Consider the following 57,671-nt stretch of genomic DNA (forward strand, 5'->3'; position numbering starts at 1 on the left):
AACAATCTTATGGGAAAGCGTTGTTTCAGATTACATCACTTGTTGTTTTTATCGGCAACCAGTGCGGCAATCTTATCAAACGCTTTGGATTCGTTTGAGCTTGACACCATTTGAATACCCATCTCTTGAATCCGCTTATACGCTTCATCCAATTTCGCTTGCAAATTCAAAATGGTTTCATTCGCCGTATCAAGCTGTGCTTTTAAATTGTCGCGCTCTGTTTCCAGAATGCGTCTGTCGGCTTCCACTTCCTTTTTGAGAACATTTTCGCGGATGGCCAGAACTTTTTTGATTTCGGCGTCGGCTTTTGCTGAAGCTTCTTTCTTGACCTCTGCGATTTTGTCGGGAATGGCAGCCACTTCGGCTTCAAGCTGATCCATCTTCTTCTCCCGTTTTGCGATTTCGCTTTCACGCTCTTCCAGCGATTTTTTATATGTACTCAACTCAGCGTTTTTCTGTTCGAGTTCCAAGTTAAATGCTTTGCGTTTGCTCGCCAACTCATCCTCAAGTTGGTCATACGCTTGTTTCTTATGTCTTTCAAAGTCGTATTTGAATTCTTCTTGTTCACGCTTCTGGCTTTGGGTCAGTTTCTCTTTTTGCTCTTTGATCAGCGCCTCGTATTCTTCACGCGCCGACTTAATTTTGTTCGTGATCTCGTTCAATTCGGCCGTTGCTTTCTCTTTGGCCTCAACCAATTCTTTTTCTTGTTCCAGCTTCAACTCTTGATGGGCGTTGACCAGCCCAGCGAGGGTGTGAGCCTGCTTTTCAATTCCGAACAATTCCTTGAGCTCCGCCTCTTTGATGGCGATCGCTTCTTTGACGGTCTGGAGATTGGCCGTTTGCGTCTTGATGTCATCACTGATTTTGCCAAGCAAGCTAGTGACCGATTTTGACAGATCGGTGATTTTCTCTTCAATGTTCCCTTCCACAATGTTGTTAGCTTTGGCGATCGTTTCCGCCGTTTTTTTCGCCGTCGTTTCCGCAACCGGATCTAGCTTTCCTTTCTCCAACTCAGCAATTTTCTTCTCCGCTTCACGGAGAGCCTTCAGGATCGTCGCTTTGGTGTCTTTCTCGGTGACTTTACGCATCTGGATTCTCCTTTTTGTTCAGAAGTGAAATTCATCCGCCGCAAGAGCTTTCATGTCTCGCACTTATGTTTTTATTCTAACATGCGAACACATGTTTGTAAAGTGTCTCATATAAATTGAATTGGCCTTCCGTCCATCACTAAAAACAACCTTGACTGGCCAATAATATACTATAAACCAGCTTTTCACCCCTAGGCAGAAAGGTGATCCATATGGACCTGTCCTATTTTTTTGATGCAACGCAAGTGCCGTCAGCCACGATCTATGCCTTCCTGCTAAACTTAGTGGGAATTCCCCTGTTCTTCATTGTGGCCGGGTGGCTCATTACCCGCATGAAATGAACAAGGTACAGCAATCAACTATGCCGAACGCTTGGCTTTGACTGTTAAAGGAGGTTGAATAAATGAAACGGACGAACAAGAACGAACCGCTGACCGACAACAGGGAAACAGAGTTGCCAGACCCGCTTAAACGCTTGCCGGACAGCACTCCCACACCTATAGAGCCAATCCCTCCCAACCTGCTCACTCCACCAGAGGAACCGCCTCCGCTCGATCTACCTTGACAGGCGCGCGCATCCTTGCCCCAAACGAAACAAAGGCGAGCATAAACTCGCCTTTGTCACCGTTTTCAGTAGTTATTAAGGAATTAGCTTTGGCAGGTTGGGAATGGTTTGATTGCAGTCCCCTGCCAAGGGAAGGTTGCGGCAAACGTATTGGCCTGCGCTATTTTCGGTGGCCGCCCCGCTCGGCGCCGGTTGATGGACGCGTTGTTTCCAGAGCTGCCAGAGCATAAAGCCGTCATTGGCTTTACCTTTATACTTAATGTACTTGACCATCGTTTCGACGTTGTAGTATCGGGTAGCGATATTGTTCTGGCCTGTGAGCATTTCCGCATCGTAGACGGTACCAGGCGGCGCCTCCACTTCAAGTACTGCTCCGCCGGAGCCTTCGGGGGCGATTTCCATGCCGATATTGATGGGACCGTCATAGATGGCCCGATACGATTCGTACCCTTCACGCGGATCATAATAATCACCGGCATCATATGACATCAGGTTGATGAAGTCGATCTTGTCACCATGGTCCTTTACCACGCGATACATGGTTCCGCCAAACGGCGAACCCCACTGCACTTTCCCTTCTTCAAACGGCGTGCTCTTGACATAATAAGCTCCGGTCGACCAACCAGCGATCGAAATCTTCAGATCGGCACCACGTGCTTGGATTTCATTGTAGAGGCTGGTGATGATCCAGGCAATCTCACCATCCTTGGTACAGCTGAACCGCTCTGCTTCCAGCTTGTTGCAAAGACTGCCACTGGATTCCCAGTCAATGTCGACGCCTGACGCACCCAAATCCAGCGCCAGGTCAACCACACGCGATGCGCTGAAGTTGGCCCATTGGCTACCTTGGCTATATGCCCAGCCACCAACCGACACCCAAACCTCTGTGCCGCGCGCTTTTAAGGCCGCGATGTTGTCACGCAAGTCACGTGCCTGTTGGGGAGTGAATTTCTTCTGTCCGTTGTAAGTGGTCGCCCCTTCGACGAATTCAAAGCCGGCGACGGCCTGATCGAATTCATATGAACCTTTTCGATAAGCGGTATCTGGTCTGGCAAAGGAAAGATTCACATTGGTGATGTAATTGGGGATATTAGCGGGCGTTAAATCGTAAATGCTTGTGTTCCATGTGCTGGCATAAACCACATACCTGCGGGCCGGCTCATTGGCGCTTTCCTTCTTCAGCGGTGCCTTCACTTCATCACCGGATGCAGAGGCATGCAAGGGTGTAAACGTTGCCGGCGACAAACTGAAAATCATTGCCACGATGAGAAGAGTGATAACCGCGCCCCGTTTCCCCCTATTCTTGATGTTCATTTCCATCTCTCCTTTTTCAATCCACAAAAACAATCAAATATTCTGTATATTATTAGTTTAACGTATATTAGTATAGTTGTCTATACCATTATGGTTGCGATTTGCCAATTACGAGAGAGAAACAAAGAGCAGATAACCTCGAGGATATTCAGTTTGCCTAACAACTTGGACACGTTTGAGGTTCTCAGCATTGAGAGCATTTCGATTCAGGATCAAGAAATGTTACGCAAGCGCCAGACAATCAAATGGAATTTCACAATAAAAAAACCCGTTCCTTTACGGAGCGAGCCTTCGTATTTACCAAAATACAAGTCATGTAACAACATTATTTGTCTTTTCTAAAAATAAAATATGTCACTAGGTGTGTTATTCCCACTAAGATATTCAAAAATATTAATATGATTATACCACTTGGCGATGTAATAGGTTTCTCTACAAAAATATACTCAATCACAATAGTAGCTAAGTATGCAATCACCACCAACCATGGCTTTTTAACTTTACTTGCAAAATAGGCCATGAATATGGTGATTAAAACCACCAGCGCATAAGAAATGAATAGAAGCGACTTTGAAGATAGAATCATTTTTTCATCCTCTCATAATCCCCCCCCGCTTGGTTGAGGGGGGATTTTTATTTACCAGTTATAACCTGAAAATACAAGCATCCAATCCTGATCATGATCAACCCATTTTAGATATCGATCATATGAACTAGTCGGACGACTCGGATCAATTAACCATGCATATGAGCCATTAGTATTGTCATATCCAGAACCGACCAACCAATGCCATTCTTCATCAATTAATGGGCTGTAGATTTTACCTGATAAAACAGCCACAGGAGCATTCCCATCAATATGCGCTTTATAAGTACCGAAGTTTCCTTCCGCATCAGGTCTAGAAACAGTCCAATTTCCAGGTGTATTATGTTCTAAATGTCTATCAAATCCATTTGCAAAATCTCCAGCTGTTGTTCCTATTATCGTACTACCAAATTCGCTATATAAATGATTGATTAAAGATGCATGAGTACCATAATAAGCGGTTCCCCTTACATTATAACCACGGCTATCATAGTAATTCGTAATCATCGCAGCAGCTGTAGGACCACATGAGGAATTAGGATACGAAACGCCACTAATATATTGACTAATTCTTGGAATATCCAATTTTTTTGCAGTAATAGCCAATGGCTTAATATCACTCTCGTCTGCTAAAAGGCTATTCCATTCAACACTGCTTTCTTTGTGACTCGTAGGTATTTTCTTAAATTTGTGTTCTCTTTCTATTTCCTCAACAACTTGGGTATTTCCTTTTATTTTCTGTTTAAACCTGTTTAAAATCTTATTTTTCTTTTCATTTGACTGTCTTTGTAAATCCTTTGTATCTATAGCACCCATGAATTGAAAAGGTCCAACATAATATACGTTTTTCCCTTCATCAAGCATTTTTTTGATATCCGTTGTATAGGAAGGATCATTCCCAAATTCAATAACTGGACCACGATCAGTAGAATCGGCTACAACCATATTACCTAATTCTTTCCCATTTTGTTCAGCTACTATATAATAGGCTACACGATTTCCTTCAAAGTCGTATAAATCTGTTAAGATCTCTAATTTTGCTCCTTGCCATTCGTTTCGCATTTTTAAAAAGTTTTTACTAGCTTTCAGAGCATCTTTTCTACTGATTTCTTTTGCAATATTCGTATCAGCATATCCTTGATTAACGAAAAAAGATTGAGCAACAATAAGAGATAATGCAAAAACAACAAACATAATTTTTTTCATAATCGACCCCTCCTTTATGTATTTTAAACACTTAATTATTATATTTCTATATAATTATAATAATAGATAAAATAAAGCAATATAAAATCATTAAGTTAATTTGCTGTATAAAGAAAATGCCATATCCCTACTGCGATGAAAGACAAGGACTAATCAACGCCCCAATCTCTTAAATGTAATCCGCATTTCATCCATTCCTTTCTGACGATTCGCTACTAAATATGCTCTGATTTGATCTGCAAGCCGGTGTATTCTACGCACCGCTAAAACCACACATTTCACTCGCTTGGCTGTCATATGAGAAAACATTCTGTCATTTAGCACCATCATCTGCATGGCTAATGTCTCATTGCGCAGTCAAATCAATCCCATGTCGTGTCCATCGGCAACATCGCGACGCATTCACTGTAAAAACCGCAAAGCATACGGCCATTCGCTGGTATCAAAAACTTGGATTTGATAAAACAGGTGTGTTTGACGAAGTGATCTTCTCTTAAAAAACATCTTCACCATGGTATCAAAAATTTTTTATTGACAGACACAATCCTCTCTCATATAATTCTATCTAAATTAAAAATCAAAATAGCATTTCATTTTCACATGCAATGAAGAGGTTAAGTAAACAAAACAACTTCGTCAACAGAGAACGGCCCCATGGCTGAAAGGGCTGTACGATCGTTTTGTTGAAATTTCGCCTCGGAGCTTCGCGTTTGAACGGGAACTTATCCCCAGTAAAATGCGACGAATGGCCATCGTTATCAGGCTGAGTCTCTTCAGACTAGTTGAGTCCGCCTGCCGTGAGGTAGACGGAGAAGCTGAGTGGTACCGCGAACCTGTCGCCTCAGCGATCATAGGGAAATCCCTTCCCCTTGATCGTTGAGGCGTTTTTGCGTTTGGCGGTGCTGTGAGACGAGTGAGTCCATTTTCCGTGAGGAAGTGGAAGAGCTGAGTGGTACCGCGGTCCCCCCGCCTCAGCAATCAGACGTGTTACGCCTGGTTGCCGGGCGGGGGGTTTCCATTTTACATGAAAACGGGAGGGTTGAAATCGATGGACAGCCATAACAATCAATTGCGCAGAGGATTGGATGAGCGACACATGCATATGATCGCTTTGGGCGGAGCAATCGGCACAGGCTTGTTTTACGGTTCTGCCACCACCATCCAAATGACGGGCCCGGCGATTACCTTAGCCTATCTCATCGCCGGAGTCGTCATTTTCTTCATCATGCGCGCCTTGGGTGAAATGACTTTGGCAGAACCCGTCTCTGGCTCTATTAGCCATTACGCTGGACGATACATCGGACCGTTCGCTGGATTCTTAGCAGGATGGACTTATTGGTTTATGTGGATTATTGTCGGCATGGCCGAACTGACAGCGATCGGCACCTATTTCCAGTATTGGTTTCCCAGCGTGCCGCAATGGGTTCCCGCACTCATCGCTCTGGTGCTAATGACGCTGGTCAACTTGTTACACGTGAAAGCATTTGGGGAGCTTGAATTCTGGTTCGCTTCCATCAAAGTGTTCGCCATTCTGGCCATGATGGGAGGAGGATTGTTCCTTATTTTCGGACCGATCGAGCATGGGTCCACTTCAACTGGAGTAGACAATCTGTTTGCCCATAGCGGTTTCATGCCGCACGGCTGGAAAGGCTTCCTGCTATCCATGGTGTTGGTGTTCTTCTCGTTCGGCGGGGTAGAACTGGTGGGCATGACAGCCGGAGAAGCGAAAAACCCGCGCAAAAGCATTCCTGCCGCGGTGAATAAAGTGATCTGGCGCATCTTGATTTTTTACGTCGGCGCCCTAACAATCATGTTGATGCTCTATCCCTGGAATGAAATCGGCACAAAAGGCAGCCCATTCGTCATGATTTTTGATCAAATCGGCATCCCTGCCACTGCCACCATCCTCAACATCGTCGTCATTACCGCCGCTTTGTCGGCTTTTAATAGCGGCTTGTTCAGCACTGGTCGGATGTTATACCACTTGGGATTGGAAGGCCAAGCCCCTCGCATATTCACCAAGTTGAACAAAGCCCATGCACCGCAACGGGGCATCCTATTTTCTTCCCTGCTCTTATCCGTTGCAGTGGTACTGAACTACCTTGTTCCAGAAAAAGTCTTTCTGTATATCTCATCTGTAGCGACGGTTGCCGTGATCACCAGCTGGGCATTGATCTTGCTCGCCCACTTGCGCTTTCGCAAAGTGAACCGTACGACCGCATTCAACATGCCATTTTATCCTTATTCTTCTTATTTTGCTTTAGCTTTTCTGGGGATTGTGGTCATCCTAATGGCTTATGTCGATTCGACAGCGATCGCCCTCATCGTGGCCCCAGTTTGGTATCTATTGGTATTTGTCAGCTACCACGTGCGACAACGAATCGCGACAAAGCGGGAAAAGCCAGCCGCAACCTCATAAAGGCACAAAAACCTCCGCTTGGTGATCTGCCATCTAGCGGAGGTTTTCACATGCCGATTTTTCACATTTCGCTATGCCCAGATGTACGGGCTACCCGGGTGTCCAACCAAGCGAGAATATCCCGGTACACTTCTTCTTTGTTCGTTTCGTTTAACATCTCATGCCGCCCGTCCGGATACAATTTCAGCACCACGTCTTTGATGCCGATCTGCTTGAATTGCTGATAGGTTTTGCGCACCCCTTTTCCGTTTTGGCCAACTGGGTCCTTGTCTCCTGACAGCAGAAAAATGGGCAGTTCGTTGGGAATGCGTGCCAATCCCTCTACTTCGTCCATTTGTTTGATCCCTGTCAGCAAATCGCAAAAGAAATTGGCGGTGGGAACCTCCCCGCACAGCGGATCTTGCACATACTTGTCCACTTCCTGCGGGTCGCGGCTCAACCAATCAAACGGTGTGCGAGCGGGTCGAAACGGCTTATTGAAATTGCCGAAAGAAAGCGCGTTCATCAGCACACTTCTAGCCCTTTTCCCCCTGAGCCGACATTCGATTTTGGCGATAAGAATGCCCAACGAACTCATCACCCTCCGACCTGCCCCCGTGCCGGACAAGATCAGCCCAGCCAGCTCCTCCCCATGCTGTTGGATGTAGGTTCGCGAAAGAAATGAGCCCATGCTGTGGCCAAATAAAAACAGAGGGAGATTGGGAACTTCGTCCTTGATTAACTTGGTTAAACGGTACATGTCGTCAACTGCAAGCTCCCAGCCATTCTCATCGGCAAAATGCCCCAAGACTTCGCAACTCCCCGCCGATTTCCCTAGACCGCGGTGATCGTTGGCATAGACATGATATCCAGCCTCGGTCAATACCGCAGCAAAGTCGGCATATCGCCCTGAATGCTCCGCCATCCCATGGGCGATCTGGACAATTCCTTTCGCCTTGGGCCCACTCATCCATTTGTTCACATGGATTTTTACACCATCTGACGAAGGAAATGTAAATGAAACCGGCTTCATCTTCTCAGAACCTTTCTTTGCGGTTACATGTAGTATTAGTTATTACTCTTTTAACATAGCAAGTATTAGAAAAGTTGTGTAGAACCTTTGCGAGAAACACTGGAAATCTTCTTTCTTTGCGCACAAATTGGTCATATTTACTGCGGCATGCACCCTCTCCTTTTTCTTTTAAAAACATATCTATATATCAATGGTAGATTTGATCGAAACCAACCGATCAAATCTACTAAATACCATATTCAAAAGGAGAGATTTGCATGTTCGACGCTCACTTTTTCTGCTGGGAAGACCATCACCACAAAAAGAAGCATTCCCGCAAGAAGAATGTCAATGTCAATGTGAACAAAAACAAAAACAAAAACTCCAACAAAAACAACATCTACATTGACATCGACATCGATCTCCACAAAAAAGGCAAGAAAAAACATCACCACAAAAAACACGACCATCACAAAAAGCACCACCACCATCATCACTACGGCTATTAAGCCGGTTCCGTAAGACAGCCACCTCACTCTGGCTCGAGTGAGGTGGCTTTTTCATCACACTCAAAGTTTCCTTGTGTACAAGCCGTTTGCCCATTGTTTCTAGCAAGACATTCATAATAAGCCGGACAAAAACAAAGACTATGCTTCATAGGAACATTTCGCGCATGGCGGATAGAGGTGAATGAGGATGTTTTTTCGAGTCGGAAAAACAAAACAGCGCAGACAAAAACAGGATGTTAAGTCAATTGAAACTTCTGTCTCCACCAAACTGGCTGAGAATGTGGAAGCCTTGAATCAGCGATTTGCTTCTTCCCCCGACTTAATCATCAAGGAGTTGCAAAATAGCTCTGGACAGAAAGCAGCTCTTGTATACTTAGAAAATCTAGTCGACAAAACGGCCATCAATGACCAAATCTTGCGCCCCTTGATGATCGAAAATACAGCGTTTGACCCCGCCAGCATTCCTATTCACAAAACATCGACTACACGCGCCATGGACCAAATCGAATCATCCATCTTCATAGGGAAAAGCGTGTTGTTGGTGGATGGGCAACCGTGGGCGATCATATTTAACACACAAGGATGGCCGCAACGGTCCATCAAAGAACCTCAAATAGAATCGACGCTCAAAGGCGGACACCAGGGTCTGGTGGAAACAGTGGGGCTAAATATCGCCTTGATCCGGCGTTACTTGCCCCACCGAGAGTTAATGTTAACAAAAACCCTCGTCGGGGAGCGGAGCCAAACAACCGTGTTCCTCCTCTATTTGCGTGACATTTGCCAACCAGAACTGGTGAAGGAATTGGAAAACCGGATCGATCGCATCAAAATTGATGCGCTGATTAACGCCGGGGAACTGGAGGAGTATTTGGAGGACCATTGGTTTACCGTTTTTCCCCAGTTTATGCAGACAGAGCGGCCGGACACGATTGTCTCTCAGTTGCTGCAAGGGCGCATCGTCCTCATCGTCGACAACTCCCCCGTGGCGCTGGTGGGTCCGATGAACTTCACCTCTTTCTTCCAAAACGTGGACGATTACAGTTTACGTTGGATATTGGCTTCTTTCTTGCGTTTCATGCGTTTTTTCGCTTTCCTCATCGCTATCAGTTTACCGGCGTTTTATATCGCTACCATCTCTTTTAACTATGAAATCTTGCCAATCGACTTGATGATCTCCATCGGCATGTCCAGGGAAAGGGTTCCATTTCCTCCTTTGTTGGAAGCATTCATCATGGAAGTGACCATTGAAATGATCCGGGAAGCTGGTGTGCGACTTCCATCACCAATCGGGCAAACCATCGGGGTGGTCGGGGGGATCGTCATCGGGCAGGCGGCGGTCCAAGCCGGTATTGTGAGCAACGTCATGGTGATTGTCGTGGCATTGACAGCGATCTCTTCCTATATCATCCCTAACTATGACATGGCTTCGGCAATCCGCCTGATCCGCTTCCCACTGATGATCATCGCTTCGATGTTCGGAATGGTGGGTATTGCCATTGGGATGATGATTCTTTCCATCCACATTGTAACGACCACTTCGTTGGGATACCCTTATGGTAGCCCGATCGCTCCCATCCGTCTTCCCGATTGGAAAGATACTTGGTACAGATTACCCTTGTGGAAAATGGATAAACGCCCGATCTCGGCCGATCCCCGGCAAAGCATGAGACAAGGCCACAGCAGAAAGAGTGGGAAGAACTGATGGAAATGCCGGAAAAGGGACGATTGTCACTAAGCCAATTTACATTCACCATCTATAAAACGCAAGTTGGGATCGCCGTATTGTCGATTGCGCGCGAGGTGGGGCAATACGCAGGCAGGGACAGCTGGATTTCCATCCTTATCGGTTGGCTCATCACCATGGTCTTCAGCCTGTTGATCATTAACATAATGAAAAAACATCCCGACAAAACCTTGTTTGACATCTTGCCCATCTATTTCGGGAAATGGTTGGGCGGCGCCTTCACCCTCGTTTGGGCGGCGTATGGCTTGTACGCTTCTTTCTCTACATTTTACGCCACCCTGTTCCTGATCCAGGTGTGGATTTTGCCAAACACCCCCACCTTTTCGTTGTATGTGCTTTTTCTGATCCCTGTGTACATGCTGTGCCGGCACGGTATCATCGCCATCGGCCACTACTCTGACTTTGTTTACTTGTTCTGCTCATGGATGCCGATGTTGCTCCTGTTTTCAGTTCATGATGCGCACTGGCTCAATCTCTTGCCCATTGCCGCAGAAGGATGGCTTCCGATTATCACCGGAGTCCAATCGACACTTCCCCCCTTTCTCGGATTTGAGATGGCTTTCATCCTGTATCCTTACTTGCAGGAGAAAAAAAAGGCCACGAAAGGCGTTTTGATCGCCAGCACCTTGTCGATGATGGTGTACTTGCTTGTGATCATCTTGGCAAACATTATCTTCAGCGACAAAGAAATACAAACGTGGATTTGGCCAACTCTGGCCTTGCTCAAACCGATCCAGTTCGCCTTTTTGGAGAGATTGGAAATCCTATTCCTCTCTTTTTACACGATCATTCAGTTGATGACCGTCATTCCTTATCTATATTTGGCATTGCGCGGATTGACGCAGCTGACGCGCAAGTCGGCATACCATCCTCTGTTACTCTTCATGGTGGCGGCCATCGCGGTCAGTTCCCTTTTTGTGGACATGACCAATGAAAGGATCGAACGATTTCTGGATTGGCTTTCCCATGCCGGATTGGTTATGGCGTTCGGTTTTGTCGCGTTTTTGTGGACGGTCAGCCAACTGCGGCATCTGATCCAAAGGAGGAGAGCGATGTGAAGCGTTGGTGCCACGCTATTCTCGTCTGCCTATCGCTATTGACCCTTACTGGTTGCGGTGACCAGCTTTATTTGGAAAACGCCGATATTCCGCTCAGTGTCGGATTGGATATGGATGATGAGGGTAACATTATCGTTGTCTATTCCTCACCCGTATTCCACGAAGAAGCGAGTAAAAAAACGCATTTCGAGCAATCCACCGCCTTGTCGTTTCGGCAAAACAGAAAACTGCTCAATTCACAAAGCCAAGGAAACGTCATCGCCGGCAAAATCCAAAACCTGATCATCAGCAAGCAGATGTTGAAACGAATCAATGCCTTTCCTATTCTGGACGTGATTTTCCGCGATCCCAAAAGTGAAATCAACGCCAGAGCCCTCGTTGTGGACGGTTCACTTGAAGATCTGCAAAACATCTCGATGGAAGACAAGGGCCGCTTGGGCATCGCCATCCGCGACACAATCGATGCGGCCCATCAAGTCAGTTCGACCGTGCTCACTCGCGTGATTGATTTTCGCGGTCAAATGTTGGACAACCGGGTGACCCCTTATCTCACGGAAATGCGCATCCGGGGACAAGATTACGCAATCACGGGCACCGCTCTGCTGAACAAAGACGGGAAATACGCTACTTCCCTCGATCAAAACGAAAGCTCGCTTTTGCTCCTGCTTCAGCACCAAACGGAGTACCCCCTGCAACTACCGTTTACGGCTCCCCTGCAACTGCCGTTTACGACTCCGCCCAACATGGCGCCAAGCGACCCAACGATGTCCCAGATGAATGTGAGCCTTACAATCAACCGGTACAAAATCAGCTCCGATTATGCACAAGGAAGGTTTCATTTTGAGTTTCAAGTGGATTTAACCGCCAATCTCTCTGAGCGCACCTTCCCGTTCGACATGAAAACCGAGAGAAGAAAATTGGAACAGGTTATTGAAAAGCAATTGCAGCAAAAACTTGAGCGCTTGATAGCCAAAATCCAACATCACCGACTGGATCCGATGGGCTTGGGTCGGGTAGCGCAGGCATATCATTATCCCATATGGAAACAGGTACAAAACAATTGGCCGGAAACATTGGCCAAGGCCGATATCCGCGTAACTCCCCATGTCACGATCAAAAGCTATGGCATCACTTTTTAGCGGCCGCCGGGACGGGGTCCTCCTTCCTCTTCTTCCGGTTGATACAGCCTTCCACCATCCGGCAATAGCTGGATTTCTGGGAAATAGTATCTCAGTTTGATCAAGAAATAATCTGTTTCACTAAAATGATGCTCCAAAAACCTTAACGTGGTTTTATTCAACACTTGTCGTTTGCGGTATAGACGGGTAACCGTCTCCACATACCGGTAAAACCGCTTTACCACATCTGCCGTTTCATGGCCCAACAAAGCGAGGCGGGGGTAAATTTCAGACTCGGAATAAGGAAACATAGCCATGGACTGGGCTTGCGACAGAAGGGATCTGAAAAGATTTCTAAATCGCTCGGACCGGGTGGCCACGATCGTTTCCAACGGATCGAGCATATTGATCAACAGAATGGAATGCCCTAACTGATCGATCAACCACGTGTTTAACAGCGACAACAACGGTAAATGGGGAGGCTGCATCCCTTTCACATAGTACGAGAGCAAGCGAATGTATTCCTTCGCTTCTAGCAAGGTTCCGTTAAAATAACTGGGTGACAGCGAAAGTACCACCTCGTTGTTGATTCGCCTCTTTTGCAATCCTTCCTCAAACTGGCAATAACGGAAAGCCGCCGCATACGCCCGTTGGGCAAACTCCACATTCGTGGGCGCATTAACTGGGGCATGGGGATCCATCCCAGAAAGCTCCGACAGCAACTCGCGAAACTCATGCATAAAAGCGCATGCTTGGGTGACCGCTTCCGTTTCGCCCGGTGACAAATTCTCATACACAAACAGCGCGTGTTCGTATAGAATTTGTAACCAAAAACGATGCTCTTGCCACACGGTTAAGGACATATTGTTCCCCCACTCATAACCTTTTTAACTAACATATGGAAGCATGACCGCAAATATGAAAACATACCCGTCGCTTCCCCTGGCATCTACATAGGGGATCAGTCACATGCGTGGCTCTGGGGCATTCCTAAACAGCGGCCAAACCCTTTTTGGACATTAAAAACAGGATCGACTCACACCCGTGTCGATCCTGTTTTCTTTCATCACCTATATCGCCGGTTGGTTTGAAAGGGAGCACTATCTATTCAAGCCGTTTCGTCCCGTCGCACTCCGTCCTTTTTTTGCCAAGTGATAAAGAGGAAGAAGAGTAGGAAAACGGTGAACAAAGCGACACCAAGCCATTCTAACTCCAATTCCGCCTGCGGTTTAAAATAGATGAACAGCTCATAAAAACCGATGCCGTAAGCCAACAGCACAATTAACCAACCCATGGTAAGCGATACCCATTTACTGGTTTGGTCACTTCCTTTGAGGGAACGGTAGATGATGACGGAATCAAGCGTATCGGTGATCACCATACCGACCGTAAACGTCACGCCCAGCATGAGGGGCATCCACTCGGAACTATTTCCTGCGGCCAACGCCCAGACAGATGTTTGGCTCACCGTGTCGGCGGCGAGGGCCAACACCCCGCCGATCAGGACGATCAGAAAGGGGTTGCTGGTTTCGCGCAAGGAGCGGGGAATCCATTTCCCTTTCACTCCTTGCGGTTGAAACGGCTCCTGCTTATTGGTCCATTTCACCAGATTAAATATGTTGAGGGTGCCGATCGTTAACAAAGTGATAATGGACATCCAGGTAGCCACTTCATCAAAATAATCAGGGAAGGTGAACATCTGACTGACGACCCCGATGATCACAGCCACGCCAGTGACAACCAAGCCATGCCCCAATGAAAAAAAGGTGCCTACCCAACGGGCCATGGTATTCCGCTTATGCCAATTGTATCGCGTCAATCCGTCGATGCAGGCCAGATGGTCCGCATCCAACCCATGCTTCAACCCCAAGGCGAACACCAATGCAAACAACGACCATTCTCCCATCAATCAATCTCCCCCTCGCATGGTATTCAACTAGAATTCAATCCCCTTGACAGCGGACACACCAGCATCATAATAATGTTTCACCGGTTCGATCCGCGACACCAGATCAGCACGTTCCATCACTTCCGGCAAGGCGTTGCGCCCCGTCAGCACCAAATGCGTATGCTTCGGCCGCTGTTCGATTAAGGACAGCACTTCCGCCCGCGGCAAAACATCGTCGATGGGGAACGAAGTGATCGCCAATGCATTATTGATTTCATCGAGAATAGCAACATCATACTCTCCACTCATGACCCGCTCTTTCACCACCATCCAGGCCTCTGCCAATGCGGTGCGATGCTCTTCCGGTGTTTTGGTCCAAGTGAAGCCGACGCCCAATGGTCGCACCTCCACGCCCAGTTTTTTCAGTGCCAATTGTTCACCATAGGTGCGTTGCGGCGATTTGATGAATTGCCAAATCCCCACCCGTTGCCCCCGGCCTACCGCTCGCAAGGCGAGTCCCAGCGACGCCGTCGTTTTTCCTTTGCCGTCTCCGGTATAAACCAGTGTCAATCCTTGCCGGCCGGCTTTAGCTCGCTCAGGCATATTCCCCACTCCTTTGTTGCCGGGCTTTTGTGCAATGTTGCAAAAAGCGAGCGGCAATGCGTGAATTGGAAACGAAGTGAAGGTGTGTGTACCCGGCCAACACGTTGGCTTGGGCATACCCTTCCTTCATCTCCCCTCGCCGTCCCTCACTTGTGTAAGCAAACGGCCAGGTCGATCCGGCCTCAGGCTCCAGCGAAGAGTAATGGAATTCATGTCCACGGGCCGACTCGCCCTTGGCAAATAACAAGTTGTCATCCGTGGCCCGCACTTCCCGATATCCCAATGCACTTAAGCGGTGTTGCATCCGCACCCGACCAGGGATGAAGCCGACCATGGGATATACTTGCCCCGAAGTGGTTTCAATGGATCGCGCCAAATACATATATCCACCACACTCTGCAAACACGGGCTTCCCGCACTGGATGAAACGACGGATGGACTGTTTAGTCCGTTCATTGCGGGATAAGCGTTCCGCAAACTCCTCGGGGAAGCCTCCGCCGATCAACAGGCCATCCGCTTCTTCCGGCACGGCTTCGTCAGCCAACGGGCTAAAAAACACCAATTTCGCCCCCAGTCGCTCCAATAACTCCAGGTTTTCTGGATAATAAAAATGAAAAGCAGAATCTTTCGCCACCGCCACCACCGGCGCTCCTGGCAAAACAGGCACCGCATCCAGATATGAGGATGATGGCATCGATAGAGGAGGGGCATCTTGCGCAATCGCGAGCAAACGCTCCATATCCACACCTTGTTCGACCTTGTCAGCCAATTGGGCAAACAAATCCTCGCATTCCCCACGTTCAACCGCAGGCACCAGTCCCAAGTGGCGTTCCGGCAACGTCATCGACTCATCCCGGGCCAGCCAACCCAATACCGGGATACCGCATTCTTGCTCAATCGCCGCTTTCACCAACCGGTAATGCCCTTTGCTTCCCGCCCGGTTGGCAATCACTCCCCTGATCGCCACCTGGGGATTTAACCGCTGGTATCCTAGCACAACCGCCGCCGCACTGCGGGCCATGCTGTGTACATTCACAACGAGGATGACTGGACAGTCGAGCGCCATGGCAATCGAAGCGCTACTGCCTTGTTCGCTGAGCGGATCTTTGCCGTCGTACAACCCCATTACTCCTTCGACCACGGACAAATCAGCCCCGTCACTGCCGCGGATGAAACATTCGCGCATGTTCTCCTCGGTCAACATCCAGGTGTCCACATTGCGCGACACCCTACCTGTCACCGCCGTGTGGTAAGTAGGATCAATATAGTCAGGACCGCACTTAAACCCCTGCACTTTCAGTCCCCGGCGCCGGAAAGCCGCCATGACGCCCAAGGTGATCGTCGTCTTTCCTACGCCACTGCCTGTCCCGGCAATCAGCAATCTTGGCCGTTTCATCATCGTCTTATCACTTCCTTCACTGAGGGAAAAGGAACTTGGGCAATCGATATCGTCACATTGCCCGCCTTCTTTTTAGTGAGTAACCATTCTGTCGCTCCCGCCGACAAAAGCGCGGCAGGCTCACTGACACCGTAAGCGCCAGTGTAACGGTAAACGGTGGGGGAAGGGTCAGGCAAGGTGACCGTGTTGAGTTCATCCGGGGTGTACGTGTCCAAGCGCCAACCATATTTTTTGCAGACAGACAACAAACCCGGCTCTTCTTTTTTCAAGTCAATCGTCGCCACATTGCGGACACTACGCAGAGAAAAACGCTGTTCGTTCAGCGTTTGCACGATCACATGCTCAATCTCTTCCGCCGACGTCCCCTTGTTGCACCCGATGCCCAACACCAACACCTTGGGTCGGTAGAGCACCCCGTTATGCAAATAGCGCTGTTCTTCTTGTTCGTCCAAGAGGCGGTGCGTCACCACCAACGCCGCGTCAAATTTCGCTTGGTCGGCTTCTGCACATGAATCAACCACGCGAATATGATCAGGCAACGGGCGGTCATAATCCCACCAGTACGGTTCCCCCGATTCCTGGATCACTGCTACCCGCTCTTCATTCACCACCGCTGCGCTCACTGGAGTAGCCTTGGCGAAGCTTTCAATCTCCCAACCAAAGGAACGGCCAAACAAATCGACAGCGATCGTTTGCTGAACATCGGAAGCCGTAGTGATGACCGGCGTCGCCCCTACTTGAGCGGCCACGCGCTTCGCCAGTTCGTTGGCACCACCCAGATGACCCGACAACACACTGATGGCAAATTTCCCTTTGTCGTCCACCACCACAACGGCGGGGTCTGTCTTTTTGTCTTGCAAGATCGGGGCGATCATGCGCACTACCGCACCTAAAGAGATGAACAGGACAATGCCGTCATACCGGCGGAACAAATCCGGAAGAATATGTTTGACTGAGCCTTGAAACAGCACAATTGACCGCGCCGCCTCATCCCCGCGCGCAAACTTGTCCATATAATAGACATCGGCCTGTTCCAACTGTTCTTGCAACCGGCGCACCATATGCACTCCGTGTTTGGTGATGGCCACGAAAGCAAGGGGTCGCTTCATGCGCCATCCACCCCTTTTCGAAACCCATGTGTGAACGTCTTGTCGTACAGGCGAGAGCGAAACGCGCCCCCATCCGCCAACCGGGATGGGTCCAAAGCCCACCCGGCCAAAATCATGGCATGACTACGAATGCCTGCTCGGCGCATCTCCTCGTCTAAGTTACCGAGCGTGGTGCGGAGAATGCGTTGATCTGGCCAAGTAGCCCGTTGCACCACTGCGACAGGGGTTTCATCCGCCCAGCCGGCTTCCCGCAGTTCGCGCACCACTTTCTTAGTCAGGGTAGCGCTTAAAAACAGAGCCAGTGTGGCGTGATGGGCGGCAAGCGTTGATAGCTTCTCACGCTCCGGCACGGGTGTCCGCCCTTCTGCGCGGGTCAGGATGACCGTTTGCGTCAACTCGGGGATCGTCAATTCCGCCCCCAAAACGGCCGCTGCGGCAAACACGGAGCTAACACCTGGAATGATCTCCACTTCAACCCCATACTTCTTCAACTCCACCATCTGCTCAAAAATCGCACCGAATACGGCGGGGTCACCGGTATGTACCCGGGCCACACTACGCCCTTGACGCACATGAACCACCATGCAATCAACCAGTTGCCCCAACTCCATCCCTGAACTTGGCACAACGGTCGCTTCTGGTTTGGCTCTGGCGATCAAGGCTTCATTCACCAGTGAATCAGTGTACAACACCACATCGGCCGTCTCAATGATCCGCATGCCTTTCACCGTGATCAACTCAGGATCGCCAGGGCCCGCTCCCACGATATACACTTTAGCCGCCAACGCTGTCATTTCCTCACCACCATCAATGAAAGATATCCCAACTTCTTCCCTCTTAACTCCCGCACATCCCACCAGATCTGCTCTTCGGGCGAGCTCACTTTGCTCACCACCGCCGCCCGGTCAAGCAGATCCAGTTCGTCCAGAATGTCAAGCAACAAGTCGAGCACTTTGGCCACTTTTAAAAACACCACAGCGTCATGCGTTTGTAGCACCTGTCGCATCGCTTCCCGATCGGCCGTCGCCGGTGCGATAACCACTTGCTCATCCCCATCCGCCAAGGGAAGGTGCAAGCGGGACGCAGCTCCATTCACTGACGAAATGCCGGGGATGGACATGATTTCCACTTGCGGATGAAGCTTCCGCATCCGGCGCCCCAGATGAATAAAGGTGCTGTACAGCATGGGATCGCCCTCTGTCACGAAAGCGACATCTTTCCCCTGTGCCAGATGGGACCACACCGTCGCCACTGTTTGATCCCACTCTCGCGACAAAACGTCCGGATCGCGCGTCATCGGAAAAATCAAGCCAACCATCTCTTTTTCCTGGGCTTTTACATACTGCTCCACAATGGACAAGGCATAGCTTTTTTCACCCTTGCGTTTTTTGGGATAAGCGATGACGCGGGTTTCCTTCAACATGCGATAAGCCTTCACGGTAAGCAATTCGGGATCGCCTGGCCCTACTCCGATGCCAATCAGTTTGCCATAACGCGCTTCATTGCTCATGTACATCCCCCTCTTCCCCATCCGGCCGCCATGCAGCGATGACATATGTCGGATTGAGCGCGGCAAATCGGGTCATATTCAGAATCGGCTTGCTCCGCGACACTTGCATAAGCGTCACCCGCACCGCCATGCCCGCCGCTTCCAAGCCGGCCAAAGCAGTCGACAGTGTTTCAATCGTGGCGGCATTGATAACCAATCGACCACCCGTCCGCAATCGGGAACAACACACCGTAAGTAGCTCGGACAGCTCTCCACCACTCCCGCCGATGAATATCGCGTCAGGATCAGGCAACTTGTCCAACCCTTGGGGCGCTTTGGTGTGAACGGCGTGGATGTCGGCACGGAACTTGATGCAGTTCGCTTCGATGTTGGCGATGTCCGCCTCATTTTTCTCAATTGCATACACTTGGCCGTGCGTTGCGCACTTAGCAGCCTCGATCGCCACTGAACCGGAACCGGCTCCAATGTCCCAGACAACACTTTCTTTCTGCAAACGCATCTCTGTCAGGCTGAGCAGGCGAATCTCTTTTTTCGTAATCAGCCCTTTATCCGGCTTGCGCTGAATGAAGGCATCATCATCCATGCCCATGAACCAAGGCTGGCTTCGTGCCCCTTCCCGGCGTTTTAAGATCACGATGTTGAGTGGAGAAAACTCCGCTTGCGCCATTGGCTCCAACTCCCACCAGCCCGCCCGTTCATCCGCGCCGCCCAAATTCTCAGCCACAAACGCCTTGTATTCAGTCATGCCGAACCGCAACAAATAGTTGGCAATTGCCCCAGGCGTATTCTGGTCATCCGTCAGTAGCGCCACCATATCCTGCCCGTCGATGCGTTGGGCCAAGCCGAACAACGGGCGGCCATGGAGACTTTCTACCGGTACCCCTTGCCAACTTTCCCCCATGCGGGCGAACGCCAGCTGTAACGAACTCACATGGGGAAGAATCTCCACCCGCTCTCCGCCGAGACGCCGCACCAGCAAGCGACCAATTCCATAGAATAGGGGGTCGCCCGAAGCGAGCACAACCACGCGCCGCTCCGCCATCACTTCGGCAATGCGGCCGATCATGCCCATGATGCCGCCTTTGAGTACCCACTTCTCTCCCCTATGCTCAGGAAAATAAGCCAAATGGCGCTCTCCGCCGATCAAAACATCCGCTTCTTCAATCCATTTCCGGCAATGCGGGGGGAGTCCATCTTTCCCGTCCGCACCGATCCCAATCAGTTTCACCATCTGTGCCACTCCATTCCGCCCTCCCCAACAGTTCACCCTTCATTTTCACCAACACCGTTTCAATCGTCAGGCCTCCATCCACATGCCGCAAGCCTTGACGGCAGACCAACTGGCTCAACCGCGTGAAAAACGACATCCGCCCGGCTTCTTCCATCAGCTGGCCCGCGTGGGTCGCGCTGTTAGCCTCACGTACCGCCTGCACCAAATCGGGGGGTGCCCCCACTTCCTCCGCCACCGCCGCCAAAAAACCAAAGTCGACCGCGGCGCTTTTGGAGTGAACCATCATCACACCTTGGGCTACCTTGGAAAACTTGCCCATCATCCCTACTAAACTCACTCGTTCCACTCCGGCCCGTTTGGCGTGTTTCAATGCAAAACCTACAAAATCGCCCATCTGGATAAAAGCTTCTTCCGGCAGATGAGGGAAACACTTCATCGCATGTTTTTCACTGCTACCACCCGTAGTCAACACGAGATGACGGCAACCATTGGCTTTGGCCACTTGGATCGCCTGCGCCACACTGGCCCGGTAAGCAGCAGTTGAGAACGGAACCACGATCCCCCGCGTACCCAAGATGGAAATGCCACCGATAATTCCTAAACGGGCGTTCAACGTTTTCTGGGCGATCACTTCCCCTTCTGGAACAGAGATGACCACTTTGACACCCCGGTTCACCCCATGTTCGGCTAGCACCGTCTCCACCGTCTCCCTGATCATCCGCCGGGGCACCGGGTTGATGGCCGCTTCCCCCTCCGGAATCGGCAAGCCCGGCTTAGTCACCCGACCCACACCGACACCACCGTCAATCTCGATTCCTTGTTCACGCAACCAGGTGACGGTGGACACAATCGTCGCCCCATGCGTGGCATCGGGGTCATCCCCGCCGTCTTTGACCGTACTGGCTCGCGCATGGTTTCCATCCATCCGTACCTCATCCATGGCAAACACCGCCTTTTGGCCGATCGGCAAGCGGATCGTCACCTCTCGGACGGCTTCCCCGGTGATCAACGAGAGCAAAGCTGCTTTGGTCGCCGCCGTCGCGCAGGCTCCCGTAGTATATCCCGTACGGAGCGGCTTTTCTTCGCTTGCTGCCTGCGTTGACTTCATGTCACGCTTTCATCTCCCGTTCAGCCATCATGGCTAAGGCATTTACAATCGCCACCGCCGTCGGACTGCCTCCCTTGCGGCCCAAGTTGGTGATAAATGGTACATTTAGCTTCAACAGCTCCTCTTTCGACTCCGCCGCAGATACAAAACCTACAGGCACACCCACGATGAGCCCTGGTTTGGCCACCCCCTCCCGAACCAGGCGAATCAATTCCAAAAGCGCCGTGGGGGCGTTGCCGATCGCGAAAATGCCGCCTTCGGCCTCGGCGACTGCTTTCCTCATCGCCACAATCGCTCTGGTCGTCCCCAACCGTTTGGCTTCTGCCATCACATCGCTGTCAGAGATATACACTCGCACATCGCTACCAAATTTCCCTAAACGCATTTTGTTGATCCCCACCTGCACCATCTGCACATCAGCCACGATTGGCTTGCCGGCTTGGATCGCTTGGATGCCCGCTCGCACTGCATCAGGATGAAACACAACACTTCGACCCAACTCAAAGTCGGCGGTTGCATGAATTACCCTCTGCACAATGGGAAATTGCTCCGGCGCAAAATCATGTGCCCCCAATTCGTCGGCAATCATTTGAAAGCTTAAATTCTCAATCTCCTGAGGTTTAGTGGTGACGGGACGAAAAGACTCACTCATGGAACATTCCTCCTAATTCTGCTCGCACCTGATCTAGCACTTGATCGATCTTATCCAAGGCGCGGCCATATTCGATCCGCGGCCGGGAAATGAGCACCACATGTAACCCCAACTCCAAAGCGGCCTCCACCTTCTCATCGACCGAACCGATCTGCCCGCTCTCTTTGGTAATGACGGTGGTCACTTTATAATGTTGGTACAAGGCCTTGTTCAATTCTTTGCCAAACGGCCCTTGCATGGCGATGATATTCTTCTGCTCCAAACCCAACCGTTCGCATTTTTCCATGTTATCCTTGCGTGGCAACATCCGAGCAACCAACCGCACGCCCGGTTCCGGCAACAATCTCTGGACGAAGATGTCCAACGTTTTGCTCCCTGTCGTCAGCATGACCACCCCTTTTCGGCGCGCCGCCGCTTCCGCCGCCTCTTGATAAGAGGATACGGTCTCGATGAGTGGATGACGCTCGCCCTTCCATTCCGGGCGTTCGTAGCGGAGATAGGGGATGCCTGCGCTATCAGCCGCCAGGATCGCATTTTTGGATGCTTCTTCGGCAAACGGGTGGCTGGCGTCCACCACCATGGCAGCACCTTGTTCCTTTAGAACGGCAACCATTTCATCCGCCGTCAATCGGCCCACCCGCACAGAAACGCCTGCTTCCCGCAAGCTGACGGCGGCACTTTCGGTCACAACCGAGGCCACGAGTGGATACCCTTCTTGTTGCAACAAACAAGCCAACTCACGGGCATCACTTGTTCCGGCCAACAGAAAAATCACTGCTGTTCCCCCTTCAATGGTCATGGTGGTGATGATGGTCATGATGATGGTGGTGTCCGGTAGCGACCGCCTGTTTGGCCAAGGTTTCCCAGTCCAACGCCTGCCCCTGCTCCAACTGGTCGACGCGGTGTTTCCAGATATCCACCAGCCCTTCGTCACACCCGAGGTAAGAAACCATCACCGCTTCTGCACCGACGTTGGTCTCATTAAACTCACGCACCATCCTCTCCATCCGCTTGATCAGCACGCCGGTAAATAAGAAATACGGCAACACCACCACCCGTTTGGCACCCAATCGAAGGCACCGGTTCAATCCTTCGTTAAGCCGTGGGTCCGTCACCCCGATGAAGCAAGCTTCCACCCACGGGACAGGCAAACGTTCCCACAACAGGCGGGTGATCTTATACAAGTCGCTGTTAGCGTTGGCATCACTCGATCCCCGCCCCACCAGCAACACGGCCGTCTCTTCCGTTTCCCCAACCCTAAGCAAGCTCTGAAGCCGCGCTTCCAAGATGGGCAATACCAATGGCTCCACCTCAAGCGCCCGCGCGTATACAAACCGAACATCGGGATAGGCCGCTTGCGCCTCCTGCAAAAATAAAGGAATGTGCACTTTGGCATGCCCTGCCATGAACAGCATCAGCGGAATCACTTTGATCGAAGTAGCCCCCCTGTCAACAGCTCTCTTCACTCCGGCATGCATGTCCGGCTGGGCAAATTCTAAGAAACAGGTCTCCACAATCGGTTCCGTAAACTTGGTCGCCATCTGTGCGGTGAATTGCAACAATTCTTCATTCCCCTCAGCATCACGGCTTCCATGACCCACAAACAATATCGCTTCCATCTCGCTCTCTCCCATCCGTTGAAATTGGACGCGACCTGTGCGCCACATGCTCTTCCGAGCCAGAACGATGGACTCACCCTGCCTAATCGCCACAAGCTAGCGGTTCAATCGTGATCTGGCCTTCGGTGTATCGGAACCCGCCAATCTCTTCCACCCGTTTGAAGAATTTATGGAAGCGCTCATTGGGCTCAGCCTGTTCTTTGTAGGCGCGCACCGTTTGTTCAACCGCGGCGATCAACTCATCAGGGGTGAGCCCTTCCGCCACCCGTTTGGCCACTTGGGCGTTGCGCCCAATTTTCTTGCCTCCCAAAAATAAATCATACGTGCCACGGCGATGTACGATTGCAATATCCTCAGTCACCGCTCCGTAGCAAGCCATCGCACAACCGTTAAACCCAATCTTCAGCTCCTTAGGGACACCCAAGCCCCCAATCCGTTTCTGTAATTCCTCCAACTGCGGGATCGACTCCCCCTTGTCCCCATCACAAAAATCACAAGCCTTCAGTTGGACTACATTACCTACTGGCTCCAGAAGAAGTCCCGCCGCGCTCAACTGCTCCACCACGCGATCCGGGTTTTCCGTCGGCACTTTCAGCAACAACCGGTGATCGGGCGTATAATGGATCTCACCCTCTGCCCCAGCCACCTCTGCCAGACAGCTCATCTGCTCCGGTGTGATTTTTTTCTCTGCCAAGCCCGCTGACACCGCCACTTCAAAAATCGACGCGACGCCTGTCTCGCGCCTTTCCAACATCGACAGCGCTTCTTCAGCTAACTGCACGGGACTCATCTCGTCTGCCGCGTCCGGCGCACCCTCAGCTTCGAGGGCCCACGGCTCTGCCTCTGGACGCAGGCGCTCGTGCGGTTTCAAAGCCTGCACGGTCTGGTCCAACGTATATTTGCGCTGATATCCGCGCGGCGTAATCATCAATCCTTCATGCACAAACGTGCTCCCATTGCCGATCAGCACGGTGGTGAGCATGCCAATCTCGTGATCCAGCATCCGGCCAAGGGTGGTCAACACCACCTGCTGCCGTTCGCGATACGCGCTCTTCACCAATCCCACCGGGGTATCCGGGGAACGATGTTTCAAAAGGATTTTTTGCGTTTCAATGATTTGCTTGGTTCTGCGCCCGCTACGGGGGTTGTACAAGGCAATGACGAAGTCGGCAGCAGCAGCGGCTTCAATCCGCTTTGAAATCACTTCCCATGGAGTCAGATGATCGCTCAAGCTGATGGTGCAAGCATCGTGCATCACCGGCGCTCCCAACAGCGAAGCGCATGAGTTGATCGCCGAAATTCCCGGGATCACCTCCACATCGATGCCGGTTTCCGGGTGCCACCCTTTTTCAATCAACACCTCGTAAACCAAACCGGCCATCCCGTACACACCAGCGTCACCGCTAGAAATCACCGCCACCTTTTTGCCAGCTTCCGCCAGCCTGACCGCCTCCTGCGCCCGGCTCACTTCTTCCGTCATTCCGGTGCGCACAATCTGTTGCGTCGTTAAAAGCGGACGGATAAGGTCTACATAGGTGTTGTACCCGACGATCACTTCACTCTCCATCAACGCAGAACGGGCACGCGCCGTTATGTGCTCCGCATGTCCCGGCCCAAACCCGACCAACAAGATCTTGCCGACTGGACGGCCCATCCAATCACCCCATCTCATGATATAATTGAATATTAATTCTATTAAAAATGTTCAACCATCAAAGCGAATAAAAGCTCCTTCCAACACACTTTGATCTGTCAGGAAAATGAAAAAACACCTTCCGCTCACTCGGGCAGAAAGTGTTTATAGGCGCAGAATCGCAGACACCAAGTAGACACATCCCACATGGGCACATGCATCTCTTGCCGTCCCTATAAACACCTCCCCATCCGCGTAGGTCAAGCGGTGTTGTCAGAAAAGGCAGGTCTCCTGGCTCATGGATCATCGTCTTAGTTTGAATCTGGCCTTCCCATCATCGACAAATGCAGTGGCCAAACTCAGACTCCCCATTCACAGTGGCGGGACCGCGTCGGATTCTCACCGATCTTCCCTCTTCGGGAGCGCAGATCTTGCGCTCCACCTTTTCCCACAAAGATATTCATTTTTTAACAAAATCATTATATTGAAATTGTAACTTACTAGCCTGCATATTTTCAATTTTTCCACCGGCATTATCGCAGAATAGACGCGTCATTTTAATCGGATGCTTTTAATTCCTTGATTATTCATAGTTGATTAACAGTTTAAATCAGGTCAACTTTCTGATAGAATACACACCCATTTCTGCGCCATTTCCATGCCGCTATCCAGGGCTCATTTTTCAAACACATACATCCTGCCGTTTGCCGGTGTGCCCAAGCGTGGCCCCTTAAATCCTCTTTTCAGGAGTTCTTGGCGCATGGACACCATCAGTATCCCATGGCTGACAATCAGCGTGTCTTCCCCGTTGCGGGACATGATTTCATCTATGACGTCCGTCAAGCGCCTCTGTACATCCTGTTTGACCTCTATTTGCGAGCGGTGATTGCAAAGCCAAGCTCCCCTCATAATCAAACCCCAGGCCCAAAGCGGCAATTTCACCTCTTGGTTGCGAAAAAGCGGACAGATCGGGATTTCACGCAATGCTTTTGTCACGGTGATCGGCCCTTGATAAATTTTGCGCGCTGTTTTTTCCGCCCGCGGCAAATCGCTGGTGAAACAGCGTTTCCATGCGATATTTCCTAAATCCACTTCGCCTTCTTCTATATCAGCGACATCATACTCCTGAATCCATTGCGATAATTCCTGTTGTGTCAGCAAAAATTTTTCGGAAATTCTTTCTTCACTTTAAAATGGCGAACCAAACCGATTTTCATGCATTCCATCCTTTCTGCTTGAAACAGCCGCCAGCGACCAGCGGAACAAGTGAATGAAAACAACGCGGAAATAACGAAGGGCTCGTATTTCAATCTCCTTTTCTCTCGCTTTATTCACTCATCGGGAAAAGATTCTCCGTACATCACTTTTATCTTAGAAGTTACTCATTTTGCCCCATCAACAATCCAATTATATAATATTTTTTATAATCTAATAAATAAAATTGCAGGAAGGGGCAAATCTCATATCCATGCCCGCTCAGTGCCAACCTGCGAGCTCATTGCAAAGCGAGGTGTATCTCAATGGCAATCACACGGCTTCACCCTGGACGGCGTTTGGTGGCCTACTAGGGTGTGTCTGGCAAATCAAGTCGGTAGGGTAGAAACGGCGGAAAAACCTTTTCTCGAGGAGGCCGATGCACAAGTGAAGCGAATGAGAAAATGGTTTTGAAGCCACTTGCGTCAAGAAGGCTGACACATCCATTTGTCCCACGCGGGTTGTCGGCTTATTGGTAGCATGTCCCTTAACGATGGCTGCGTCTTATGCGCATGGTTGCTGAACGCCGCTTTCAAAAAACTGACTTTTTTGGGGTGTTGATTATCTAAATCTGCGCTACGAGATTCCACGCCTATTTGACTTGAAAAAAAGCATTGAATTACCCTCTCAAATCTGCTAGCGTGGACGGAAGATGCGCGTTGATTTTCAATATAAGAGGAAGAGAACAATGAATCAAACACATTCTGTAAAACAAAAAACATACCAGTTTCTGATTATTTTATTACCTATTCTCGTGACCCAATTGACTCTGTTTTCAATGAACTTTTTCGATACGGTGATGTCAGGCCACGCCAGCGCCCGTGACTTAGCCGGGGTGGCGATCGGTTCTAGCATTTGGTCTCCCGTCTTCACTGGGTTGAACGGGATTTTGTTATCGTTGTCCCCGATCGTCTCCCAATTAGTCGGGGCCAAGCGGAACAACGAAGTGCCATTTAAAGTGATTCAAGGCATTTACTTGGCGGTGGCCATAGCAGCCGCGGTCATCCTATGCGGGACTTTTCTCCTTGATCCCATCCTGAACGGAATGAGCCTTGAAACGCAGGTTCGGCAGATCGCCCACGACTATTTAATCGCGCTGGCATTTGGCATTGTGCCACTATTTATCTATACCGTCTTGCGTTGTTTTATGGATGCGTTGGGTCAAACACGGGTCAGCATGTTCATCATCCTGCTGTCCTTGCCAATCAATGTCGGGTTGAATTATCTGCTGATCTTTGGCAAATGGGGCTTTCCCCGGTTGGGTGGGGTCGGAGCAGGTTATGCTACGGCGATTACGTATTGGTGCATCATGTTTATCAGCTTCGCAGTGATCGCTCGAGTCAAACCCTTTTCCGACTATCGCGTGTTCTCTCGATGGTTCCGACTGTCTTTGTCCGCATGGAAGGAACAATTGAAGATTGGCGTCCCCATCGGGTTTGCGATCTTCTTCGAAACCAGCATTTTCGCCGCCGTCACGCTACTAATGAGTGGTTATGACACGGCGACTATCGCCGCCCACCAAGCGGCGTTGAACTTCGCATCGTTCCTCTACATGGTGCCCTTGAGCATCTCCATGGCCTTGACCATCGCCGTCGGCTTTGAAGTGGGGGCGAAGAGGAGCAAAGACGCACGCCAATACAGCTTCCTAGGCATCGGGATCGCCCTCTTGATGTCCGTGATTTGCGCCATCGCGCTGATTCTCTTCAATGAGCAGGTGGCCGGATTTTATACTACCGACCCTACCGTATTGGAACTGACTAAACAATTTTTGATCTATGCCATCTTTTTCCAATTATCAGATGCCATCGCCACCCCCATTCAAGGGGCGTTGCGCGGGTACAAGGACGTCAACTCCGCATTTCTGGTAGCCCTCATCTCTTACTGGATCTTGGGGTTGCCGATCGGTTATCTGTTGGCAAACTACCTGGCATTCGGCGCGTTCGGTTACTGGATTGGCTTGATCTCCGGCTTGGCCTTCGGCGCGATCTTCCTGATGGGCCGCCTGATACGAATCCAACGCCGCCACTCAGCACCGTCTCCCGCCAGACAGTTGCGATGACCAACAAACCGGAATACAGCAGGCTGATATCGTCCATCACAAAAAAACAGCGCTCCCCACCATTTGGCTACACACTGGGGAGTGCTGTTTTTTATGAAGGCATAGGTGTCGGCGTCGGCGCCGCATAGCCATCCTTGTACTTGCTGTCGATGATTTGCCGAATCTCTTTCAACGATTTCCCCTCTTGCTTCAGCATGGCCGACTCCGCCGCAATATCTAGGCAAGTGCCGCATTTGGTGCCATGCGAATCCCATACGACCTGGCCGTTCGGTTTCATCTCGTGGATGAAGCAATCCAGATTGCTCTTATGTCCAACACTTTCTCCGCAACCGCAATAGCAGGGCATCGATTTCAACACATCGGCGTTCGCCGCGGCAATTTGGTAGATCTGCCCTACCTTGGGGTCTAACCCCTTCACAAATGAAGGCAACACTGTTACTCCCGCCGTCAATTCGCGAACATCACCGGCTACATGCTGTTGTCCGCCATGGTTAGCATGGCTCGTAGAATCGTGGGATTGTGCTCCCTCCTGAACGCCGCAACCGGCCAAACCGCCAACGATCATCAACGCACCCAGCGCGATCGCCCATTTTTTCTGTTGCACATGCATCCCCCTTTACCTCGAATTCGGAAAACCACATGAAAAATGATAACACACAATGCAACTAGGGTGTGTCTGGCAAATCAAGTTGGTGGGAAAGAATCGGCGGAAAAACCTATTCTCGAGGAGCGCCGATGCACAAGTGAAGCGAATGAGAAAATGGTTTTGGAGCCGCTGTCCTATTCATCAGACACGCCCTAGCCGCCGGGAACTTTTTGCCGACACTTTACAGCCGCAGAAGAGAGCGGGTGATCTGCATGCAGGCGCTTTTCACTTGCCTGATAGGATATGGTACCCTATCTTTATTAGGGCTTGCTTTCTTCCTTGGGGTTTTCGCGATGGCATATCAGACCAACTTTGGAATCTTTTGTTTACTTGACTTGGGGGTTATTGCTCATGTTACATATGTTGATTGCCGATGATGACGTGAACATCAGAGAACTGGTACGCTTTCATTTTCAGAAAGAAGGATTTACCGTGTTTGAAGTGGCAGATGGGGAAGATGCGATGCGAATTCTGGAAGAAGAGCAAATTCATTTGGCTGTGGTGGACATCATGATGCCGCGCAAAGACGGCTATGCGCTGTGCCAAGACATCCGCGATTTTTATGACATCCCCGTTATCATGCTGACAGCCAAGGATCAGCTACTTGACAAAGAAAAAGGGTTTCAGTCTGGAACCGATGATTATCTGGTCAAACCGTTTGAACCAAAAGAATTGCTGTTTCGGGCCAAAGCATTATTGCGGCGCTACCGCATGGTCAATGCGGATTGCATCCAACTCGGGCAGACAGTGATTGACCGCAAAAGCTATGAAGTGCGGTGCCGCGGACAGACGATTATCCTTCCTTTGAAGGAGTTCGCATTGTTGTCCCAACTAGCCAGCTATCCCCATCGCGTTTTCACGCGGGAAGAGCTTATTCATTTGATCTGGGGGCCAGACTTCGAAGGGGACATGCGCACGGTTGATGTGCATGTGAAAAGGTTAAGGGAACGATTTAAACATAAAACGCATGATTTCACCATCAAAACCGTACGGGGAATCGGATACAAATTGGAGGCCGACACACAGTGAAAACACTATACATGAGGTTTGTGGCCACGACCATTTTTATTATGTTACTGAGCGGATTGATCGCTTTTTTATTGAGCAACCTTTATTATCAAATCAAATTGAAACCTTACAATAACGAAAAAATCACCCGCATGGCCAAAAATGTCACATCGTTTTACCAAGCAAACTCCGAAGTCGACTTGCACCAGTATCTGGACAGCGTAGCCGATCTGGGTTATCAAATCGCTTTAACAGACGAACGCAAAAAACTGATAACATTCGGAAGGCCATTCAGCGGCACGACCTTGGCGCTGGCCGCCATTAACCACGTCTTGCGCGGACAAACATACCACGGCATCGCGCAATACCCCAAACAGATATTTGTGACCGGGTTTTTCGATGACGAATTGAGCAACACCATCGGCGTTCCCATTGATATCAAAGGGAAGCGCCACGCTCTTTTCATCCGACCCGACATTGAATATTTATTCGGGGAGATGCGGGTATTTTTCGCCGTGTTGGTCGCACTCACCATCGGCTTGAGTGTGGCTTTTGTGTTTGCTGGTACACATTACATCGTCAAACCGATCAGAATCCTGACTCGCGCCACGAAAATCGTCGCCCAAGGCAATTACAACCTTTCGTTAAATGTGGACCGCGAAGATGAAATCGGACAGCTGGCAAGGCATTTTACGCACATGGCCCAAAGCTTGCAACGCCTTGACGAGATGCGGCAGGAGTTTGTTTCCAACGTGTCCCACGAAATTCAATCCCCTCTGGCATCGATCCAAGGCTTTTCCAAAACATTGCAGTCGGAAGAGATTCCCCCTGCGCAACAAAAACATTATTTGTCTATCATCGAGAAAGAAAGCCATCGTTTGTCTTTGTTGAGCAAACAGCTGCTGACGTTGGCCTCCTTGGATAAAGAAGCCGGAGCGTTGGAAAAGACAACCTTTGATTTGGCCGACCAGATCAAACAAGTGGTTTTCATGATGGAGTGGCAATGGCGAAAAAAAGACTTGGCCATTGAGATGGAGTTACCGGAAACCTTCATTCAAGCCGACCCCAAATTGCTACATCAAGTGTGGATCAATTTGCTTACCAACAGCATCAAGTTCACTGAACGCGGGGGAACCATCACGATCAAAATTGACAAAGCACGTAAAAAAGAAATCGCCGTAATTGTTCAAGACACAGGGATCGGCATCCCGGAGCAGGATCTCCCGCGAATTTTCGACCGGTTTTACAAAGTAGACAAAGCCCGGGAACGGAATGATCATGGTAGCGGACTGGGACTAGCGATCGTCTATAAAATCATCGAAGCGCACCAAGGAAACATCGAAGTGGCAAGTCAAGAAAACAAAGGGACGACCTTCACCGTTCGCCTGCCCCAGATGTAACTTTCCATTCATTTGCCGTTCATATTTGCTTTCTATAATGGGGCCAGAACCACAGAAAAGGAGTGAATAAACTTGTTTCTGGCCCTAAGAGAGCTGAAATTTGCCAAGTTGCGCTATTTCCTGATCGGGTTTATCATGATTCTCATTTCCTGGCTGGTCTTCATTATCTCCGGCCTAGCCAATGGACTGTCCGCCGACAATGCCGCCGCGTTATTAAACATGAAGGCGGATCATTTCGTGATCCAGCCCGACTCTGAAAACAAACTAAACCGATCGCAGATCCCTGAGGATAAATGGACGGAAATCAAACAAATAACAGCCGGGACAGGAGCAACCCCGTTAGGACAAAAAATGCTGTCCGTCACCAAGGCGGGCACCAAAAACAAAATGGATGTCACCCTTTTCGCTATCGACGCGAACCAATTTCTAGCCCCCGTCATTACCGAAGGAAGCCACTTCAACAATACGGACAAAAACCAAGTGGTGGTGGATGCATCCCTTAAGCAAGAAGGAATTGGATTGGGGGATTGGCTCCAAGATCCCGAAACAAATCAAAAATGGAAAGTGGTTGGATTTACGGAAGGTCACACCTTCAGCCATTCACCAGTAGTGTTTATGAATTTAAAAGATTGGGACGATCTAATCCGCGCCAATCCGCAACTGAAACAAAGGTATTACAGCGCAATTGCATTACAAATGACTCCCTCTCAAGCTGACGAGCTGAAACGGGATGTGAGTGAGATCGATGTGATCACCAAAGAGGACGCGTTGCAGAATCTTCCCGGATATAAAGAAGAGCAAGGATCACTCTCCATGATGATTGTCTTTCTTTTTGTGATCGCTTCATTTGTACAAGCCGTGTTTTTCTATGTGATCACTCTGCAAAAAACCAATCAATTCGGCGTGTTAAAAGCGCTTGGCGCCAACACATCCGATCTGGCGCGCAGCCTGATGGGGCAAGTGATTTTGCTCACCGTCACAGCGATCTTAATTAGTGTCGGATTCACATACGGAGTAGAATCGATCCTGCCGGAAAGCGTGCCTTTCAGATTGGACGTAGAAACATTTTTCCTCTTTTCCGGATTGCTGTTGGTTGTGTCCGTATTGGGGTCATTGTTATCTTTGCGCCGCATCGCCAACGTGGATGCGATTGAAGCAATCGGGAGGGCAGAATAAATGAAAACAAAACTAGCGTTTGAAGATGTAAGCAAACGATATGGCACAGGAGACAACGCCGTAAAAGCGCTGGATCATGTCTCTTTTCATGTAAACGAAGGCGAATTTGTCGCTATCGTCGGCCCATCTGGTTCAGGAAAAAGCACCCTGTTGTCGATCGCTGGGGTGTTGCTGTCCCCATCCGCAGGTCGCCTCATCCTTGACGGCCAAGATATCACTAACCTTTCCGCCAAGGAAATGACCAAGATCCGGTTGGACAAAATCGGTTTTGTCTTTCAAACATCCAACCTCGTTCCTTTCTTGACGGTGCGAGACCAGTTGTTGTTAGTCGCTGAGATCGCCAAAAAACGCGGCATAGAGGCGGAACAAAAAGCCGATGAATTGTTGGCGCACTTGGGACTCGCTCATCGTCGCAACCATTATCCCGAGCATCTGTCGGGCGGAGAACGACAAAGGGTGGCCATCGCGCGCGCGTGGATGAACAGCCCTGAATTGATCCTAGCCGACGAGCCCACAGCCAGCCTCGACTCCAAACGGGGCAGGCAGGTGGTGGAGATGTTAGCGGATGAGGTTAAATCCAGGAGAAAAGCGGCGATCATGGTTACACATGATGAACGAGTGCTAGATCTGTGTGATCGGGTTTTGACAATCAAAGACGGCAAGCTGATTGCAACCGCCGGGATGAAAGCCGCCTCGCAACCGCTACACAGCCACCACTAACCTACCGGTAACACAAAACCCGATTTCCCGTATCAGGGAAATCGGGTGTCTCTGCCATGCAAACGGCACCGCTAAGAGGCGGCCGATCAGCAGGAACGAGATGAATTCCTCCGTTTGATGGTGGGCAATTGTTTGCCGATGAAAAAAAGGAGCGGGATAGATAAGGCAATCCCTGCCACGGTAAACGGTGCAAAGATCAGAAAGGTCTTACCCGTGATCCATTGATCGTGGAAAGCGAGATACAACAGCAATGAATTGATCGGCAAATTGCAGGCCACTGCCGTCCAGACCCCAGGGCAAGGCCGGCACAGGGCAATGGTTGCCGCCACGTGGGGGAGAAACACATTTAAGAGCATGGCCAATATATATCCACAATTCAGATAAGACCACACACTTTCCGGTCCGTTTGACCAGCTTAGATAGGTTAATCCATAGGCAAGAACGGTCAAAACCAAGACGGCAAACCGGAATTCTCGCTTCCCCACTTTGGCATGCCACTTTCCCGCTGTTTGCGACCATGCAGGCAACCAAATCGCCTCTTCCAGATTATGCAACGTGACAACAATGGGAAACAGCCATTGAAAATAAAGAAAAGACAGATCAAACACGGGCGCATCTCTCCTTATGCCAGCGCTGCGCAGTCAAATGATGCCCGTTCGACCATGTTGTCTTCCGTCGCCGAACCGGCCATTGTCACCTTTGATCATACTCCTTCATCCAGCTGAGTACAAGGTCAAAATGCAGCTGTGAGGACTAACCCGTCTATCTTTCACATATACTGTGGTCGATGGGGAGGTGGAACCGTTGCAGGAAAAGAAACATCCATCATGGAGGCAAATCACCATCGGCACGTTGGCTGGCATCAATCTGATGATGCTTGCACTAATCGCCGGGAAAGAAAGCATCACCATTGAAGAATCCGTCCCTTCACTAGCTAAAACCCCCGAGCACACTGCGGAGCGGGTCGAGTACGGGATGGAATGGGTCAAGACGACTACGGTTCCAGCACATGATCCACCCGCCATGTCAAAAGGCGCGGGCCATTGGGTCGTGGAACAGTACCGCGAAATGGAATACCATTATGATATGAACGGCCGTCTGCTTTTTAAACGGCCCACCAACCAATCCTCCTATATGCGTTATTTCAAACCGCAATAACAAAGCCACTTCATCCGGCGATGAAGTGGCTTTTTCTTTATGTGACAATCTCACTCCAGCACGTGCGAGTGCTGTCAGGGCATCCTTTCATCAAGTGGCACACGCCTTCAAAGAAGAGCGGATCTTTCCAACCCTTGGCCAGCTGGCGCGCTTCTTTGAAATGGCGCATCGCTTCATCCACGCGTTTCTGCTCCAGCTGGATACGCCCCCGCTGATAATGGCCCAACGCTCTTAAAGCGGGAAGGTCTTGCTGGATCAATCGCTCCGCCAACCGATTGGCCTCAAGGTAATTCCCCTGATGCGAAGAAAGATGTGAGCGCATGGCTAACCACATCGGCTGCTCGCTCTGTTCCAGGGGCAACCGCGCCAGCGTCCGTTCCGCTTTGGCGGCCTGGCCGGTAGCCATTTCCATCCACACATACGCAAATAACAACGATTGATTGTCCCGAAACAAAGTTAACCCTTTTTTGAGCCACAAGATCGCTTCTTCGGTCCGCCCCAACGCCCACAGATTCCAAGCCACGCCGTGATAAGCTCCTGCATGCTTTAGGTCCACCCCAAGCAAGCGCTGATACCACGCCAAAGCTTGTTCATGATCTCCCATCTCTTCATAATCATGGGCAATCGATTCCAAAATGCGGGGATGATTGGTTTTTTCATATGAAGCCAGCCGCCAAAAAGAGACACTGCTCCATTCTTGACAGTGCCGATAGCAATGGGATAGATAATACATTGCTTCCCAATCGTCTTCATTGATGGACAAAGCGTGATAAAAATACGGAACCGCTTCATGATACTCTCCCAATCGATAATGGCATGCCCCCAGATTAAACCACGCATCCGCATGGTCGGGCAAGAGTGACGTAACCTTAGAAAACTGTTTGATCGCTTTGCGGTCATCCCCCCGCTTAACGGCGATGCAACCCAGCATTTGATGGGCGAAACCCACAAAAGAATCATGTGCTTCCGTATTGGCTACGATTTGAAAATGGCGTTCGGCTTCATGCCATTGCCCTTCGTGAAACAGGCTCAAACCCAGATAAATCCGTCCGAGCAGAAAGTCGGGCTCCTGCTCGACCACTTGCTGAAACAACTGGTTGGCTTCCTTAAACATCGTCAGCCCGTAGTAACCTTGCCCCTGCCGAAATGAACGCACCGCCGATTCATGCAACCACACCTCTTCTTCGATCTCTTTATCTCCACCGTCCAAATCCGGATACTTCTCCATCAATTTGGTCACTTGTTCCATGACTGCGGCCCAGGACTCCAGCATCTGATCGCATGATTTTTTAATTTCACAAAACCGGTTGCGCCATTTGCTTTTTTCCGCAACCGGACTTTTGGGATACTGCGTCTCTATTTCATCCAATGCCTGTTCGACCAATTGTAGCCATTGCTGATAATACATCCCGCTTCCCCCTCGTTTGTCCGACATTGCATGTGGTAAGTATGCCCAAATGGAGGGGATGCCATGTACAACGACAACGCCCCCCCATGATGACATGGAGGGGCGAAAAGTGCGTCACACCAGCACAGTGCCGTGTACTTCTTCTCCCAGCATTTCTACAATATTATTTTCTTCGTCCAGCACGGCGACAACCGGTTTATGCGACCGGGCCGCCTGGTCTTCCATCATCGCATAGGAAATGATGATAACGCGGTCACCCGGTTGCACCAAACGAGCAGCGGCTCCATTCAGGCAAATGACTTTGCTACCCCGTTCACCGGGAATCACATACGTTTCAAGCCGGGCACCATTGTTGTTGTTGACGATTTGCACTTTTTCATTCGGCAAGATGTCCACTTTATCCAAGATGTCTTGATCAATGGTGATGCTACCCACATAGTTCAAATTGGCTTCCGTCACCGTCGCGCGGTGGATTTTGGCCTTCATCATTGTTCGGAACATGACTTTTCCCCTCTCCCGTCAAGCAGTACGTTATCGATTAGACGCGTTTTCCCGAAGCGCACAGCAACAGCGACGATCAAACGTTGCTCCTTCCATGCGGCGCTGGGCTTTTCCAACCGCGGATAGGTTAACACTTCCGCGTAGTCGATATCGGCCAACGGCGCTGTCTGAATCCGTTCACGCACAAATTGAGCCAACTCGTCGGCGCTAGTAAAATGCCCTTGCGTCCATTTCTGCTCCACTTCCCGCAAAGTCCGATTAATGACGAGCGCCTGCTCCCTTTCCTCTGGAGACAAATAAACATTGCGGGAACTGAGCGCCAACCCATCTGGTTCACGCACCGTCGGACATGGGACAATCGTCACTGGGAAATGCAGATCATGCACCATCTGCTCGATCACCGCCACTTGTTGGGCGTCTTTCATGCCAAAATAGGCACGATCCGGGGCCACGATATGAAACAGCTTGGTCACAACTGTGGCCACGCCCGCAAAATGGCCTGGCCGGGAAGCGCCGCACAAGCGCTCCGTCACTTTCTCCACATGCACCTGGGTCAATGGTTCTGTGGGATACATCTCACTGACAGAAGGGTGAAACAGAAAGTCCACCCCGGCCGCCTCGGCAAGCGCCTGATCCCGCTTTAAATCGCGCGGGTAGCGATCCAAGTCCTCACCGGGACCGAATTGCAATGGATTCACGAAAATGGACATCACCACGGTGTCACATTCTTGTTTGGCCCGTTCGACCAAACTCAGATGCCCCTGATGGAGATAGCCCATCGTCGGCACAAAGCCAATGGTCCCTTGACGACGCGATTTCAACGCAGTTCTCAATTCGTGGATGGTTTCAATCGTTTTCATGCGGTTGCTCCTTCTTTCGCTCCATACAATTGCTCCGCTGTTTCGCCAGCCAAGTGCGTCACATGCTCCTCTTGCGGGAACTGGCGATTTTTCACTTCTTGCACATACTCTGCTATCCCCTCAGTCATCAAGCGGCCCGCTTGGCGATACACTTTGACAAATGAGGGATGCCACTCACCGCCGAGTGCAAGCACATCATGATAAACCAACACTTGCCCATCGCAATGGCGTCCAGCGCCAATGCCAATCGTGGGCACCCGCAACTTCTCACTGATCAGGCGGGCCAACTCTTCAGGGACGCACTCCAGCACCAATGCGCAAATGCCGGCTTGTTCCAGAAGTTGCGCTTCTTCAATCAGCTGCTCAGCCGCCGCCAACTCTTTGCCTTGGATGACGTAACCGCCCAATTGGTTAACTGACTGCGGAGTCAAACCAAGGTGCCCCACCACAGGGATACCGGCTTGGGTCAAAGCCCGGACATTCTCTATAATCTCCCGACCACCTTCCAGCTTCACTCCGTAGGCCCCGCCCTCTTGCATGAGACGCGCAGCAGCTTTCAACACTTCATCACGCGACAGGTGCGCCACCATAAATGGCAAATCGGCAATCACCATCGCCCTGTTAGCACCGCGAGTAACCGCTTTCGTATGGTGCAACATGTCTTCCAGCGTTACCGGGATGGTGGAATCATAGCCCAGCACAACCATGCCGAGCGAATCGCCAACCAAAATCATGTCCGCTCCGGCCGCCTCAGCCATCTTTGCTGCTGGATAATCATAAGCCGTGATCATGGCGATCGGTTCATTTGCTTGTTTCATCTTGATTAGTGTTCGGGTTGTCACACGTTTTTTAGCTGTGCTCACAAGGAACCCTCCTTTTTCATAGGGCCCTTGGGTCAGAGAAAATAGAAAACGCCGCTATCAGCCACACAAAGGGACTAAAAGGGCGCCATGCATCCTTGACCGCTTGCTCTGTCTCCGTCCCAAAGGCTCGAAGCAGAAAATGGCTTCTTTGCTTAGTTTGATCAAATCACTCAGGTTACACAGTGCAGCTCCAGTTTTTGTGGATGCCGCCTTTTCCCCAGCTATAGGTTAACCAAAATCAAAACACAATGCAATAAATTTCTTTACAATTCATTGCAATGAAGGATGACCTTCTACAGCAAACCAAGATCATCGCTCCCATTACCAGCTTTCATCTCATTCCACCAACAGCCAACCAACCTTGGCTCCGCAACGCATGGGGTACGTCCCCGGGTGGATCGGGGTGAATTGGACAGTAGCCTTGCCGTCCGCCAACGGTGTTGAAATCTGGAATTCGTCGATTTGGAGCCCTTGTCCGCAATCCGCCCCTGACTTTGACACCACCTGCAATCGCAACGGGATGCCCGCTTTCGCTTGGATCATGCCTGACCATCCGGACTCATCAATGAGGGCTTGTGCCACCTGCATCCTGGTTAGCTGCTCAGCTCGCACCGCTTTAGGATGGTGGGAGTGATGCGACGGCGCGTCAGCCAATGGGAACAAACCGGCTTGTTGCCACCCTAGCGTAGCCACCATGAGCAGGGTTCCTCCCCACATCACCCAATCCCCCACTCCCAAACCCGGTGCCACTTCAGCCTCCTCCCTGATCAGCTGAACAAGCAATTGCGTGACGCATAGAAACAAAACGGCCATTAACACGATTGTCAGATCAGGAGCTTCCCTCAGCACCATCACACCCAACATGGCTCCCATCATCCCGCCCATAATCCCAGCCACAATCCCATCCACTGCGGCTAACAAACCGCTGGGCTTGCCCAGCCAATACCCCAGCGACAAGCTGAACAGCATGGCCAATTCCGTCGGCAAAAATAGGTTGCCTCCGAATAGGATTCCCAAAACGGTTCCCGAAAGCAGTCCCGCCATCGTCGCGCCAGCCATGGCCACCATCATACCGGTGTGCTTAGACAACCAGAACCGGTGGCGATGCACAAAAATAAGCAGGCGGACGCAACCCACTCCCAACACCATTCCCCCTAAGGCCACTTCCATGCCAAAACCCCCTCCGCCAAGTCGATTTAATTCACAAATTTCTGCTAATTCATGCCGAGAAGGCCCCTTCAGCACCACCACAACCATTTTACCATATGCAGCACGTGGCACGCATAGCGGCGCCACCGCAACCATCCTGTCATCCTCAAGCCTCTCATCTTCGCAATTTGTTACAAATTGTTGCACAAAAATTCCGCAGCCACTTTGCGTAAAACCAGCGCATTCCCTACCATTCATCCCTGAAAAATCTATTATTTTCATTAGAATAAAAGGATTGAAAGCCAATTACACAAAAAGCTGGTTGCCCATTCGGCATCATATTTTAAAAAATTTATCATTTTTCTGCTATTTAAGGAGGAATTAGCTTCAATTTGTTGAAAAACAAAAATGACCGAGAGGAGGTGACCATTCATGATTCGCAAATTGCACTCTGGCGAGCCGCCCCAAGCTTAATTCTTCGCCACGAAACAAAAAATGGCCGCAGCAACAAGCAAGATGATTCATCCTCTTTAGTATTTTTCAAAAATAAAAATAATTAAAATCCTGCGGCTACTCACACGGCAAAGTAATGAATCTCATCAATCAAGCCCCTTCGATTCGTTTTGGTTGGGGGGCTTTTTTCTTGATGGCGCCAAAGAAAAAACGTCTAAAGAGATGCAAATCAGAGGCGGTACTTCATATCGAGGAGGGTGTCTGCACGATGGAGTTGGTTGAAAAGCAATTGTACAGGGTTTTTAGCCATTCCCAATCTTTGCTTGGACAAGAAGGGTTGTACTGCATGGCGTCCGATGCGGAAAGCGCACGTCACTATTTTATTGAGCAATCCATTACCGCCGAATTGAAACAAAATCGGAGTTACTATCTCACCCGCTTCAATGAGGCCGCCGATTTTGTATTCGCGGAGGTATTCGTGAAGCAAACTCCGAGCAAGGAAAATCAACCAACAACCACCTGTCAATTATGTGAAATGAAAGTGAAAGAATGGTTTCATCCGCATGAAGAATGGGCCCTGCTCTATCTGAAATACCAACGCGGCGAAGTCGTTTCTTTACCTGAAGAGATGGTAAGGTTTATCGTGAAACGGGACATCTTACATGCGGATGCGGTATACATAGAAAAAGTGGATTTCGTCGAAATAGATTAACCATGAATTTATCGCGACCCGCTACCGGTCGCGGTCTTTGTCTGGAATCGTCAACTAGGTAAAAAACCTCTTAAATCAGCGAAGCCCCTGTGAAGCGCGAATAAGAATACGGCCCCGTTTGGCAATGCCTTTTGCCCCACTGATCCTTATTTCCGGCACGAAAATGCCTTTTCGATGTCGGTTAATTCCGCTTCCTGCTTTAAAAACGAGGCCGACGTTTCCGGTCGAACTTGGGTGACCAAAGCGTCGGCATAGGCTTCGATCCGCGTCTGATCATAAAATTTCTCCTTCGGGATCCATGCATCCCCAAACCGCGCTCCCAAGACGGCACCCGCTATCGCCGCCACCGTGTCAGTATCAAATCCCTCCCGAATGATCGACAGAAGCACCTCGGTCGGTTCAAGATCATCGCGACAAGCCATGAGCAGGGCGTGTAACCCTCCGAGCAATACAAAACCTTGGTTGGGATGAGCTCTTGTAAACCCTTCTTTCAACTGGGGGCGGGCCCAATCGGACAAACGGCGCCGCATCGCTTCCACCGGCAAGTCGATCCAAGTGCATGCCTGAACCATTGCTTCGCGAATGGCTGAAGAGTTCACCTCATCCATTCGCCAACCTTGTTTGGACATCTCCTGCAATCGCTCTTCCCCTTGCCGGGCAAGCTCCGGTAAAGCGGCAAGCGTCTCACGCCCAGACTTGCCTTGCAACAACAGGGCAATGGCGTGCGCCAACAAAGCGGCAAACCCCGCAGCCCTCGCATCGCGGTGCGTAGCCAGGCTGGATTCGAGCGCGACTTGCCATAAGTGGTCAGCCTGTTCAGGCTGGCAATACAAAGCGCCCAACGGTCCGATGCGCATAGCGGCTCCCATTCCGGCAGATGGGCTACCCGCATGTTCCACCATCTCCCCTTTGCGCATGCGATGCAAAGCCTCCGTAAAAAATCGGCCAACTCCTCGCCATGCGCCCTGTTTCATTCCTTGAACCAATATACTTTTCCAAGCGTCCCGGTTCCAACCTCCTTCAGCCAGACAAGTCTGCACCAAGGCCATCGCTTGTTGTGTGTCATCTGAGTGCAAGCCGAGCGGACGCAAGCGGCGCCGTTTTTTTTCAGCGATCTTGTCGACGGGGTACGCTGCTGGTAACTCCCTATATTCACCATAAACTTCTTCTATCTCCCTCTTGCGCCATCCCTCGACAGGGCATCCTAGTACATCTCCCCAAGCCAATCCCAACATAACTCCGCGCTTCTTATTTTCCATTTCTTTTGTCTCCTTCTCATGCTGTCTTTGCGCTTTATCATATACAATCTGAATATAACAATTTTAATGAAGATGTTCATCGCCAATCATAAAATACGCCATGTGCCGGCACTCCCGTCACATGGTCCCATCTCGCTTTAACTTCATATAACCCTTCAACATCTCCCCGCACTCAACCCGCATAAACTCATTCAAATACTTCACCTGATAGCGATATCCCTTGTACTTATACTCTACCAACCGCTCACCCGCCAATTGCACCGTTTGGATGATTTCTCCCTGAGATTGCCGGAAATAATCCCGAATCTCCGCCATATCACGCAAACATTGATCCATGATCTGCTCCAGCTGGTATTGGTATATCTCCCCCATCTTGAGGTGACCCATTTGCTTCTTGTCCCGTTCCAACACACCCAGCAACACTTCCAAATGTGCGTACCGCTTCAATTCCACTTCAAACGCAAGTTGATCTTCATCATACAGCATCGGTATTTCCCCTTTGCATCTTGTCGGCCGGCCCCGCGTTATCGCCCCCTCGGCCATAAAACCCGCGACCATCCCCCTTTTATAAGCATATACTCCAACCCCAATCCTTACACAAACATGCAAAAAAAGCCCCTTATGAAAACGGGCTTCTCCATCTTGGGTGAACAGCATGGTTATGTAGGTTGAGCATTCCGCTGGGCCCTACCAAGGGAAATACCATAACCATAGACTATTATAAATAAATCGATAAGTCTATTCTTTTTTAAAGTAGCGTTCTGGCCCATCTAAACACAAAAAAGCCGACCCCTTTCTAAGGAGGTCGGCTATTTGCCGGCTGATTGTGCTATTGTTTTTTTCCAAACAGGATGGTGAGATCAACTGTCATCTCCGGTTCAACCATCTCGCGGACCCATTGCGCTTGCTCTTCCGTAGTGCCCCACGATAAGGGAGTCATATACATCAGGGGCTCAATTAACTCTGGACACAAGGGCACACGATATTCAGTGTGCACGACATCTTGCAAAGCAAAATGCTTCTTGAAATGGGTGAGCGCATTTTGCTTTGCACCCGTCTGCTTCTTGGCATGCGGGGCTATGATCCGCCTTAACTCCTGCAAATGTTTTGTTCCCGGAACCACCTTGGCGACTACCCCTTCATCACGAATCATCCGCTTAAATTCGGCGGTGTTGGACGGGGATAAGACATTAAGGATAAAGTCGAATTGCTTATCGCCAAACGGGCAGTTAGCAAGATCGGCGACACACCAGATAAGTTGGGGATCTTCCTTCGCGGCCATTTCAATCCCCGGTTTGGAAATGTCCATGCCTACGCCCGCAAAATCAAGGTGATGTGCCGCACGATGGATAACTTTTCGCCGCACATCGGACAAAAGAGATCCCTCACCACATCCGGCATCCAAGACAGCCATCTGATCGCTTGCCACACGAAATTCACTCATCATCCAGGCGCTGATCAAATCACTCACTGGTGTGAAAAAGCCGCTTCTCCATATGACTCTTCTGCATTGATACAACCTTTTATCGTACTTTGTCTGGTGAGAACGGGTCAAGAAGTTCACGTAGCCGTGTTTGGCCAGATCAAAACAATGTTTCTTTATACAGATCAAGCTCGCGAAGCCGACCAACTTCATTTGACTGGAACAGAGCGGACATCTTAGCATGCCTTCATGTTCCAAAAGTAGGCTCGCTTGCAACATTTTTTTAGATTTGGACATAAAAAAGCACCCCATTCATTCATAATCGGTGAATGAAAAAAGGCACAGACAAATAAACCCAACCTCGTCATACATTAAAAGCGGTTGAGTTTCAGTGACTGTGCCTCACATTACCGAAAACGAATGAAGTGGAGCATGATTGAACTACCTCGCTAATTTTCATGATAAGATATTTATCATTATAATCATCTTATTCTTTTACGTAAATAGTAGCACTCAAATTGATAGCGTTATCTTGCATTTCGCCGCTAGGGATTGTGTGCCTTGACTTCAGGATTGATCCAGACAGAACTGGCGAGCTGATTACTCATAGGAACAAAGCTATTGCAGTTAGTTACGGTTGCTCCGGTAAACACCCGGCTTGACAATCGCCGTGCACAAAAAATCCACCGTTCTTTTCCGTCTTTGGTAGACATTTTTCGCGCTTTGAAATGACGCTTCAAATAGTCGAATGAAACATGGGGATAATCCCCTTTGCGTCGATCATCCTTGCAGTAGACGATTTTCGTTTTAGTCGAATTGGGTTGCAAACGATAGCGTGATAGCCGCCGGTTTATGCTTGCCAATAGCCGCTTGGCCTCGTTTTCACTTTTGCAATGACAAAGAATGTCATCAACAAAACGCCCGAAAGGAACATGCGGATAGTTGGTCTGCATCCATTCATCAAATGCATGATAGAGGTACAGGTCAGCCAACAGATGGCTTATGACCGCTCCCGGGGAGACTCCCGCACTTTTGAATAAAACACCCCGGTTGTTTTTTTGCGGATTCTTCAACCACCGGTCGATATAGAGCAACACCCACTTTTGATCTGTGTATTTTTGAATCATTGGCAACAGTTTAGCGTGATCAATTGAATAGAAAAAATCTTTGATGTCCAGGCACAATACCCAATCATGTTGCAGACACCGTTTGCTGGCCGCTTCCACGGCATCAGCGGCGCTTTTTCCATTTCTGTTAAACAGATTGTCATGAAAAATGGTCGACACTCTCGGCTCAAGATGATTAATAACCACATATTGGGCAATTTGATCGGTCACATTAGGAATACCCAATATTCTCCAACCGCCGCCAGGCTTATGAATGGCGATTCTCCTTAAGGGTGTGGGGGCATAATCACCTGACGCAAGCCGTTTCCATAATCGGGTCAAATTCCCTTCCAGATCGGCTTCAAATTGCCGGATCGTTTGCCCGTCGATTCCGACCGATTTGGACTTGCGAGCTCTTTCGTACGCATGGCGAACCGCTTCTTTCGTGATCCGGAATTTGGTTTTTCCGCTTTGACTCAACGGGCGGCCTCCTTTCACCCAGCATCTCACATACCCGAAAAATTGAAATATACCACAATTTACGCCACAACACTCGCGTTTGCTTGTGCGGTCGGAAGAAATGGGCAAACTCTGTGGCAAAAGGCATAACAAAAACGCCAGTCGGCAAAATTCGCTTTCACCAACTAGCGTCTTTTTTCCTCACTTTTTTCGTTCACTCATTCACCCGCCACTCGATCTCGGCCGAATAGACGGGTACCACGCCTTGTTGTGTTCGCAACAGCAACGCCCCTTGTTCATTTAATTCTTGGGCGATGCCGGTCATCGTTCCTTGCGTGGTACGGGCAGTAATCTGTTTCCCCAGCATTCCTGCTCTTTCATGCCATGCTTTTCGAATCGGGCCGAATCCTTGGCGCAAATACATTTGGTACATGCGCTCCAACTCGTACAATATCCCCGCTGCCAAAGATGCGCGATGTATCGGGCGGGCGCACTCATGCATCAAAGATGTCCCCACATGCTTGAGCCAATCGGGCCAGTCGTCGGTTTTCACGTTGACGTTGATCCCCATCCCCATGATCACATAATGGATTTGATCTTGTTCACCGCGTAATTCCGTTAAAATACCGCACACTTTCTTGCCGTGGATGAGCAAATCGTTGGGCCACTTAATCTTCACAGGCAATCCCGTCGACTCCGCCAGCGCCGCCTGCACGGCAACAGAAGCAAGCAATGTCAAGTGTGGTGCATGGCTCAATGGAATGGGCGGGCGCAGGATCATGCTCATCCAAATCCCTGTGCCAGGAGGAGAGTGCCAAGCGCGACCCAATCTGCCTCGCCCCTGCAACTGCTCTTCGGCGATAACCACTGCCCCTTCCGGAGCGCCTTCCCTCGCCCATTGGTGCGCCACGATTTGCGTGGATTCTGTTTGCGCCAGATATTTTATTTCACGCCCAAACACGTCCGTCTGCAAATGCGGATATATCTCTTCTGGAGCCATCCGATCCGGCCGGTGCACCAGTCGGTAACCGTGGCGCGGACGTGCTTCAATCTCATAGCCTTCCTGTCTCAATTCTTCAATGTGTTTCCAAATCGCCGCCCGGCTAACTCCCACTTTTCGGCTGATCTCCTCACCCGACATAAAAACGGCGTCGTTTGCAATCAAAACGCGGATCAATTCATTGCGTATACTTTGCCCCAAATTGACACCCTTCCTTCAACAATGCTTCTCTTTCATTTGGAATCCGTTGCAACGCCGCTTGTTCTGCAAGGTAAGCCAACGTACGGCCCACCCACGGACCCGCTTGGCGGCCTGTCTGGCGGATCAGATCCGTCCCGGAAACCGCCAATTCCCGCGTATGTTTGACTGGCATAGCCTGCCACCACGCTTCCAACTTCGTCTCATCTGGATCTTCCGGCCGCCTTAACTCCAGCAAGTGAGCCAATTGCCCAGCTCGCTGAAGCGCATCAAGGCCAAAGCGATATAAACGGCGTTTCCATTCCTCATCCGTTTGCCGCTGCCAAGTCAATCCCAACTGCATGCAAGCGCTGATAGCTTCTTTGTCCCGAGTGGCCAACTTCAGCTGTTCCAATCTCGCCGCTAGGCCGTCCATGTCTGTTTTGCACAGTGACAGCAGGTAACTCCAGCGGACAATCCTGTCACGCACACAGTCGAACCTTTCCAGCCCTTCTATGGCAAGCTGGCGCCCGTCTGCCCACTGGCAAAACGGGGGGAGATGGGCAAAGAGCCCAGTGTCAGCCAGAATCTCCAGCCCGGCGGACGGAGCCGTTGCCTTCCACATTTTTTCCAACTCAGACACCACTCGTTCGACAGACAAAAACCGGCATTCCTGTTTCAGATGCACAATCGCCTGCCTAGCGTCTGCATCGAGAGAAAACCCGAACTGCGCCACAAACCGCGCTGCCCGCAACATTCTGAGCGCATCCTCTTGAAACCGCTCCATGGGATCTCCGACAGCCCGTATCACTTTCGCTTCCAAATCGGCCATTCCCGAAAAATAATCGATCAACTCACCGTGCCGATCTTTGGCCATAGCATTGACCGTGAAATCGCGCCGAGCCAGATCGAGCTTCAAAGAAGATACGAAAGCGACTTGGCTTGGGCGCCGCCGATCCTCATATTCCCCTTCGACGCGAAACGTCGTCACTTCGATCGGCAAGTCGTTATGCACGACCGTAACGGTGCCATGTTGCAGGCCGGTGGGCGCCGTTCGCGGAAAAATCGCTTGCACCTGCTCTGGCCGCGCCTCTGTCGCCACATCATAATCTTGCGGCTGGCGTCCCATCAGCTCATCCCTGACGCATCCACCCACAAGGTACGCGGCAAACCCCGCTTGCTCTAGCTTCTCCATCACCCACAACGCCGCTTGTTTGCGCTCATCCATCTCTTTTCCTCCGTCCAAAACCCCTCTGACGAATTAGCGGGCCAACACCTTCGCATATAACTGTTCATATTGGCCCGCAATTTTCAAGCCACAAAACTCCTGTTTAACCCGATCCAGACCCGCTTGCGAAAAATTTTGGTGCAACGCATCGTCTCTTAGCAACATCAACGCGTATTGAGCCATCTCTTCAATCGCGCCGACTGGCGCCAAAAAGCCGTTTTGCCCATGCGTCACCACTTCGGGGATACCACCGGCGTTGGAGGCGATAGTGGGCACACCACAAGCCATTGCTTCCAGCGCGACCAAGCCGAAGCTCTCTTTTTCGGATGGCAAAAGCAGCAAATCGGCCAATGAAATCAATTGGGCCACTTCATCCTGTTTGCCTAGGAAAACCACTTTATCATCTAGGCCTAGCTCCTGCACCCGCTGGATTACTTTGGGCATCTCCGGCCCTTCCCCTACAAGGAACAACCTTGCAGGAATTTCGCTTGCCACCCGGTGGAAGATTGAAATCACGTCTAGCGGGCGTTTCACTGCCCGGAAGTTGGATATATGTAATAACAGTTTTTCCGTTTTTTCACAGCAATGATCCCGCAAAGGTTCCACATCGCGAGGGTAATACACGCGGGTGTCAACGAAATTATAGATCCGTTCGATTTCCTTGTTCACACAAAACAAATCTTCTGTCTGTCTAACAAGATCATCTGACACCGCCGTCACGGCGTCGCTGTTCTGAATCCCAAAACAAATTACATCGCGCAATGAAGGATCTTCTCCCAACACCGTGATGTCTGTACCGTGCAAAGTCGTCACCACTTTGAGATGGTCGCCCACCATCTGTTTCGCCAGCACGGCAGCAATCGCGTGCGGCACCGCATAGTGAACGTGCAATAGATCCAACTGGTACTCTTTGGCCACTTGCGCCATTCGGCTGGCAAGGGCCAAATCATACGGCGGATATTTGAAGACTGCGTAGCGGTGCGCCTCCACTCCGTGATAACGGATATTTTGATGAAACCGCCCCAAACGGAACGGCATGTCATAAGTGATGAAATGGATGTCATGGCCTCTTTCGGCCAACAATTTCCCCAATTCGGTGGCCACAACCCCCGATCCTCCATGTGAAGGATAACATGTAATCCCAATGCGCATTTGGCATCCTCCCGCTCTTTTCGCTTTATGCCTCAATCAATGATGTTGTTTTCAATGGCGTCGGGCTTTTTAACGCTTCCCCATAGAGCGAACCGATCTGATGGCCCCATAATTGGTCACGGCCGCGCACCATTGCAAGATACGTTGGGCTGTTTAGCGGGGTGCCCACTTCTCCCTCTTTCGGGTTAAATTGACTCTGATAAGCCAAAATCGATTCCATTTTCTGTTCGTAAACATCACTGATGTCCACAATCACATCAGCCGGATGGACATCATTGATGAAATAATAATACAAGCGATTGACACGATGGGCTTCTTCGTCCCCAGGTGTCTTTTTTTTGCGAATCCCCGCGTCAAAAACAGCCTCTTTCACCATGCGACTACATGCCACATGATCTGGATGCCGATCTTCAAAATATGGGGCCAAAACCACCTTGGGCTTATACTGGCGAATCACTTGTGTCATCTTGTCGATCTGCTCTCTTCCGCCCAAGCCGCGGTCGGGAAAAGCCAAATCGATCACTTGCCCGACCCCTAAGATGGTGGCGGCCCGCTTCGCTTCCATGCGTCGCCGTTCTACGGTCCCGTTTGAAGACAGCTCTGCTTCGGTCAGATTGCAAATGGCGACGCGGTAGCCCTGTTTCACATGTTTGGCCAAAATGCCACCTGCTCCGATTTCCACATCATCGGGATGCGCACCAAACGCCAAAATATCTACAGTATTCACCTTTGTTCCCTCTCTTCTCCCATTACCGGGTTGGATTGACCAGCTCGCGCCACGACAGCTCGCCTTCTTTGACGGCCCGAATCATGATTTCCGCCGCAGCAAGATTCGTAGCCACAGGAATATTATGAACATCGGCCAATCTCAACAAAGCCAATATATCCGGCTCATGCGGCTGCGCGGCCAGCGGATCGCGGAAAAAGACGATCAGATCCATGCGGTTTTCTGCTACTAACGCTCCGATTTGTTGATCCCCACCCAGCGGCCCAGATAAAAAGCGATGCACCTGAAGTGAAGTCGCCTCCGCAATGCGTTTGCCGGTTGTTCCGGTAGCAAAGAGGCGGTGGGGCTTAAGCAACTCTTCATAAGCGATAGCGAATTGCACCATTTGCTCTTTTTTTGCGTCATGCGCAATTAAAGCGATATTCATTGGGCTCCCCCTTTTCGATGATGACGTCACATGCGCGCCAAGGATGATGCATGCGTAAACAAGGCGGGCGCGCCACCTGTATGCCAAAATAATACCCGTTTTGATTTATCGGCGGTTTTCGCCAATTGGTCGAGCATTCCCGCCAGCGCCTTTCCGGTGTATATCGGATCGACCAAAATTCCTTCCGCGCGAGCCAACTTCCGAATCGCTTCATTCCCCGCCGGTGAGGGCGAACCGTATTTGCGACCAATGTATTGATCAAACAGCGCGTCGGTCGGCGCTAATCCAGAAGCTACCGGCTGGTTGATCTCCTTGCACAACTGGCGCATGAAACGGTTCACCTCTTGCTCCGTCTGCTCCCGCTCTTGCCAGACACTGATCCCGCGGAAACGGGTGGGGGTTTGGGTCAGGTTTCGCCCGACAGCAAGGCCGGCCAACGTTCCGCCCGTCCCCACCGCCACATAGATTTCATCAAACGGCGGCAATTCTTGCTGTTGCCGTTGCCGCTCTAGCTCGTACCATGCGGTGACATAGCCGTAGTCTCCCCTTCCGGTAGAGCCTCCCACGGGAATGATAAACGGCTTTCTGCCCAAACGCTCCGCCGCAAACGCTTTTTCCCGCATCACCGCGAGCAAGCCATCTGAACCGTACGCCCCAGTCGCAAACAATTTCGCGCCGAGCAATTGATCCAACAACAAATTCCCCTGCACGTCGCCTAAGCGTTCACCCGCAAAGCACAACCAAGTTTCCAAGCCGGCTTTGTTGGCGGCCGCCACTGTAAGGCGGGCGTGGTTCGACTGGGGGCTTCCCCCCGTAATCACCAAATCGCATCCTTCATCCAGTGCTTGTCCCAGCAAATACTCCAACTTGCGCAGTTTGTTGCCGCCGAATGCCAATTCCGTCACATCATCCCGTTTGATCCACAGGCTGGCTACCCCCAGTTCCGCCCCTAGATTGGCTAGCGGCATCAACGGGGTATCTCCGCTCAGCAACGGATACCTTGGAAACGCGTTTTTCATTTGATCCCCGCTCTCCTCTAAGCGAAATCAATCACATTTTCCAGACCGTACACGAGACGGTCTTGTTCCATCACTTTTTCAACCGCTAATTTCACACCCGGCATAAATGATTCGCGATTGAAAGAATCGTGGCGGATGGTCAACAGTTGCCCTTCGCCGCCAAACAGCACCTCTTGATGCGCGATCAACCCTGGCAAACGCACACTGTGAACGCGAAAGCCCTGAGTCAACCCTCCACGCGCACCGTGAAGCAGTTCTTTCTCTTCCGGGTGGCCCTGTTTGATCTCGGTTCGCGTCTCACTGATCATCTCGGCCGTCTTCATCGCCGTGCCTGAAGGAGCGTCCAATTTCTGATCATGATGGTATTCCACGATTTCGACATGGGGCAAGTATTTGGCCGCTTGCCGGGCAAACACCATCATCAAGACGGCACCCAGCGCAAAGTTAGGCGCGATGATCGCCCCCACGCCTTTTTCCGCACACAGCTCGGATAGCTCTTGTACTTCAGCTTCCGACAATCCGCTTGTGCCCACCACCGGCCGCACGCCTTTGCTGATCGCCAACACCATATGTTCTTTCACTGCGTGGGGAGTGGTGAAATCGACCCACACATCTGCTTCATGCTTTTCTAATGCTTCCTGCGCCGTCGCATAAAACGGGGCCCCAATCGGGTTGAAACCCAACGCTTCACCGACGTCTTGTCCAGCGTATGTGCGCGAAACGCCAGCAACTAACTCCAAATGATCGTATTGCCGCATCATTTTTATTACCTCTTGCCCCATGCGCCCACTGGCGCCGGCAACGATGACTCGAATACCCATGGTGTCATTTCTCCTCTTCTCTGTTGTCTCCATTATTTCCCTTCCTGATCAATCCGTGTCCAACGATTCGCATCACGCGTGCGATATTTTTCCATCACCCCATCAAAGGCCTTCTCCAAGTCGATGTTAAGCGAATTGGCAAAACAGGTGACGATAAACATAATGTCGCCCAGCTCACTTTCGAGGCTGTTTTCTTCTTCGCCGGGCTTTTTTGGTTTTTCCCCGTAGCGATGATTCACTTCGCGGGCTAATTCCCCCACTTCTTCCGTCATCCGCGCCAGCATAGACAACGGCTGAAAATAGCCCTCTTTAAACTGACTGATGTACACATCTACTTCTTGTTGCATCTCTTTCAATGTTTTTTCCGCCATGTTCTTAAACCTCCAACCACACTGGCAATTCCCTAGGCCGCTGAGTGATGGGCATTAGCCTTTGCCAGTGGCCAAAATCGCATTCACTTCGTTTGAACAGCCAACAGATATTCGTTGCGAGCCATCTTCATGGTCAAGACCTTGCGGTGACCAGCCTGATCTCTCTAATCATTCCATAAATCGCTCACAGCCGCCACCCCAAATCCAAACCATGCCGGTACAAACCGATGGTTATCGATACCACTTATTTATTTATAGTAACCATGCCGTAGCCAATAAACAAGCAGTTAATCAAAAATCCCCATTCAGGGGAATAAAAAGCTTGTCCAAACATGGCCCAAAGCTGCGTTTGCGTCCGGCACTTCTTGACTGCTCTTCAGGAAGATACGCCGCCGCGCTAAAATCATAACACATTAGCGCTTTTCTTCATGTTTCCCTCATTGATGTCACAAAATAGGACATGTATAATATAGCGGGATTAAATGATAAACAAAGAGGCGGTTAAGATGAAATTTACGGGGATTGAACATGCTAGGAACATCTTTTTGATTTTTTTGGGAGCTTTCATTTTTTCTGTGGGGATCAATTATTTCGCCATTCCCAGCCAATTGGCCGAGGGGGGATTCACCGGGATTAGCTTGTTGCTGTACTACGCCTTCGGTTGGTCGCCTGGCTTGGTCATTCTGGTCTTAAATATTCCGCTTTTGTTCATCGGGTACCGCGTGCTTGGCAAGCGGACATTCTTTTATACGTTGGTCGGAATCGGCGCCTCATCCTTGATGTTGGAGCTGACCGTACCCATTGTCAAACTGTGGGGCGCACCTCCCAAAGACCTGCTCTTGTGCGCATTGTATACGGGCGTCTTGGTAGGAGCTGGACTGGGTATGATTTTTCGAATCGGCGGCACGACTGGTGGTGTAGACATCATTGCGCGGATCGTGCAAAAATATTTTGGCTGGAGCATCGGCCGGACCATGTTTTTGTTTGACTTTGCCGTCATAGCCAGCTCCGTTTTTTTGATCGGCTTGGATATGGCCATGTACACCTTGGTAACCGTCTTTATCGGCGCACAGGTGGTAGACTTTGTAGTAGAGGGCCTGAATGCTTCTAAAGCGGCCACCATCATCACCAACCATCCGCAAGAGCTCGCCCGCACCATCACGCAAAAAATGAACCGCGGCGTCACCATCTTAAACGGCAAAGGGGGATACACCGGCCACGAAAAAGAAGTCTTATATGTGGTTGTCGGCCCAAATGAACTACCAAAGTTAAAAGACACGGTGACCCAACACGACCCTTATGCGTTTGTCGTTGTGCACGACGCCAAGGATGTGTTGGGTGAAGGGTTCACATACGGAAAGTGACCTCTGGCTGGTAAAACCGTTTACGTTGGCGCTGGATTGGATTCGGCCCGATAACGGAGCCAAGCGACATAAGCTAAAACGGTGACGATCATCAGCGCCAGCCAATATGTAAGCGAAATCGCTTCTCCTTCCTTCCACCGATGGACTGTCGCCATCACATCTCGCTCGGTGCCATAAAACAGCGGATAAAGCAACTGTTCCAACTGCCCCAGCGCAGTGGCCAATCGGTCCAGCCGCTTTTCCTTACGCATAAAAGCGATCAGGGAATCCATTTTATGTACAGCAAATGGACTCTTCGCCACGATCAGCGCGGGGCGGACGAGTTGCGCCTTTTGATGCAATGCTTCGATCGCTTGGCTGGCGCGTTGCCGGTCTTTGCGCCCAATGGCTTGCTTCGCTGCGACCACTTCCTCTTTCATCGGCAGATAAAAACGTTGCCACAACGGTTGATTGGGATGGGACAACGCATCAAAAGCCAAGTGCATCCGTTCCGCCGCCTGGGAAAGTTCCTTCCGATTCGGTCGAACTTGATTTAAGCCCCATTCCAATTCCATCAACACTTCACTCAAGTTGTGTACTGCTTCTAGCGACAGATTTTCCGCCAGCCAATCTGCTTGGGAAAAACGCCTTGCCAACACCCCTAAATCCTCACGTGCCGCCAGCCATTGTGCCGATTCCACTTCCCGTTCGATTTTCCCAGCCAACTGGGACCATTCTTCCCTTTCCCGCTCCACCCCTTCCGCCTGCGCGACGGCGGGATAGACGGTCAGCCACAGCAGGATTACCGCCAGGCCCTTACCTATCCACCGCAAATGCACCTTGATGACACACTCCTCCCGTTCACTAGTCTTTGGTACAAGACTATTCCCTTCAGGCATCGGAATATGTCTGTAACCCGGGAAAAAAGAAAAACCGGGGCAAATTCCCGGTTTCTCGGCAAACGCTTAAGAAGATCGCGGCAGGGGTAAGTCTTGCGAGCGCCATTTGCTCGGCAACATCGCAAAAATCGAAAACAACAACAACGTGGTCACGCTAAGCAAGAGCGTGAACCAGCCCACCACATGGTCAAACGGCTCCAATGACAATGCCAGCCAAGGATGAATATCCACCCCATAGTCCAACCCGTCGTTGAGCAACGTCCATGCGGCGACGATGAGAATCTCCCGCCGGCCATAAGTGTAAAAAGGAGCGTATAGAATGGCTTGCGCGGCCATACCCAAATGGGAAAACACCAACATCCAATGTTGCCACGATAAGGAATCCATCATCGGGCGCACCTCCAAGTAAGCACCCCAGAATATCATCACCACAGCCCAAATGCCGTATTTAAACAAGGTGATAGAAGCAAAAGCCTCTAACAGTGGGCTACGGCGCGAGCACAGGTACAACAGCAACACCAAAGTAAAAAAAGCGCTCGCCGTCGGGCTATCGGGGACAAACAGGGTTAACACCTTGGGCTCAGTCAAAGCCAACTGCTCTTTGTACCAATAAAATCCATAAATGGACCCCAAAAAATTAATGATGAATAATATCCATAAGACGGTGCGTTTTCTGAGCAGGGACAGCACATAATGCATAGCATTAGACACAGACATGGATCCACCCACTTTTTTATTATGCAAAAGCCTGGTCACATAGATGTAACCAGGCTTTGTGCTAAATTATTGTTGTTTTTGCTTCATGAGCCATTCTACAAGAATTCGCTTCTCTTCTTCACTGCCTTGGAACATGCCCGCAGGCATCGCTGTTCCTTTACCTTCATCAATGTACTTGGTGATTTCCTCAGCGGTGTGACGGTTACCTGTACCGATCAGCGTAGGACCGTTTTTCCCTTCCAGGTTGTCACCGTGACATTTGATGCATGCGTTTTTCGCGTAAATTTGATATCCTTGTTCGTCTTGGGCTATTACTTTAGTATTTTGTGGTGTTTTACCGATAGCTGATTCCAATTGCAATTCGTGCTCATATTCTGCCGCCCATGTCAGCGCGCAAATCGCGACAAGCGTAACCAACATGATGCCAACTGGCACCGGGCGTTTGATAGGGCGACGTTCTTTCGTACCATCCAGCCATGGGGCGAGCATCAAAGCCATGAACGCAATCCCCGGCAAGATAACAGTACCAATCACTACGAATTTACCAGCAGCCCATTTGTACTTCAACAACTGGTACAAGAACAGGAAGTACCAGTCTGGTACAGGCAAGAAACCGGTGTTCGTCGGATCCGCCAGTTCTCCCAATTCAGGTTCATGGGCCATGACTAGTGTCATAAAACCAACGAGGAAGACGGCTGCAACCATCCACTCTTTCAGAAGGAAGTCGGGAAAGAAAGCTTCCGTTCTACCAGGAAACTCTGAGTAGTCCTTGGGATACATCTTTGGACGGTCTGCACGAACGCGCGAGTCTCCCACATAGTGGACTTGTGTATGGTTTCCGTCTTGATTATGTGCCAAGTGGATCCCTCCTCACGCGTAGACCTTATAGCGGTCCAGAAATGCCCTGACGACGAATGAGAATAAAGTGTACGCCCAACAATGCGAGTAACGCAGCTGGGAGGAAGAACACATGTAACGCGAAGAAACGAGCAAGTGTTTGCGCACCTACAATGTCTCCGCCTTGCAGGAAAATAGCGATGTATGGCCCAATCACTGGTACGGATGCGGCAATCTCGACCCCTACCTTGGTAGCGAAGTATGCTTTGTTGTCCCATGGCAAGAGATATCCTGTAAATCCGAGACCCAGCATAACTGCAAAAATCAACATACCTACAACCCAGTTAAATTCACGCGGGTGCTTATAAGAACCGGTGAAAAAGACACGCAGGGTATGTAGGAACAGCATCACAATAGCGACACTCGCACCCCAATGGTGCATCCCCCGAACGATTGCGCCCATGGCGATTTCGTTCTGCAGGTAGTTTACACTTGCGTGAGCGTTTACAATGTCTGGAACATAATACATCGCCAAGAACATACCGGACAGTATTTGAATAACGACAACAAAAAATGTCAGTCCACCAAAGCAATAAATAAATGCTGAGAAATGGTGGGCAGGGTTAACGTGTTCCGGTACTTCATGGTCGGCGACATCGCGCCAGATCGGCGTAATATCCAGACGCTCGTCCACCCAATCATAGATGGCGCGCAGCATCCGCTACACCTCCGTTTCAAGAGCCATTAAGCTTTCTTTAGTGGTCCGATCAGCAACTTGCCGTTTTCGATCTTGGTTTCATACCGATCCAACGGTTTTGCTGGAGGAGTACCTGGAACATTTGTCCCGTCCTTCGTATATCGTCCAAAGTGGCAAGGACAGAAAAATTCATTTTTGAATTGTGGGTTGGTATTGTAGCTTACGGTACAACCCAAGTGTTTGCACACTGGAGAAAGGGCCAGGATTTCATTGCCCTCCTTCAATACCCATGCCGTCATGGTTTCCCCTTTTGGTGGTTCGTACCAACCATCTTTGCGGTGAATGACGAACTTCACGCTGATGGGGGTATCGGTGATCTCATCTACCTTGAGACCCACATCCAAAAAGTTTCCTGCTTCTCCTTTTTTCAGCATAGGATCCACAGCGAAACGCACCATCGGGAATAGCAGTCCCGAAGCGAGGAAACCGGCTGTCCCACCTAACGTATACGTTAAGAATTGGCGGCGGGAAACTTTCTTACTCACGACTTGTCCGACCTCCTTCTATACGGCTTCAACCGTCCACTCGGACCGGAATCTTTGTTTTGCTAGGACACTGACTATCTTTTACTAGGACATATACATGATAGCGAAAGGTGGGTGATAAAGTCAAGGAACCGCTGTGACTTTGAACGGACAAAATCGGGACGTTTTATTGACAATTTAAGCATGATTTTGCCACGCTTCCAGCACTTTTTGGTAAAGCTGGTCTTTGGCTTGTTCCAGATTCTCCTCGCGCCCCTCCTGTTCGCCCTGCTCAACCGTGTGTGTGATGATGACTAATCCCGTTTTTTCTGCAAACGCTTCCTGCAAATCTTCCAAGATGGCCGTGTGAGCCCGGTCCGCAAGCAGAATGAGATAGGTGAAACCAGAGTTGGCCATCTCTTTTATTATTTCATTTATGTAAGGTTTAAACACCTCCGGATTTTGTCCAATGTATGAAATGGCGGGTAGCAACAAAAGCCTGCCCCTTAGTTTTTCCTCCAGATCATTTGCTAATTCGTCTATAAACAAACTTTCATCCACTTGCAACATCTTGCCTGTGAGCCGTACCGGGGAAATAGGCAACAAGAGCGTGTCCACATAAGCCGCCACGCTGCCCCATTGTTCCCGGTCGATCCCTTTTAAGATCATGTCCGTTCCTTCTTTCCAAAGAAAAATGCTCAGCTACATGCTGAGCATTATACAGCAAAACGTATCAGGACTCCAGTATCTTGACCCATTGTTCGCTGA

General features: G+C 50.3%; 60 protein-coding genes, 1 riboswitch and 1 other annotated feature (1 of these 62 only partly in view). Of the genes, 15 read left to right on the forward strand and 45 right to left on the reverse strand.

Annotation, left to right across the window (positions count from 1 at the left end; translation table 11 throughout):
* Positions 1-35: 35 nt before the first annotated feature.
* Positions 36-1,088 carry a coiled-coil domain-containing protein gene (locus tag CLV36_RS08640; protein ID WP_106342404.1) on the reverse strand — a complete coding sequence of 351 codons (1,053 nt, stop codon included), beginning with the start codon at positions 1,086-1,088 and terminating at the stop codon, positions 36-38.
* 212 nt (positions 1,089-1,300) lie between these two features.
* On the opposite strand from CLV36_RS08640, the gene CLV36_RS17860 reads away from it, so the two are divergent.
* Together CLV36_RS17860 and CLV36_RS17260 are read left to right on the forward strand one after the other, a co-directional pair.
* The gene (locus tag CLV36_RS17860) at positions 1,301-1,429 is read left to right on the forward strand and encodes a hypothetical protein (RefSeq protein WP_022738097.1); all 129 of its coding nucleotides are present in this window, start codon (positions 1,301-1,303) and stop codon (positions 1,427-1,429) included.
* Positions 1,430-1,491: 62 nt separating this feature from the next.
* Complete coding sequence (locus CLV36_RS17260; protein WP_181352933.1) at positions 1,492-1,653, forward strand: hypothetical protein; 162 nt, start codon at positions 1,492-1,494, stop codon at positions 1,651-1,653.
* A gap of 75 nt (positions 1,654-1,728) precedes the next feature.
* On the opposite strand, the gene CLV36_RS08645 is transcribed toward CLV36_RS17260, so the two are convergent.
* Together CLV36_RS08645 and CLV36_RS08655 are read right to left on the reverse strand one after the other, a co-directional pair.
* Entirely contained in the window at positions 1,729-2,967 is a 1,239-nt protein-coding gene (locus CLV36_RS08645; RefSeq protein WP_245888328.1) for a glycosyl hydrolase family 18 protein, read from the reverse strand.
* A gap of 637 nt (positions 2,968-3,604) precedes the next feature.
* Positions 3,605-4,759, reverse strand: coding sequence for a C39 family peptidase (locus CLV36_RS08655; RefSeq protein ID WP_106342406.1), 1,155 nt, complete (start codon positions 4,757-4,759; stop codon positions 3,605-3,607).
* 596 nt (positions 4,760-5,355) lie between these two features.
* Positions 5,356-5,606, forward strand: a binding site (T-box leader).
* Positions 5,607-5,807: 201 nt separating this feature from the next.
* Between CLV36_RS08655 and CLV36_RS08665 the strand changes: the two genes are divergently transcribed.
* Entirely contained in the window at positions 5,808-7,178 is a 1,371-nt protein-coding gene (locus CLV36_RS08665; RefSeq protein WP_106342504.1) for an amino acid permease, read from the forward strand.
* 61 nt (positions 7,179-7,239) lie between these two features.
* Here CLV36_RS08665 and CLV36_RS08670 read toward each other — a convergent pair whose 3' ends face one another.
* Positions 7,240-8,190, reverse strand: a complete 951-nt coding sequence (locus CLV36_RS08670) for an alpha/beta hydrolase (protein WP_106342408.1) — start codon at positions 8,188-8,190, stop codon at positions 7,240-7,242.
* A 239-nt stretch (positions 8,191-8,429) separates the two neighbouring features.
* Complete coding sequence (locus CLV36_RS08675; protein ID WP_146130615.1) at positions 8,430-8,660, reverse strand: hypothetical protein; 231 nt, start codon at positions 8,658-8,660, stop codon at positions 8,430-8,432.
* Positions 8,661-8,859: 199 nt separating this feature from the next.
* Between CLV36_RS08675 and CLV36_RS08680 the strand changes: the two genes are divergently transcribed.
* The 3 genes from CLV36_RS08680 to CLV36_RS08690 are packed head-to-tail and all read left to right on the forward strand — an operon-like array spanning position 8,860 to position 12,619.
* Positions 8,860-10,380 carry a spore germination protein gene (locus CLV36_RS08680; protein ID WP_106342410.1) on the forward strand — a complete coding sequence of 507 codons (1,521 nt, stop codon included), beginning with the start codon at positions 8,860-8,862 and terminating at the stop codon, positions 10,378-10,380.
* Positions 10,380-11,480 (forward strand): GerAB/ArcD/ProY family transporter, encoded by a 1,101-nt coding sequence (locus tag CLV36_RS08685; RefSeq protein WP_106342411.1) that lies wholly within the window; start codon positions 10,380-10,382, stop codon positions 11,478-11,480. Before CLV36_RS08680 ends, CLV36_RS08685 begins: the two co-directional genes overlap by 1 nt.
* The gene (locus CLV36_RS08690) at positions 11,477-12,619 is read left to right on the forward strand and encodes a Ger(x)C family spore germination protein (RefSeq protein WP_181352935.1); all 1,143 of its coding nucleotides are present in this window, start codon (positions 11,477-11,479) and stop codon (positions 12,617-12,619) included. The genes CLV36_RS08685 and CLV36_RS08690 overlap by 4 nt, the downstream gene beginning before the upstream one ends.
* On the opposite strand, the gene CLV36_RS08695 is transcribed toward CLV36_RS08690, so the two are convergent.
* From CLV36_RS08695 to CLV36_RS08760, 14 genes are all read right to left on the reverse strand, one after another.
* On the reverse strand, positions 12,616-13,461 hold the full coding sequence (locus tag CLV36_RS08695; protein WP_106342412.1) for a DUF2935 domain-containing protein: 846 nt from the start codon (positions 13,459-13,461) through the stop codon (positions 12,616-12,618). The genes CLV36_RS08690 and CLV36_RS08695 overlap by 4 nt on opposite strands.
* 245 nt (positions 13,462-13,706) lie before the next feature.
* On the reverse strand, positions 13,707-14,504 hold the full coding sequence (locus CLV36_RS08700; protein WP_102992326.1) for a HoxN/HupN/NixA family nickel/cobalt transporter: 798 nt from the start codon (positions 14,502-14,504) through the stop codon (positions 13,707-13,709).
* A 30-nt stretch (positions 14,505-14,534) separates the two neighbouring features.
* On the reverse strand, positions 14,535-15,089 hold the full coding sequence (cobO, locus tag CLV36_RS08705; RefSeq protein ID WP_102992325.1) for a cob(I)yrinic acid a,c-diamide adenosyltransferase: 555 nt from the start codon (positions 15,087-15,089) through the stop codon (positions 14,535-14,537).
* Positions 15,082-16,488, reverse strand: coding sequence for a cobyrinic acid a,c-diamide synthase CobB (locus CLV36_RS08710; RefSeq protein ID WP_106342413.1), 1,407 nt, complete (start codon positions 16,486-16,488; stop codon positions 15,082-15,084). Before CLV36_RS08710 ends, cobO begins: the two co-directional genes overlap by 8 nt.
* The gene (locus CLV36_RS08715; RefSeq protein WP_102992323.1) at positions 16,485-17,597 is read right to left on the reverse strand and encodes a cobalt-precorrin 5A hydrolase; all 1,113 of its coding nucleotides are present in this window, start codon (positions 17,595-17,597) and stop codon (positions 16,485-16,487) included. Before CLV36_RS08715 ends, CLV36_RS08710 begins: the two co-directional genes overlap by 4 nt.
* On the reverse strand, positions 17,594-18,391 hold the full coding sequence (gene cobM, locus CLV36_RS08720) for a precorrin-4 C(11)-methyltransferase (protein ID WP_054096549.1): 798 nt from the start codon (positions 18,389-18,391) through the stop codon (positions 17,594-17,596). Before cobM ends, CLV36_RS08715 begins: the two co-directional genes overlap by 4 nt.
* The gene (cobI, locus tag CLV36_RS08725) at positions 18,388-19,107 is read right to left on the reverse strand and encodes a precorrin-2 C(20)-methyltransferase (RefSeq protein ID WP_106342414.1); all 720 of its coding nucleotides are present in this window, start codon (positions 19,105-19,107) and stop codon (positions 18,388-18,390) included. Before cobI ends, cobM begins: the two co-directional genes overlap by 4 nt.
* Positions 19,097-20,347 (reverse strand): precorrin-6y C5,15-methyltransferase (decarboxylating) subunit CbiE, encoded by a 1,251-nt coding sequence (gene cbiE, locus CLV36_RS08730; RefSeq protein WP_106342415.1) that lies wholly within the window; start codon positions 20,345-20,347, stop codon positions 19,097-19,099. Before cbiE ends, cobI begins: the two co-directional genes overlap by 11 nt.
* Positions 20,268-21,446 carry a cobalt-precorrin-5B (C(1))-methyltransferase gene (locus CLV36_RS08735; protein ID WP_106342416.1) on the reverse strand — a complete coding sequence of 393 codons (1,179 nt, stop codon included), beginning with the start codon at positions 21,444-21,446 and terminating at the stop codon, positions 20,268-20,270. Before CLV36_RS08735 ends, cbiE begins: the two co-directional genes overlap by 80 nt.
* Before the next feature lies 1 nt (position 21,447).
* The gene (locus tag CLV36_RS08740) at positions 21,448-22,098 is read right to left on the reverse strand and encodes a precorrin-8X methylmutase (protein WP_106342417.1); all 651 of its coding nucleotides are present in this window, start codon (positions 22,096-22,098) and stop codon (positions 21,448-21,450) included.
* Positions 22,091-22,873: a precorrin-6A reductase gene (gene cobK, locus CLV36_RS08745; protein ID WP_106342506.1), complete on the reverse strand. Its 783-nt coding sequence runs from the start codon at positions 22,871-22,873 to the stop codon at positions 22,091-22,093. The genes CLV36_RS08740 and cobK overlap by 8 nt, the downstream gene beginning before the upstream one ends.
* 13 nt (positions 22,874-22,886) lie before the next feature.
* Positions 22,887-23,717 (reverse strand): sirohydrochlorin chelatase, encoded by an 831-nt coding sequence (locus CLV36_RS08750; RefSeq protein WP_106342418.1) that lies wholly within the window; start codon positions 23,715-23,717, stop codon positions 22,887-22,889.
* 82 nt (positions 23,718-23,799) lie between these two features.
* Positions 23,800-25,371, reverse strand: coding sequence for a precorrin-3B C(17)-methyltransferase (cobJ, locus tag CLV36_RS08755; protein WP_106342419.1), 1,572 nt, complete (start codon positions 25,369-25,371; stop codon positions 23,800-23,802).
* A 243-nt stretch (positions 25,372-25,614) separates the two neighbouring features.
* A riboswitch (cobalamin riboswitch) is annotated at positions 25,615-25,811 on the reverse strand.
* Positions 25,812-26,025: 214 nt separating this feature from the next.
* Positions 26,026-26,511: a histidine phosphatase family protein gene (locus CLV36_RS08760; RefSeq protein WP_245888330.1), complete on the reverse strand. Its 486-nt coding sequence runs from the start codon at positions 26,509-26,511 to the stop codon at positions 26,026-26,028.
* Between the two features lie 781 nt (positions 26,512-27,292).
* On the opposite strand from CLV36_RS08760, the gene CLV36_RS08765 reads away from it, so the two are divergent.
* Positions 27,293-28,663, forward strand: a complete 1,371-nt coding sequence (locus tag CLV36_RS08765) for an MATE family efflux transporter (RefSeq protein ID WP_106342420.1) — start codon at positions 27,293-27,295, stop codon at positions 28,661-28,663.
* A 91-nt stretch (positions 28,664-28,754) separates the two neighbouring features.
* Here the strand turns inward: CLV36_RS08765 and CLV36_RS08770 are convergent, their stop codons facing one another.
* Positions 28,755-29,273: a PCYCGC motif-containing (lipo)protein gene (locus tag CLV36_RS08770; RefSeq protein ID WP_106342421.1), complete on the reverse strand. Its 519-nt coding sequence runs from the start codon at positions 29,271-29,273 to the stop codon at positions 28,755-28,757.
* Positions 29,274-29,654: 381 nt separating this feature from the next.
* On the opposite strand from CLV36_RS08770, the gene CLV36_RS08775 reads away from it, so the two are divergent.
* The 4 genes from CLV36_RS08775 (at position 29,655) to CLV36_RS08790 (ending at position 33,613) form a co-directional block, all read left to right on the forward strand.
* Positions 29,655-30,338, forward strand: a complete 684-nt coding sequence (locus tag CLV36_RS08775; protein WP_106342507.1) for a response regulator transcription factor — start codon at positions 29,655-29,657, stop codon at positions 30,336-30,338.
* Positions 30,335-31,717 carry a sensor histidine kinase gene (locus tag CLV36_RS08780; RefSeq protein WP_106342422.1) on the forward strand — a complete coding sequence of 461 codons (1,383 nt, stop codon included), beginning with the start codon at positions 30,335-30,337 and terminating at the stop codon, positions 31,715-31,717. Before CLV36_RS08775 ends, CLV36_RS08780 begins: the two co-directional genes overlap by 4 nt.
* A 72-nt stretch (positions 31,718-31,789) precedes the next feature.
* Complete coding sequence (locus CLV36_RS08785; RefSeq protein ID WP_106342423.1) at positions 31,790-32,893, forward strand: ABC transporter permease; 1,104 nt, start codon at positions 31,790-31,792, stop codon at positions 32,891-32,893.
* Entirely contained in the window at positions 32,894-33,613 is a 720-nt protein-coding gene (locus CLV36_RS08790; protein ID WP_106342424.1) for an ABC transporter ATP-binding protein, read from the forward strand. It begins immediately after the preceding gene.
* An 86-nt stretch (positions 33,614-33,699) separates the two neighbouring features.
* Here the strand turns inward: CLV36_RS08790 and CLV36_RS08795 are convergent, their stop codons facing one another.
* Positions 33,700-34,221: an HXXEE domain-containing protein gene (locus CLV36_RS08795; protein WP_181352937.1), complete on the reverse strand. Its 522-nt coding sequence runs from the start codon at positions 34,219-34,221 to the stop codon at positions 33,700-33,702.
* Positions 34,222-34,417: 196 nt separating this feature from the next.
* Here CLV36_RS08795 and CLV36_RS08800 point away from each other — a divergent pair, with 196 nt between their 5' ends.
* The gene (locus tag CLV36_RS08800) at positions 34,418-34,771 is read left to right on the forward strand and encodes a hypothetical protein (protein WP_106342426.1); all 354 of its coding nucleotides are present in this window, start codon (positions 34,418-34,420) and stop codon (positions 34,769-34,771) included.
* Positions 34,772-34,808: 37 nt separating this feature from the next.
* On the opposite strand, the gene CLV36_RS08805 is transcribed toward CLV36_RS08800, so the two are convergent.
* The 5 genes from CLV36_RS08805 to CLV36_RS08825 form a co-directional block, all read right to left on the reverse strand.
* The gene (locus CLV36_RS08805) at positions 34,809-36,179 is read right to left on the reverse strand and encodes a tetratricopeptide repeat protein (RefSeq protein WP_181352939.1); all 1,371 of its coding nucleotides are present in this window, start codon (positions 36,177-36,179) and stop codon (positions 34,809-34,811) included.
* A 114-nt stretch (positions 36,180-36,293) separates the two neighbouring features.
* Entirely contained in the window at positions 36,294-36,680 is a 387-nt protein-coding gene (gene panD / locus CLV36_RS08810) for an aspartate 1-decarboxylase (protein WP_102992309.1), read from the reverse strand.
* Positions 36,665-37,540 carry a pantoate--beta-alanine ligase gene (gene panC / locus CLV36_RS08815; protein ID WP_106342428.1) on the reverse strand — a complete coding sequence of 292 codons (876 nt, stop codon included), beginning with the start codon at positions 37,538-37,540 and terminating at the stop codon, positions 36,665-36,667. Before panC ends, panD begins: the two co-directional genes overlap by 16 nt.
* Positions 37,537-38,403 carry a 3-methyl-2-oxobutanoate hydroxymethyltransferase gene (gene panB / locus CLV36_RS08820; protein ID WP_106342429.1) on the reverse strand — a complete coding sequence of 289 codons (867 nt, stop codon included), beginning with the start codon at positions 38,401-38,403 and terminating at the stop codon, positions 37,537-37,539. The genes panC and panB overlap by 4 nt, the downstream gene beginning before the upstream one ends.
* Before the next feature lie 336 nt (positions 38,404-38,739).
* Positions 38,740-39,708 (reverse strand): cupredoxin domain-containing protein, encoded by a 969-nt coding sequence (locus tag CLV36_RS08825; protein ID WP_106342430.1) that lies wholly within the window; start codon positions 39,706-39,708, stop codon positions 38,740-38,742.
* A 236-nt stretch (positions 39,709-39,944) separates the two neighbouring features.
* On the opposite strand from CLV36_RS08825, the gene CLV36_RS17265 reads away from it, so the two are divergent.
* Positions 39,945-40,112 carry a hypothetical protein gene (locus CLV36_RS17265; protein ID WP_154987084.1) on the forward strand — a complete coding sequence of 56 codons (168 nt, stop codon included), beginning with the start codon at positions 39,945-39,947 and terminating at the stop codon, positions 40,110-40,112.
* A gap of 161 nt (positions 40,113-40,273) precedes the next feature.
* Positions 40,274-40,717 carry a hypothetical protein gene (locus tag CLV36_RS08830; RefSeq protein WP_106342431.1) on the forward strand — a complete coding sequence of 148 codons (444 nt, stop codon included), beginning with the start codon at positions 40,274-40,276 and terminating at the stop codon, positions 40,715-40,717.
* Positions 40,718-40,863: 146 nt separating this feature from the next.
* Here CLV36_RS08830 and CLV36_RS08835 read toward each other — a convergent pair whose 3' ends face one another.
* From CLV36_RS08835 to CLV36_RS08890, 12 genes are all read right to left on the reverse strand, one after another.
* Positions 40,864-41,976 (reverse strand): ADP-ribosylglycohydrolase family protein, encoded by a 1,113-nt coding sequence (locus CLV36_RS08835; protein WP_106342432.1) that lies wholly within the window; start codon positions 41,974-41,976, stop codon positions 40,864-40,866.
* A gap of 117 nt (positions 41,977-42,093) precedes the next feature.
* Complete coding sequence (locus CLV36_RS08840; protein WP_102992303.1) at positions 42,094-42,462, reverse strand: YhjD family protein; 369 nt, start codon at positions 42,460-42,462, stop codon at positions 42,094-42,096.
* Positions 42,463-42,805: 343 nt separating this feature from the next.
* Positions 42,806-43,696, reverse strand: a complete 891-nt coding sequence (locus CLV36_RS08845) for a putative RNA methyltransferase (RefSeq protein WP_219904898.1) — start codon at positions 43,694-43,696, stop codon at positions 42,806-42,808.
* A gap of 248 nt (positions 43,697-43,944) precedes the next feature.
* Positions 43,945-44,985 carry a reverse transcriptase domain-containing protein gene (locus CLV36_RS08850; RefSeq protein WP_181352941.1) on the reverse strand — a complete coding sequence of 347 codons (1,041 nt, stop codon included), beginning with the start codon at positions 44,983-44,985 and terminating at the stop codon, positions 43,945-43,947.
* A 193-nt stretch (positions 44,986-45,178) separates the two neighbouring features.
* The gene (locus CLV36_RS08855; protein WP_425436576.1) at positions 45,179-46,105 is read right to left on the reverse strand and encodes a biotin--[acetyl-CoA-carboxylase] ligase; all 927 of its coding nucleotides are present in this window, start codon (positions 46,103-46,105) and stop codon (positions 45,179-45,181) included.
* A gap of 37 nt (positions 46,106-46,142) precedes the next feature.
* On the reverse strand, positions 46,143-47,369 hold the full coding sequence (locus CLV36_RS08860) for a CCA tRNA nucleotidyltransferase (RefSeq protein ID WP_106342436.1): 1,227 nt from the start codon (positions 47,367-47,369) through the stop codon (positions 46,143-46,145).
* A 33-nt stretch (positions 47,370-47,402) separates the two neighbouring features.
* Positions 47,403-48,521 (reverse strand): N-acetyl-alpha-D-glucosaminyl L-malate synthase BshA, encoded by a 1,119-nt coding sequence (gene bshA, locus CLV36_RS08865; RefSeq protein WP_106342437.1) that lies wholly within the window; start codon positions 48,519-48,521, stop codon positions 47,403-47,405.
* Between the two features lie 25 nt (positions 48,522-48,546).
* Positions 48,547-49,248: a bacillithiol biosynthesis deacetylase BshB1 gene (bshB1, locus tag CLV36_RS08870; protein ID WP_106342438.1), complete on the reverse strand. Its 702-nt coding sequence runs from the start codon at positions 49,246-49,248 to the stop codon at positions 48,547-48,549.
* A gap of 22 nt (positions 49,249-49,270) precedes the next feature.
* Complete coding sequence (locus CLV36_RS08875) at positions 49,271-49,675, reverse strand: methylglyoxal synthase (protein WP_022738506.1); 405 nt, start codon at positions 49,673-49,675, stop codon at positions 49,271-49,273.
* 26 nt (positions 49,676-49,701) lie between these two features.
* Positions 49,702-50,694, reverse strand: coding sequence for a 1-aminocyclopropane-1-carboxylate deaminase/D-cysteine desulfhydrase (locus tag CLV36_RS08880; RefSeq protein ID WP_106342439.1), 993 nt, complete (start codon positions 50,692-50,694; stop codon positions 49,702-49,704).
* A gap of 17 nt (positions 50,695-50,711) precedes the next feature.
* The gene (dapB, locus tag CLV36_RS08885; RefSeq protein ID WP_054096530.1) at positions 50,712-51,515 is read right to left on the reverse strand and encodes a 4-hydroxy-tetrahydrodipicolinate reductase; all 804 of its coding nucleotides are present in this window, start codon (positions 51,513-51,515) and stop codon (positions 50,712-50,714) included.
* Between the two features lie 32 nt (positions 51,516-51,547).
* Entirely contained in the window at positions 51,548-51,886 is a 339-nt protein-coding gene (locus tag CLV36_RS08890) for a nucleotide pyrophosphohydrolase (RefSeq protein WP_102992295.1), read from the reverse strand.
* 506 nt (positions 51,887-52,392) lie between these two features.
* Here CLV36_RS08890 and CLV36_RS08895 point away from each other — a divergent pair.
* Positions 52,393-53,250: a YitT family protein gene (locus CLV36_RS08895; RefSeq protein WP_106342440.1), complete on the forward strand. Its 858-nt coding sequence runs from the start codon at positions 52,393-52,395 to the stop codon at positions 53,248-53,250.
* 20 nt (positions 53,251-53,270) lie between these two features.
* On the opposite strand, the gene CLV36_RS08900 is transcribed toward CLV36_RS08895, so the two are convergent.
* From CLV36_RS08900 to CLV36_RS08930, 7 genes are all read right to left on the reverse strand, one after another.
* Positions 53,271-54,068, reverse strand: a complete 798-nt coding sequence (locus CLV36_RS08900) for a sporulation protein YpjB (RefSeq protein WP_181352943.1) — start codon at positions 54,066-54,068, stop codon at positions 53,271-53,273.
* Positions 54,069-54,194: 126 nt separating this feature from the next.
* On the reverse strand, positions 54,195-54,845 hold the full coding sequence (locus tag CLV36_RS08905; RefSeq protein WP_245888331.1) for a DUF1405 domain-containing protein: 651 nt from the start codon (positions 54,843-54,845) through the stop codon (positions 54,195-54,197).
* Between the two features lie 66 nt (positions 54,846-54,911).
* Positions 54,912-55,703 carry a menaquinol-cytochrome c reductase cytochrome b/c subunit gene (locus CLV36_RS08910; protein WP_022738495.1) on the reverse strand — a complete coding sequence of 264 codons (792 nt, stop codon included), beginning with the start codon at positions 55,701-55,703 and terminating at the stop codon, positions 54,912-54,914.
* A 25-nt stretch (positions 55,704-55,728) separates the two neighbouring features.
* A complete protein-coding gene (gene qcrB, locus CLV36_RS08915; RefSeq protein WP_022738493.1) occupies positions 55,729-56,400 on the reverse strand; it encodes a menaquinol-cytochrome c reductase cytochrome b subunit in 672 nt (223 codons plus the stop codon).
* Positions 56,401-56,426: 26 nt separating this feature from the next.
* Positions 56,427-56,924, reverse strand: a complete 498-nt coding sequence (locus CLV36_RS08920; protein ID WP_022738492.1) for a Rieske (2Fe-2S) protein — start codon at positions 56,922-56,924, stop codon at positions 56,427-56,429.
* 177 nt (positions 56,925-57,101) lie between these two features.
* Positions 57,102-57,572 carry a DUF2487 family protein gene (locus CLV36_RS08925; RefSeq protein ID WP_106342442.1) on the reverse strand — a complete coding sequence of 157 codons (471 nt, stop codon included), beginning with the start codon at positions 57,570-57,572 and terminating at the stop codon, positions 57,102-57,104.
* Positions 57,573-57,636: 64 nt separating this feature from the next.
* A protein-coding gene (locus CLV36_RS08930) for a ReoY family proteolytic degradation factor (RefSeq protein WP_022738489.1) crosses the window boundary here: on the reverse strand, positions 57,637-57,671 show its final stretch. Its footprint extends 511 nt past the window's final position; only the last 35 of its 546 coding nucleotides appear in the window; its start codon lies beyond the right edge, outside the window; its stop codon occupies positions 57,637-57,639.

This window comes from Laceyella sediminis, assembly GCF_003003125.1.
Lineage (GTDB): Bacteria > Bacillota > Bacilli > Thermoactinomycetales > Thermoactinomycetaceae > Laceyella > Laceyella tengchongensis.

Bases quoted from the DNA above. Each gene is read 5' to 3' on its own strand.
- CLV36_RS08895 (WP_106342440.1), top strand. From the start codon at position 52,393: ATGAAATTTACGGGGATTGAACATGCTAGGAACATCTTTTTGATTTTT.
- CLV36_RS08645 (WP_245888328.1), bottom strand. From the start codon at position 2,967: ATGAACATCAAGAATAGGGGGAAACGGGGCGCGGTTATCACTCTTCTC.
- cobM (WP_054096549.1), bottom strand. From the start codon at position 18,391: ATGACAGCGTTGGCGGCTAAAGTGTATATCGTGGGAGCGGGCCCTGGC.
- CLV36_RS08715 (WP_102992323.1), bottom strand. From the start codon at position 17,597: ATGAAGCGACCCCTTGCTTTCGTGGCCATCACCAAACACGGAGTGCAT.
- cobI (WP_106342414.1), bottom strand. From the start codon at position 19,107: ATGAGCAATGAAGCGCGTTATGGCAAACTGATTGGCATCGGAGTAGGG.
- CLV36_RS08925 (WP_106342442.1), bottom strand. From the start codon at position 57,572: ATGATCTTAAAAGGGATCGACCGGGAACAATGGGGCAGCGTGGCGGCT.
- CLV36_RS08845 (WP_219904898.1), bottom strand. From the start codon at position 43,696: ATGTCCAAATCTAAAAAAATGTTGCAAGCGAGCCTACTTTTGGAACAT.
- qcrB (WP_022738493.1), bottom strand. From the start codon at position 56,400: ATGCTGCGCGCCATCTATGATTGGGTGGACGAGCGTCTGGATATTACG.
- bshA (WP_106342437.1), bottom strand. From the start codon at position 48,521: ATGCGCATTGGGATTACATGTTATCCTTCACATGGAGGATCGGGGGTT.
- CLV36_RS08680 (WP_106342410.1), top strand. From the start codon at position 8,860: ATGAGGATGTTTTTTCGAGTCGGAAAAACAAAACAGCGCAGACAAAAA.
- CLV36_RS08860 (WP_106342436.1), bottom strand. From the start codon at position 47,369: ATGGATGAGCGCAAACAAGCGGCGTTGTGGGTGATGGAGAAGCTAGAG.
- cobJ (WP_106342419.1), bottom strand. From the start codon at position 25,371: ATGGGCCGTCCAGTCGGCAAGATCTTGTTGGTCGGGTTTGGGCCGGGA.
- CLV36_RS08740 (WP_106342417.1), bottom strand. From the start codon at position 22,098: ATGAGTGAGTCTTTTCGTCCCGTCACCACTAAACCTCAGGAGATTGAG.
- CLV36_RS08825 (WP_106342430.1), bottom strand. From the start codon at position 39,708: ATGGTTGCGGTGGCGCCGCTATGCGTGCCACGTGCTGCATATGGTAAA.
- CLV36_RS08905 (WP_245888331.1), bottom strand. From the start codon at position 54,845: ATGTCTGTGTCTAATGCTATGCATTATGTGCTGTCCCTGCTCAGAAAA.
- CLV36_RS08655 (WP_106342406.1), bottom strand. From the start codon at position 4,759: ATGAAAAAAATTATGTTTGTTGTTTTTGCATTATCTCTTATTGTTGCT.
- CLV36_RS17860 (WP_022738097.1), top strand. From the start codon at position 1,301: ATGGACCTGTCCTATTTTTTTGATGCAACGCAAGTGCCGTCAGCCACG.
- CLV36_RS08675 (WP_146130615.1), bottom strand. From the start codon at position 8,660: ATGGTGGTGGTGCTTTTTGTGATGGTCGTGTTTTTTGTGGTGATGTTT.
- CLV36_RS08880 (WP_106342439.1), bottom strand. From the start codon at position 50,694: ATGAAAAACGCGTTTCCAAGGTATCCGTTGCTGAGCGGAGATACCCCG.
- CLV36_RS08710 (WP_106342413.1), bottom strand. From the start codon at position 16,488: ATGATGAAACGGCCAAGATTGCTGATTGCCGGGACAGGCAGTGGCGTA.
- CLV36_RS08835 (WP_106342432.1), bottom strand. From the start codon at position 41,976: ATGGAAAATAAGAAGCGCGGAGTTATGTTGGGATTGGCTTGGGGAGAT.
- CLV36_RS08855 (WP_425436576.1), bottom strand. From the start codon at position 46,105: ATGTCGGGTGAGGAGATCAGCCGAAAAGTGGGAGTTAGCCGGGCGGCG.
- CLV36_RS17260 (WP_181352933.1), top strand. From the start codon at position 1,492: ATGAAACGGACGAACAAGAACGAACCGCTGACCGACAACAGGGAAACA.
- CLV36_RS08765 (WP_106342420.1), top strand. From the start codon at position 27,293: ATGAATCAAACACATTCTGTAAAACAAAAAACATACCAGTTTCTGATT.
- CLV36_RS08695 (WP_106342412.1), bottom strand. From the start codon at position 13,461: ATGTCCTTAACCGTGTGGCAAGAGCATCGTTTTTGGTTACAAATTCTA.
- panC (WP_106342428.1), bottom strand. From the start codon at position 37,540: ATGAAAACGATTGAAACCATCCACGAATTGAGAACTGCGTTGAAATCG.
- dapB (WP_054096530.1), bottom strand. From the start codon at position 51,515: ATGGGTATTCGAGTCATCGTTGCCGGCGCCAGTGGGCGCATGGGGCAA.
- CLV36_RS08700 (WP_102992326.1), bottom strand. From the start codon at position 14,504: ATGGGAGAATGGTCGTTGTTTGCATTGGTGTTCGCCTTGGGGTTGAAG.
- CLV36_RS08685 (WP_106342411.1), top strand. From the start codon at position 10,380: ATGGAAATGCCGGAAAAGGGACGATTGTCACTAAGCCAATTTACATTC.
- CLV36_RS08790 (WP_106342424.1), top strand. From the start codon at position 32,894: ATGAAAACAAAACTAGCGTTTGAAGATGTAAGCAAACGATATGGCACA.
- CLV36_RS08750 (WP_106342418.1), bottom strand. From the start codon at position 23,717: ATGGAAGCGATATTGTTTGTGGGTCATGGAAGCCGTGATGCTGAGGGG.
- CLV36_RS08805 (WP_181352939.1), bottom strand. From the start codon at position 36,179: ATGTATTATCAGCAATGGCTACAATTGGTCGAACAGGCATTGGATGAA.
- cobO (WP_102992325.1), bottom strand. From the start codon at position 15,089: ATGCCTGAGCGAGCTAAAGCCGGCCGGCAAGGATTGACACTGGTTTAT.
- CLV36_RS08840 (WP_102992303.1), bottom strand. From the start codon at position 42,462: ATGCTGTATGATGAAGATCAACTTGCGTTTGAAGTGGAATTGAAGCGG.
- CLV36_RS08670 (WP_106342408.1), bottom strand. From the start codon at position 8,190: ATGAAGCCGGTTTCATTTACATTTCCTTCGTCAGATGGTGTAAAAATC.
- panD (WP_102992309.1), bottom strand. From the start codon at position 36,680: ATGTTCCGAACAATGATGAAGGCCAAAATCCACCGCGCGACGGTGACG.
- CLV36_RS08770 (WP_106342421.1), bottom strand. From the start codon at position 29,273: ATGCATGTGCAACAGAAAAAATGGGCGATCGCGCTGGGTGCGTTGATG.
- CLV36_RS08890 (WP_102992295.1), bottom strand. From the start codon at position 51,886: ATGGCGGAAAAAACATTGAAAGAGATGCAACAAGAAGTAGATGTGTAC.
- CLV36_RS08640 (WP_106342404.1), bottom strand. From the start codon at position 1,088: ATGCGTAAAGTCACCGAGAAAGACACCAAAGCGACGATCCTGAAGGCT.
- CLV36_RS08830 (WP_106342431.1), top strand. From the start codon at position 40,274: ATGGAGTTGGTTGAAAAGCAATTGTACAGGGTTTTTAGCCATTCCCAA.
- CLV36_RS08735 (WP_106342416.1), bottom strand. From the start codon at position 21,446: ATGAAGTCAACGCAGGCAGCAAGCGAAGAAAAGCCGCTCCGTACGGGA.
- CLV36_RS08665 (WP_106342504.1), top strand. From the start codon at position 5,808: ATGGACAGCCATAACAATCAATTGCGCAGAGGATTGGATGAGCGACAC.
- CLV36_RS08875 (WP_022738506.1), bottom strand. From the start codon at position 49,675: ATGAATATCGCTTTAATTGCGCATGACGCAAAAAAAGAGCAAATGGTG.